Below are 56,594 nucleotides of genomic sequence, written 5' to 3' on the forward strand. Positions count from 1 at the left end.
CGGCCGCGACGAGATCTCCGACGTCGAGCGGGCCACCCCTTCGCGCTCGCGCTCGCAGCGCCTCTGGGGCCACCCGGGCCTGCGCCCGGTGTCCGTCCCCGGTCCGATGCCCGCGAGCCCGCTGCTCGCCTACCGCTGGGCAGACACCGACCTCGCGCTCCAGGACCAGCTCGACCTCGAGGACGAGGGGTATGCCGCGACGGTCGAGCCGGGGCACGCCGCGGTCCGCTTCACCAACCCCACGAACGGCGGTGACGTCCTGCCGACGATCCGCACGGAGTTCCACCGCGTGCGCAGCGGCGCCGAGACGGCGCCGCGCCAGGAGGTCGGCTCGTCCGTCTTCCAGGTCTTTGACGGCGCCGGCACCGTGACCGTCGGGGACACGAGCTGGAGCGTCACCCGCGGTGACCTCTTCGTCGTGCCGTCGTGGCAGCCGCTGTCGATCCGCTCCGAGGCGTCCGCCTCCGACTCCGACTCCGGCGCGCTCGACCTCTTCCGCTTCAGCGACAGCCCGATCTTCGAGTCGCTGGGCCTCGCCCGCACGTCCGTCTCCGCCTCCGTCACCGAAGGACTCCCCCGATGAAGCTCGCCACCCTCCGCAACGCCGACGGCACGACCGAGGCGGTCCGCGTCGACGGCACCACCGCCACGCTCCTGGGCGCACCTGGCGTGGGTTCGTTTCTGGCACAGTCGGACTGGCGCGACAGGGCCGAAGCGGCAGCCGGCCCGACCGTCGACCTCGGCTCGGCGGCATACGCCCCGGTCGTGACCCGGCCGGCGAAGGTCGTCTGCGTCGGGCTCAACTACCGGGGCCACATCATCGAGATGGGGCGCGACCTGCCGCAGTTCCCGACCCTCTTCAGCAAGTACGCCGAGACGCTCATCGGCGCGCACGACGACATCCAGCGACCCGTCGAGACCGACGCGTTCGACTGGGAGTGCGAGCTCGCCATCATCATCGGGGCTCCCGTCCGTCGGGCGACGACCGCTGAGGCGGAGGCAGCGATCGCCGGCTTCGCGACGCTCAACGACATCACCGCCCGCGACTGGCAGTTCCGCACCAAGGAGTGGCTCCAGGGCAAGAACTGGGAGGCGACGACCCCGGTCGGCCCGTGGCTCGTCACACCCGACGAACTGCCCGGCGGGGTGCGCCCGACCCTCGCGATCCGCACCGAGGTCGACGGGGAGGTCATGCAGGAGGACAACACCGGCGACCTGCTCTTCGACCCGGTGGCTCTCGTGGAATACGTCTCGACGATGATCACGCTGCGGCCCGGTGACCTCATCGCCACCGGGACGCCCGGCGGAGTCGGGCACGCCCGCAAGCCCGCGCGCTACCTCTCGGCGGGGCAGAAGGTCGTCACCGAGGTCGAGGGCCTCGGCCGCTGCGAGAACGTCGTCGTGGACGACGGGCGCCCCTGATGGCCCCGGCACCCGAGCCGGCCCTCGGTTGGATGAACGAGGGCACCGAGCTCTTCCTCAAGGCGCTCGAGAGTCTCGACGACGAGTCGCTCGCGGCCCGCGGCTCGCTGCCCGGCTGGACGGGGAGCCACGTCGTCGCGCACGTCGCCGCCAACGCAGAGGCCCTCGGCAACCTCGTCCGCTGGGCCCGCACGGGCGAGGCGACCCCGATGTACTCCTCCCCCGAGCAGCGGGGCGCCGACATCGAGGTCGGGGCGCAGCGGCCCGTGGCCGAGCTGCGGCTCTGGGTGGCCTCGTCGGCGGCCCGGTTGGCGGACTCGCTCGACGCCCTGACTCCCGACCAGTGGGCCCGGGAGGTGCTCACGGCCCAGGGCCGCGCCGTGCCGGCGACCGAGATCCCGTGGATGCGCTCGCGCGAGGTGATGGTGCACGCCGTCGACCTCGGGGGCGCGGTCACGTTCGCCGACCTGCCCGCCTCCTTCGACGCGGCGCTGCTCGACGACATCACGGCGAAGCGGTCGGCCGGTGCCGACGGACCGCACCTGCGCCTGGCACCCACCGATGACGACCGTTCGTGGGTCGTCACGGGAGCCGGCGACACCGTCACGGTGCGTGGCTCGCTCGCGCAGCTCACGGCATACCTCTCCGGCCGACCGGCCACCGGACTGCACGCCGACGGCGCTGCGCTCCCCTCCCTCCCCCGCTGGCTCTGACCGCGGATGCTCCCGAAAGGACTCGTCATGACCACTCACACCACGGACAGCGCCGACGTCGTCGTCGTCGGCGGTGGGATCGGCGGCCTCGCCAACGCCCTCGCCCTCACCCAGAAGGGCCTGCGCGTGCGGGTCCTCGAGCGGGCAGCCGAGTTCGGCGAGGTCGGCGCCGGCCTGCAGATCGCCCCGAACTGCACCCGCATTCTCGAGCACTGGGGCCTGCTCGACGAGGTGAGGAGCCTCGGCGTCACCCCGGAGAACATCGTCATGAAGGATGCCGTCGACGGCTCCGAGCTGACGCGGCTGGACCTCAAGGACGTCGAGGCGAGGTATGGCGCGCCCTACGTCGTCATCCACCGCAGCGACCTGCACGGGGTGCTGTTGCGAGCGTGCCAGCGGGCCGGGGTCGACCTCGTCACCGACGTCGCGGTCACGGGCTACGACCAGCAGGACAGTCGGGCGACCGCGATCCACGCCGCTGGCCGAGAGACGGCTGCCGTCGTCATCGCTGCGGACGGGATCCGCTCCGTCGCAAGGCCGCTCCTCGTCGACGACGAGCCGGTCAGCTCGTCCTACGTCGCCTACCGTGGGGCCGTGCCGGCCGCCCAGGTCGAGGCCCTCGGCGTCTCGATGCGCGATGTCGTCGTCTATGTCGGGCCCAAGTGCCACTTCGTGCAGTATCCGCTCCGCGGCGGCGACATGTTCAACCAGGTCGCCGTCTTCGAGTCGCCCAAAGCGCTTGCCGGAGAGAGTGACTGGGGCACACCTGACGAGCTGGACCACGCCTTCGCGGACACGTGCGAGGAGGTGCGGGCCGGCTTGCCGCTCATGTGGCGTGACCGCTGGTGGCGGATGTTCGACCGTGAGCCGATCCCGACGTGGGTCACCGGACGCATCGCGCTGTCGGGAGACTCCGCCCACGCGCCGCTGCAGTACCTCGCCCAGGGCGCCGTCATGGCGATGGAGGACGCCTATGTCCTCTCCGAGCACGTCGGCTCGCAGCTCGAGTCGGGCGCGACCGCGGACTCTCTCGACTGGGACGTGGCCCTCGCGGCCTACGACGCGGTCCGCCCCGAGCACTGCCGGCGGGTCCTCACGACGGCCCGCGCGTGGGGCGAGCTCTGGCACCACGTCGGTGACGAGCGGGTCTGGCGCAACGAGGTCATGCGCTCGCGCGACGTCCACGACTACTCGTTCGTCGACTGGCTCTACGGCCCCACCGCCCTGACCCCCGAGCAGGAGCCGCCGATGTTTGCCGCCGTCTGACGGCCGCGGGGCCGGCCTTGGACCAGGAGGATCAGGATCAGGCGAGGGCCGACCAGGCGGCGAGCCCGAGGTAGACACCTCCGGTGGCCACCCCGGCCGACCGCGACGAGCCACCCAGCAGCTGTGGTCGAGACGGCGAGCAGCGCCGACGCAGGAGCGCCGTGCACGCGATGACGTAGCCCGCATCGCAGACGAAGGCGAGCAGCACGACGCAGAGGCCGAGCAGGAGCAGCTGCCCCGTCGGCACCGCGGATCCGGGTGTGACGAACTGCGGCAGGAAGGCGAGGAAGAAGACCACGGTCTGGGGGTTGAGCAGGTCGACGGCAAAGGCATCCCGGGCCAGCACCCACCTGCCCCGGCGCGGTGTCACCGTCACGGTGACGGCCGAGACCGTCCTCGCCGGGAGCACGTGCCGCACGCCGATCACGACGAGGTAGGCCACCCCGGCCACGCGCAGGGCGGTGAGGGCCGCACCGGACGACGCGACGAGCGCACCCACTCCGACGGCCGCCGCGACGACGTGGACGAGCAGGCCGGCCTCGAGCCCGACCACGGTGATGAGACCGGCCGCCCGACCGTGCGCCACGGCTCGGGTCACGGCGAAGACGACGGACGGTCCCGGCACCACGAGCAGGGCCAGCGTGGCGACCACGAAGGGACCCATCGTCGCCGTCATCGCCATCACCCCCCAGTGCTCTCCCGGGGTAGAGGGCCGGGCGGGCGCACTGATACCTGCCCGCACCGCCACCGCGGGAGCGCCGCACATTGGGAGCAGACGGCGACCGGACGGCATACTCACGTGGTGACGAAGAACCTCTCCGAGCGCATCCCGCGGGACCCCGATCCCGACAGCCTCTACGAGGTCTTCACCGAGTGGACCGCGGAGCGGGGGTTGACCCTCTACCCGCACCAGGAGGAGGCCTTCCTCGAGATCCTCAGCGGGAGCAACCTCATCCTCTCCACGCCCACCGGCTCGGGGAAGTCGCTCGTCGCCACCGCGGCCCACCTCGCCGCCCTGGCCGAGGACCGGGTCAGTTTCTACACCGCCCCGATCAAGGCGCTCGTGTCGGAGAAGTTCTTTGCCCTCTGCGAGCAGTTCGGTGCCGACAACGTCGGCATGATCACCGGTGACGCGTCGGTCAACTCGGACGCGCCGATCATCTGCTGCACGGCCGAGATCCTCGCCAACCTCGCTCTGCGAGAGGGCAGCTCGGCCGACGTGGGGCTCGTCATCATGGACGAGTTCCACTTCTACTCCGAGCCGGACCGCGGGTGGGCGTGGCAGGTGCCGATCCTCGAGCTGCCGCAGGCGCAGTTCGTGCTCATGTCGGCGACCCTCGGCGACGTCACGATGTTTCGCGACGACCTCACGCGCCGCACCGGCCGCGCCACCGCCGTCATCTCCGGCACGGAGCGCCCCGTGCCGCTCGAGTTCTCGTATGCCATCACCCCCCTCCACGAGACCATCGAGGAGCTGCTCGCGAAGGACCGCGCGCCCGTCTACGTCGTGCACTTCACGCAGGCGGCGGCCCTCGAGCGGGCGCAGAGCCTCATGGCCGTCAAGATCACGACGCGGGAGGAGCGCGACGCGATCTCTGCCCGCATCGGCAACTTCCGCTTCGGCGCGGGCTTCGGCCGCACGCTCTCGCGCCTCGTGCGTCACGGCATCGGCGTGCACCACGCGGGCATGCTGCCGAAGTACCGCCGGCTCGTCGAGCAGCTCGCGCAGGACGGCCTGCTCAAGGTCATCTGCGGCACCGACACCCTCGGGGTGGGCATCAACGTGCCCATCCGCACGGTCGTGCTCACCGGACTGACGAAGTTCGACGGCACGAAGCAGCGGATGCTCAAGGCGCGCGAGTTCCACCAGATCGTCGGACGGGCCGGCCGCGCCGGGTTCGACGTGCGTGGCTGGGTCGTGGCCCAGGCCCCCGACCACGTCATCGAGAACCACCGGGCCGTCGATAAGGCGGGCGACGACCCCAAGAAGCAGCGCAAGATCCAGCGCAAGAAGGCGCCCGAGGGCTTCATCAGCTGGTCGGAGGAGACCTTCGAGCGCCTCATCGCCGCCGAGCCCGAGGCCCTGGCGCCGAGGATGCGCGTCTCGCACTCGATGCTCGTCAACATCCTGGCCCGCGAGGGCAACCCGGTCGCGCACGCGCAGCGGCTGCTCTCCGACAACCACCACGAGGCCAAGGACCAGCGCCGCCTGCAGCGCCACGCCCTCGTCCTGGCCAAGGAGCTGATCAGCTCCGGTGTCGTCGAGCGGCTCCCCACCGCCGAGGCCTCCGGACGCCGCTACGCGCTGACCATCGACCTGCAGCGCGACTTCGCCCTCAACCAGCCGCTGGCGCCCTTTGCGCTCGCGGTCATGGAGACCCTTGACCCCGAGTCCGACTCCTACGCAAAGGATCTCGTGTCCGTCATTGAGGCGATCCTCGAGGACCCCCGTCAGGTGCTCTGGGCCCAGGAGTCGAAGGCCCGCGGCGAGGCCGTCGCTGCCATGAAGCTCGACGGCATCGAGTACGAGGAGCGCATGGAGCGCCTCGAGGAGGTCACCTGGCCCAAGCCGCTCGCCGACCTGCTGGAGGTCACGCTCTCCGCCTACCGCCACACGCACCCGTGGATCTCACCCGACGCGCTCTCGCCCAAGTCGATCGTGCGCGAGATGTACGAGCAGGGCATGACGTTCAACGAGTTCATCTCCGCCTATGGGCTCTCGCGCTCCGAGGGTCTGCTCCTGCGCTACCTCACGGACGCCTACCGCACCCTGCGGCACACGGTGCCCGAGTCGCACCGCACCGAGGAGCTCGAGGACGTCATCGAGTGGCTCGGCGAGCTCGTGCGCCAGACCGACTCGAGCCTGCTCGACGAGTGGGAGGACCTCGTCAACCCCAGCGCCGCCGTGCTGCAGCAGGGAGACCTCGCTCCGCCCGCCCGCCCGCTCACGGCCAACGTGCGCGCCTTCACCGTGATGGTGCGCAACGCGATGTTCCACCGCGTCGAGCTCGCGTCGCGCGATGCGTGGGAGCTGCTCGGCGACCTCGAGGCCCGGGTGGCGGAACTGACCGACCCGCCCCAGAAGGTCGTCATGACCCCGCAGGAGTGGAACGACGCGCTCGGCGCCTACTACGACGAACACGACTCCATCGCGACGGACCAGGAGGCGCGCTCGCCGGGCCTGCTGCAGATCGAGAAGACGGCGCATGAGTGGCGGCTTCGTCAGGTCGTCGTCGACCCCGATGGCGACCGCGACTGGGGCATCACCGCGATCGTCGACCTCACCGCGAGCGATGAGGTGGGAGCCGCGGTCCTCACCGTCACCGCCTTCGAGCGGCTCGGCGGCTGACCGAGGCCCCCGGTGGCCGACTGCGACCACCGGGGACCTCGGACCACGCGTCATCCGGACCGGGTCAGCCCTTGTGGATGACGATCTGACCGCCCGAGAGCGCCGTGGTGGGGTTCGCGGTGTCCCCGCTGCCGATCTGGTTGTCGTAGACGATGGTGCTGTCCGACGTCTTCCAGATCTTCATTCGCAGCTTGTCGGGGCTGCCGTCGGTCGCGGTCAGCATGAAGCTGTAGCCGCTGGCGCCGTTCACGGTGCCGGTGCCCTTGTACTGCGCCTTGGTGCCGGCGACGACGAGCCACTGGTAGGTGCTCGAGTGGAAGTTCAGGTTGCCCGCCTGGAACTGGAACTCGGTGCTGCCGGTGGGCACGGTGGCGCCCTTCTTGTACTTCGACACGAAGCCGATGTTCGCCCGACCGGACGCGTCCGGGTCGGCCGGGTAGGCGCCGGCGGGCGAGGTGATCCAGCCGCCGCCGGTGACGAAGCCGCCGTCGGGGTCGAAGACGACGACGAAGCCGCACGTCTCGGTGTCGGACCCGCCGTCGTCATCGGTCACGGTGACCGCGATGTCGAAGATCCCTGCCGAGGTGTACTGGTGCGTTCCCCCGACCGGCGAGGTCGCCGCCGTTGCGGGGCTCACCGCCCCGTCGCCCCAGTCGACCGTCATCGTGTGGGTGTCGTTGACTCCCGGGTCGGTGAAGGTGCCGGCAAAGGAGACGTCGGTGCCGACCTGGTTCGGCGCCACGGGGCAGCTCGTCAGCGTCAGGCTCGGCGCGACGTTCGTGACGGTCACGTCGGTGCTGTCGCTGTCGGTCAGGCCACCGGCGTCGGTCACCTCGAGGGTGACCGCGTCGACTCCGTCGTCCAGACCGTTGTAGGTCGCGATGGCGCTGTTGGCGTTGGTGATCGAGCCGATGGCGGGCGCGGCGCCGCTCCATGCGTATGCGGCGAGCGGGCCTTCGGTGTCAGACGAACCGCTGCCGTCCAGCGCGACGGTGGAACCCTCGGCCACCGAGACGTCCGGGCCGGCGTCGGCCACGGGAGCGCAGTTGACGTAGACGTTGACGGCCGGGAAGTTGACCGTCGCACCCTCGTCGTCGGTGTACGTGACGGACTGGTTGACGGGCAGTGAGCCGCACGGCGTCCCCTCGTGCACGACGTCGTAGGTGATGGTCAGCAACTCGTCGCCCAGGTTCGCCCGTTTGACGGTGAAGCCGGCCAGAGTCTCCCCGGAGACGGCGGCTCCGAGAGTCGCCGCTGCGGTGCCGGCCACATAGTCCCAGCCGTTCGCGACGGTGACGACGATCTGCGGGTTGGTGGCACCGGGCACGTTGACTGCCGCGACGAGCTGTTGCAGGATCGCCGCAAGTGAGGCGAAGTCCGCCACCGGGAAGGTGTGCGTGGCATCCGGCTCTGAGGCGATCGTGTTGAGCGTTGCCTGGTTGATCCCGCTGCCGACGCCGACGGCGAAGACCTCAGCTTCGGACTGCAGGGCCGTCGCTGCTGCGAGCGTCGGGTCGCCGCCGTTGGCGTTGCCGTCGGTGATGACGATGACGACCTGGTTACGACCTGCGGTATCCGGAAGGATCGAGGCCGCCTGGTTGAGGCCGCAGGAGATGCAGGTGGTCCCGGTCGACTGGGGGTTGTTCGTGATGGCGGTGTTGACGTCCCCTTGGTTGCTGCTGAGGCCGATGATCGTTTCTTGGCCGGACGCGAAGCCGACCACGCCGACCCGGCCGCCCTGGGTGAACAGTCCGTCGGCCGCGACCGCGTTGACGACGCTGTTGGCGAATGTCTTCAGGGTGGTGAAGTCGGCCGGACTGATGCTGCCCGACTCATCGAGGACCAGGACCAGGTCAGTCGGCGTCGACTGGACGCTGGTCTCGCCCTGGAGGGTGAGGGTCACCGTCGACGTGCCGCCGGGGTTGATGGACGTCGGACTGGCCGAGGCGCCGGGCGACGGGTCGGCAGAGGCCGGTGGCGCGCCGGCCAAGCCGGTTGCCGCGAGTGCGAGTGTCGCCGCGAGGGCGGTGAAAGACCGTGTCAAGGCAGGCCGGCGCCTGCGAGCTCGTGCATGCATGCGGAATCCCTTTTGGATCGGGTGCGCCGGGACCTCCTGTGGCCCGGTGTCGCCCGTTGTGCCCCCCGATGTCCGGTAGAGCCGCGATGTCGACCGGTTGATACCTCGCACCGGCGTGTCGGGCCCCGCGCCGGTTAGCATCGCCCGGTGGAGCTGCGCACCGAGGTCCTCGACGAGGTTGACGGCGTGTGTGTGCGCCCGGTGGGTTCCCGCACGCACACGGGCACCGGCGTGCTGGTGCTGTCCGGGTCGAGCGGCAGGGTCGAGCTCGAGCGTGCCGGCGTCCTCGCCGGGGTCGGCACGACCGCGCTCACCTACCGCTGGTTCGGCTCCCCCGGCCAGCCGGCCGGCATCTGGGAGCTGCCGCTCGAGAGCTTCGAGTGGGCCGTCGATCACCTCTCCTCCCAGTGCGACCGGGTGGTGCTCCTCGGGTCGTCCAAGAGCGCGGAGGCCTTCCTGCTGTATGCCGCCGACGACCCCCGCGTCGACGCCGTCGTCGCCCTGTCGCCGAGTCACGTGGTGTGGGCCAACGTCGCTCCGGGTCCCGACGGATCCCTTCGGCCGCAGCATTCCTCCTGGTCGAGGGCGGGCCGGCCCGTGCCCTTCGTGCCCTACGACGACGACGTGACCGTGGGAGGCGACCCGCCCGCCTTCGAGCCGCTCTACCGGGCGAGCCTGGCGACGCACGAGGACCTCGTGGCCGCCGCGACCATTCCGGTCGAGCGCTTCTTCGGCGAGGTGCTGCTCGTCGCGGGTGGCGACGACCAGGTCTGGCCCTCGCTGGACTCGGCCCGACGGATCGAGGCCCGGCGCGCGGCCTTCGACCTGCCGACGACCGTCGTGACTCACCCGAGCGCGGGTCACCGTGTGGTGATGCCGGGTGAGAGCGTCGCCACCGGCGGCGCCCGGATGGCACGCGGCGGTTCGGAAGCGGCCGACCGGGCACTGGGGCTGCTCGCGTGGCCCGAGATCAGGCGGGTCCTCGGCGCTCCGGCCGGATGAAAACGGCCCCGTCTCAACGCGCAAGCGAGGCCCTCGAGGTGGGTATGTTCACGGGTGCCCACCGGGGATCCCTCAACCGACAGGAACCGCTCACATGGATTCGACCGACGTCAAGCAGGCCTCACGGCGGGCGGGTGACCACCCAGCCCTCGAGATGGCCGCCCGCATCGGGTATGCCACCAACGGCGTGCTGCACATCATCATCGGCGTCATCGCCCTCGCCCTCGCCTTCGGCTCGAAGAGCGCGAGCGCCGACCAGTCCGGTGCGCTCGGGTCGATGGCGCAGAACCCGCTCGGCATGATCACGCTGTGGATCGCCGTGGTCGCGTGGCTCGGGCTCGGCATCTGGCAGGTCACCGAGGCCATCACCGGCAGCCGTGACACGAGCGACCGGCTCAAGGCCGCCGCCAAGGCCATCGTCTACGTCGTGCTCGCATGGTCGGCCTTCAGCTTCGCCACCGGGGGTGGTTCCTCCAGCAAGGAGCAGTCCACCGACTTCACGACCACCCTCATGGAGAAGCCTGCGGGCCAGTGGCTCGTCGCCGCCGTCGGGCTGGGTGTCATCGGCGTCGGTGTCTACCACATCATCAAGGGGTGGAAGAAGAAGTTCCTCGGCGACCTCGAGTCGCACCCCGGCGAGTGGATCGTCAAGGCCGGCCGGGTCGGCTACATCGCCAAGGGCATCGCGCTCTCCATCGTCGGCGGGCTCTTCGTGCTCGCCGCCGTGCGCCACAAGCCCAGCGAGGCGCAGGGCCTCGATGGCGCCCTGCGCAACCTGCTCGGCGCCCCCGGCGGTCCGGTGCTGCTCGCACTCGTCGCCCTCGGCTTCATCGCCTTCGGCATCTACTGCTTCGGGCGCGCTCGTCACGCCGACGTCTGAGTCGGGCACAGGACCCCCGCCCTTCTCCGGGGCACAGATAAGCCGATCGCCGGGAACCCCAAGGGTTCCCGGCGATCGGCGTGTCAGAGACGTTCGCCTCGATTGCCGACGTCAGCGCCGCACGGCCTCGCGTGCCTGCGCGCCGACCTTCGCGCCAGACGTCTTGCGGCGCAGGTAGTTCCACGCGAGCAGCATGCAGATCACGCCGTTGACCGCGCCGATGACGATGTCGGAGAGGTGGTGCATGCCCCTGTAGAGGCGGGCGTAGCCCACGAGCAGCGGCACGAGGACGCAGAGGGCCGTGACGAGCCGACGCAGCCAGGGCAGCTCGATGCGCTGCGCCATCATCGCGAAGGTCAGGTAGAGCGCCGTTGCGGCACCCATGTGGCCGCTGGGGTAGCTCGAGGTCGGAGGAGCCGGATCGAGGCGCGTGACCTCGGGACGGTCGCGCCCGGTGATCGTCGTGGCCGCGACGAAGACGCTGGCCTGCGCGGAGATCGCGAGCGCCGGCACGACGGCATACCACCACTCCTTGGTGCGCCACCACACGAGGGCGACCATGATGATGCAGACCCCGATGATGATCTCGGTGTTGCCGATGCGCGACCACACGTTGGTGATGGCGTTCCACAGCTCGGTGCGCCCGCCAGCGAGCGACGTGCTGATGGACTCCTCGGACTTCAGGTCGGCCAGCGGGCCGACGATGAGGAAGCCGATGCCGACGATCACGCCGAAGAGCACGACGGCCGGCGCGAGCACCCGCAGGGCCATGTCGCGAAGGGCCGACCCCACCGGAGGCCGTGACCTGTCGATCTCATAGCGGTGGATGAAGGTGTGGTTCACGAATCGCCTTTCGTCTCAGGCCCGCTGCGTCCCTCCGGCGGAGGGGTGTCATCGGGTCCAGTGGGGTTCCACCCGAGATAGCCAAGGTAGGAGGCCGTGGCGAGGCCCACTCCGAAGAGCACGCCGGCCAGCACGTCCGATGGGTAGTGCACGCCGAGGAAGACGCGGTCGAGGCACGTCACGACGACGACGGCCGACAGGCCGCCGACGAGCCAGCGACGCCCAGCCGGCGACAGCACCGGCCAGAGGAGCAGCACGAGCACCGTCGCGATGGCCGCCGAGTTGGCGACGTGACCGGACGGGAAGCTGTAGCCCGGGGCGTGCGACACCGGGTCGCTGACGACGGGACGGGCGCGATGCACGACTTCCTTGAGCGCCAGCTGCAGGGCCCAGGCGACCATCATCGTCACGAAGGCCCACAGGGCGCGGCTGCGCAGGCCGTACTTGCGCCACACGACGATGCACACGATCGTGGCGAGCACGTAGAGCACCCGCGGCTGGGTCGCCTCCTGCCACCAGATCAGCGCGGTGCGCAGCCACGGGTTGTCACGGGTGATGTCCGTCGCCGCGACGATGACGCGCTCGTCGAACTCGATGACGGGGAGGAACTTCTCGCGGACGACGAAGGCGAGCGCCGTGACCGGCACGGCGAAGACGAGGCCGAAGCCGACTGCCTTGAGCAGCCGACGGCCCCGACCGCCGCGCGGCTCGGGCCCGCGCCTCTCGAGGTCAGCCAACCCGCACCACCAACGAGTCGGGAAGCACGCGCGCCGCCAGGGCGCGACGCGTGCCGATGGGGTCGCCGTCGATCTCGGTCTCCACCGCGTCCTTCGTCTGCACGGTGAACTCGCGTCCGCGCAGCCGGTCGAGGCGCTTGTGGCCCGTGCGGTGGTGCGTGATGACGTCGCCGAAGACGGACAGCCAGCCGAAGAAGCCCTTCGGTGCGACGACGACCGAGTCGAGCACCCCGTCGTCGAGCTTCGCCTCGGGCATCAGCTCGATGCCACCCTGGAGGGTGCCGCAGTTGCCGATGACGACGCTGCGGGCGTGGCGCCCGATGCGGTCTCCGGGGCGATCGACCTCGCCCGGTCCCCCGGTGGCCGACACCGCGACTGAGAAGCCGCGACCGAAGATCTTGCGCATCGCGGCGAAGATGTAGGCCACCCAGCCGACGACCTTCTTGACCTTCTCGTTCGTGTCGGCCATGACCTCGCCGTCGAGCCCGATGCCGGTCATCACGAGGAAGACCTCCTCACCGTCGCGACGCCCCTCCGTGGGGTCGTCGGCGCGGCCGCCCGGGCCGGCGGTGGAGTCGGCGCCGATCTCGGAGAGGCTGTCGCCGGTGCGCACGAGCCCGACGTCGATGCGTCGGTCGGAGCCCGAGAGCATCACCTCGACGGCGTCCTCGAGCGAGTCGATGGGCAGGCCGAGGTTTCGGGCCAGCAGGTTGCCGGTGCCCCCGGGGAGCAGGCCGAGCGCGGAGTCGGTGCCGACGAGCGAGGACGCGACGGCGCGCACGGTGCCGTCGCCCCCGAGCGAGGCGACGACGTCGGCACCGGACTCGACGGCCTCGCGGCCCTGCTTCTCGCCGGTCTCCTCGGCCGTCGTCGGGATCCACTTCGGCTCGTCCCAGCCGTGCGTCGCGGCGGCGGAGCCGATGAGCTGCTTCGTGGCGTCGAGGTCATCGACCTTGACGGGGTTGTAGACGACGGTGAGGCTGCGGCGGGCGCGGGGCGCCTCGGGCACGGTGTCTGACATGGGGGGATCCTAGGGCTCGAGGCGTGAGGGGGACGCGGCCGTCGACTCGACCAGCCGGTGACATACCCACGCTGCCGCGGGGCCCACCACGGACCCCCGACGCGTAGCCTGCGCCCGTGCCCACCATCCGCCACCGCCTCCTCCTCGCGACCGTGCTGGGCGTGCTCGCGGGGCTGCTCGTCCCCCTCGGGACCAGCAGCCACCTGCTGACCCACGCGCTCGTCGGCTTCGTCGTCGGGGGGCTCGCCTTCGCCGTGCCGCTGCTCGTGCACCTGCTGGGGCACGACGCCCCGGACACCCGCGCGAAGGTGGCGGGGCGTGACGGCGACGCGGCGTGGTACGACCTCGTCGTCATCATCGTCGGGCTCGCCAGCCTCTGCGGCGTGGCGGTGCTGCTCATCGGTGGGCAGTCACGGGGCGCCGCCCAGGTCGTCGAGGCGCTCATCGGTGCCGGGGCGGTCGCCGTGGGTTGGCTCTGCGTGCACACGGTCTACGTGCTGCGCTACGCACGCGTCTACTACGCGAGCCCCACGCCGCCGATCGACTTCAACCAGGACGAGGACCCGACCTTCTCGGACTTCGCCTACTTCTCCTTCAACCTCGGCATGGCCTACCAGGTGTCCGACACCAACCTGCGCACCGCGCTCGTGCGCAGGGTCGTGCTCGGGCACGCCCTGCTCGCCTACCTCTACGGCACGATCGTCATCGCGGCGACGATCAACCTGCTCGCCGGTCTCGGTGGTCTGGGCGGCTGAACCCAGCCTTCAGACGCCGAGGCGTGACTTCTCGTCCGACACCCAGAGCCCGATGAGCCCGGAGAAGTGCGCCATGAAGGTGTCCTGCTCGTGGGCGGGGTAGGTGGCCTGCACCGTCGAGCGCAGGATCCGGGTGAAGGCATCGGACTGCACCCACTCGAGCACAGCCGCGTCGAGGTGCGGCAGGTGGCGCTGGCACCACGCCCAGTAGGCCTCGGTCTCGAAGTACTCGTCGGCGATGGCGAGGTAGGCGTCGAGCTTCTGCTCGTCGTCGAGGTCGGTGCGGTCGGCCACGTCGAAGTAGCGCCGCATCTCGAGGTCCATCGGGCCGCGGCGCCCGGTGGCGAGGCAGTAGGCCGACCACCTCACGAGCGCCTTGATGGCCCAGGGGAAGTAGTAGTGCAGCGAGGTCACCGCGACGTCGGGGCAGGCGTTCGCGTAGTCGATCGGATAGACGTCGTCGCCGGCGACGAGCATCTCGCAGGAGTTGAACTCCCAGCCGAACATCGCGTTGACGATCCGGCTGATGGCCGCGGTCTGCTTGCCCGCCGACGGTGACAGGAAGTCGTAGGACACGGCATACCGGTTGTGCATCGGCTGGTCGGGACGGAAGTCCATGACCATGGTCTCGGGGCCGATCGACAGCGCCCGCGCGAAGTGCTCGTAGTCGACCGTCGACTGCAGGTGCATGAGCATCTCGCCCGACTCGTCGTAGGCCTTGATGAGGTCGGCCTCGTCGTTGATGCGCGAGACGCCGCGCCAGCCGCCACCGTCGAAGGGCTTCATGTACATCGGGTAGCCCAGGTCGTTGGCGATCGCCTTGAGGTCGAAGGGCTGGTTGTACTTCGCCGAGGTGTAGGCCCAGCGCACGTTGTCGACGGGGTGCTTGTAGGGGACGAGCCACGTCTCGGGGACCTTGAGCCCCAATCGCATCAGCGCGACGTAGGCGCTGTGCTTCTCCATTGACTGGAAGGTGAAGGGGCTGTTGAGCAGGTAGGTGTCGTTCATCAGCGCGGCCTTCTTGAGCCACTCGCGCGGGTGGTAGTACCAGTAGGCGAGGCGGTCGATGACGAGCTCGGTCCGCACCGGCTGACGCAGGTCGAACGGCTCGATGGTGAGCCGCTCGCTCGTGAGCTCGTGGGTGACGCCGTCGTCGGTGGTGATCGGACCGACGAGCCGCAACAGCTCCTCGAACGCAGTGGGCCAGTCCTCCTCGGCACCGAGCAGGAGACCGACGAGGTGCGTCCGGGTCGTCGATGACGGCGTCACGTCGACGTCTTCGGCCGACTGCTGCGGGGCGTTCTCGGTCATCGTGCAGCTCCTAGGGTCCGGTGGCTCGGTCAACGAGAGCGATCCTTGCAGGTAGCGCGCCATCTGTCGCGATTCCGCTCGTCGTCTGGGTGGCCCGAATCGTCGGCACGGCTCGGGCGCCCAGCGTCGTCAGGGCCAGCAGGTCGAGCAGGTGCGGGTCGAACGCCCGGTGCCACGAGGGCCAGTCGTGCCGGCCGGGCACCACGTCCAGGTCGACGTCGTGTCCCTGCCGCTCGAGCGTGCGTGCCATCAGCTCGTTGTTGCGCAGGTTGCCCTCGGCCGAGCCGCACGTGAGGACGATGCGGGCGTGGCTGCGCCGGCGACGGGCGCGGCTCACCTGAGAGACGAACGTCGTCACGCGGTCCCAGTGCTCGAAGCTCTCCTCGCCGTCGATCCGCTTGCGGAAGAACGACCCAGACTGCAGGAAGAGGCCCGCGAACGTGCCCGGGCGCAGCCATTCGGCCTGCAGCGCCGCGAGCGCCCCCAGGCTCGCCCCCATGATGGTGGGCCTCCCGACGGTCCGGTATGCCGTGAGCACCGTTGGCAGCACGTGCTCGGTCAGCGCTTCGGCGTAGTGGGCGTTGGCGGCATACCGTGCGTTGCGGGGGCCGGGTCGCAGCAGCGCCACCCGCATGGCAGGCACGCGACCGGCGAGGTGGGCGTCGTGCAGCACCTGGAGCAGGTGCGCCCGCCGGGCGTACTCCGGCCCGTCGTGGGCGAGGAGCAGCGGCAGGGCCTCGGTGCGGCGTGTGCCGTGCGGGGTGACGAGCGCGAGGTCGACCTCGCCCACGGGCGTGCCGGTGACGGTGATCCTGGTGCGCCCCACGGGGACCAACCTAGTTCCCGTTGTCCACAGGCCCACGGTCCGACCCGGTGGCCAATGGGTCTCGGGTGACAGCATGGGCGCTCGACGACACGGAGGTGGGGCACGGTGGGCACGGTGGGCACGGACAGCGATGAGGTCGTTGCGCTCGTCAGCGCGGCGCTGCACGCCCTCGACCACGGCCTCGGCGACCGCCTCGATGACGCCGCCGTCACGCTCGCGGGCAGGTGCGCGTCGGCGGCGACCCAACGCACGGTGGTCGTGACCCTGCTCGACAGCCTCACCGCCGCGACCTCGATGGCGTGGCACCGCGGGTGGCAGCCGAGCGACGTGCACCGCCTCGCCGGACGCCGGCTGGGCGCCGCCGAGCAGGGTCTCGCGGTCGACGTCATGAGCCACGAGCTCGGCCGCTACGCCCCGACGAGCGTCGACCGCCGCTGGTGGACCCAGCTGCGCGAGCAGGGCGGTGAGGCGTGGTGGCCGGCGTCCAGCACCCTGCTCGACGCACACCGCGAGCGTGGCGTCGACTGGTTCACCCTCGTGTCACGGGCGCTGACGGTGCTGCACCTGCTCGCCCGGCTGCCCGTGCTCGAGCAGCTCACCCCGCTGCCCGGCACCGTCGTGCCGCCCGCCGCTGCGTCCGAGGGAGAGGCGGGCGAGCGCCCGGCCGTCGACGAGCGCATCCTCAGCAAGGTGCGCCTGCTCCTCGCCAAGGCCGAGTCGACGACCTTCGCAGCCGAGGCCGAGACCTTCACCGCCGGCGCCCAGTCGCTGATGGCGCGGCACAGCATCGACGCGGCGGTGCTCGCCGCCGCCGACCCGACGCGCCTGCGCGACCACACGGCGCCCGAGGGGCGCCGCATCGGCATCGACAACCCCTACGACGGGCCCAAGGCCATGCTGCTCGACGCGGTCGCCTCGGCCAACCGGTGCCGGATGGTGTGGAGCCGCGAGCTCGGCTTCGGCACGGTGATCGGTTTCGAGTCCGACCTCGAGGGCGTCGAGGTGCTCTTCACCTCGCTCCTCGTGCAGGCGACGCGCACCCTCACGTCGGCAGGGTCTCGCACCGACCGGCACGGGGGCAGCCGCACCCGGTCGTTCCGGCAGTCGTTCCTCACCGCCTACGCGTCGCGCATCGGCGAGCGGTTGCGCGAGGTGACGGCCGCCGAGGAGGTCGCCGCCTCGGCCACCGTGCGCTCGGCCGGACGTGAGCTCGTGCCCCTCCTCGCTGCGCGCGCCGAGGAGGTCGACGACGCCGTCAGCACGTGGTTCCCCGAGCTGCGAGCCCACTCGGTCGGCTCGGTGCGCGACGCCGAGGGCTGGCACTCCGGGCGGGCCGCCGCCGACCGCGCCGAGCTGGGCTCCGGCCCCGCCATCACCCCCTGACCCCACCTCCTCTCCCCCGCTCCCTCGAGTGGCCTCGCCGTCACACCCACCACGAAGTCGAGTGCCCACTTCGCGACGCCGCCCCAGACTCGAGTGCCTCTTCCTCACACCCCGACGCCAACCCAAAGTCGAGTGCCCACTTCCCGACGCCTCCCCAGACTCGAGTGACCTCTTCGTCACACCCCCGACCCCGGCAGTCCCGTCAGGAAGTGAGCACTCGACGGACGTTCTCCGTCGAGCGGCGGCTTCGTCACACCCCCGAACCCCCGGCATACCCAGGGCACCCGTCGGGAAGTGGGCACTCGACTTGAGCCCACCGTCGAGTGGCCTCTTGGTCAGATCCCGCCACCCGGCATACCCCGTCAGGAAGTGAGCACTCGACCTCAGGTTGCGTGCGACTGGCGCACGTGGTCGCGAGCGCGCCGGAGCCACGTGGTGCGCTCGTCGGCCGATAGGCCTGCCGGCAGCGACCGGTACGCGCGCATCGTGCGGGTGCCCATCGTCAGCGGCTCACTGCCCTCGAGCCCGCTCAGCTCCTCGAGCGAGGCCGCATCGAGCTTGACTCCGATGACGTCAGCCATCGCGATGGCGAAGACGTGGCCGTCGACGAGGGCTGCGAGCGTGCCGAACATCGGCCGCAGCTCGACACCCCCACCGCCGTCCGGCTCGAGACCGGGCTCCGTTGCGAGAAGTCGGCGCAGCTCGGCTCGGGTGGCGTCCTCGGACTCGCGCGCGGTCATGGGCCCATGCAACCACCCGGACGAGCTCAGGACGGACAGGAAGGACCGACAGGACCGACAGGACCGCCGGCCCCGCCCTAGAGGTCGAGATCGGCCCAGATGGCAGCGTGGTCGGAGGCGGCGTCCTGCTCTCGGGTCAGCGTGGGATACATCTCCCACTTGCCTGACGCGGTCCACACCCCCGCCCGGTGCATGCCTGCGGCGGTGATCGTCTCGAAGAGGGCGGGCGAGCAGAGGATGTAGTCGATCTTGTTGCCCTTGGCGGCGGTGCCGTAGGTGCCCGGCCGGCCGAGGTCGTCGAAGCCCGCGAAGGCCGACACGTCGCGCAGGTCGCTGCGCGTGGCGGCCACGCCGGTGCCGCCGGAGCGCAGCAACGGTGACAGCGCCGCACTGCTCGGGGTGTCGTTGAGGTCACCGACGATCGCGACGAGGTCGAAACCGTCGGCGCGCCGCTGCTCGTAGATCTCGCGCACCCGCTGGGCCTGCCGCTTGCGCTTCACGGTGGCCGACCGCCCGCCATACCCCTTCGACTTGAAGTGGTTGACCATGACGACGAGGGTGCGTCCGTCGGGCAGCGCGATCTCGAACTCGGGGCAGTCCCGGCTGAAGATCGGCCCCGCGAGGTCGGCGTCGTCGACGTGGCTCGTGATGCTGCCGATCGGCAGGTTGCCCCGTGTCATCAGCCCGACGTCGATGCCCCGCTCGTCGTTGCCGTCGATGAGCATGACGTGCCCGTAGATGCGCCCGCCCAGCGGGGCGAGCTGGTCGGCGTTGAAGTGCCGCAGCGCCCAGCGGTCCTCGGCCTCGACGACGCCGAGCACGTCGGCGCCGACGTCGTGCACCACCTGGGCCGTATGCCGCACGGCCAGGTCGGTGACGGTCGCTCGCTTCATCTCGAGCCACCCGATCCAGTCACCGCGACCGTTCGCCACCACGGTGACCTTGCCGGGCCCGGATCGCCGCACCAGGCGACCGCGGTTCTGCCGCAGCAGGAAGAGGGGGGTCTCGTCCGAGGCCTTGAGGCCGAGGGTCTCGAGCAGGCGCAGGATCGTCGCCTTGTCGGCCGCCGAGTAGTCCTGCTGCTGGAGGACCTTGGTGAGCTCGGTGTAGGCGTCGAGCAGCGCGCGGGCGTCGCTCCACTCCCCCGAGGAGAGCACCTTGGCGCGGTCGAAGAGGTTCTCGACGTTGTAGGAGGCGAGGCGCATGGCCCTACGCTCCCACGGGCGGCATCGGCATCTGAGGCACTTGGGTCATCCGGCCGCCACGGGGCCGGACGACGGCGAGGAAGAGCGCCGCGACGAGCGCGGTGATGCCGCAGATGGCCCACACGGTGAGGTAGCCCGACAGGGACGCGTGCGCCGTGGCCTCGGCGTCGACGCTGCCCGCGGAGGCGAGCGCGATGGCGAAGACACTCGAGGCGAAGGCGCCGCCGATCGTCTTCGTCGTGTTGGTCATGCCGGTGGTGAGGCCCGTGTGGGTCGGTGGCGCCGCCGCTGCGGCGGCAGTCGGCAGACCGGCCACGAGGGCTCCGGAGCCCAGGCCCGCGATCACCATGTTGGTCATCGTCTGGGTGAGGGTGTCGTGGAAGGGCAGGAAGAGCAGGTAGCCGACCCCCACGAGCACGGCGGCCCCGATCATCGCGGCCCGGGTGCCGGTGCGCCGTCCGACGACGGGCAGCAGCAGCGCCCCGACGGCGAGGGAGAGCACGTAGCCACCGATGATGATCGAGACGCTGCTGGCGGTGGCGCCGAGCCCGTAGCCGGTCACCGCGGGGTCGGTGCGGGCAAAGGTCGACAACGGGATCTGGGCGCCGAGCACGGAGACGCCGAAGAGGAACGCCGTCGCCTGGATCGGCCACTGCCCCGGCGCCCCGAGCACCCGCAGGTCGACGAGCGGCTCGGGGTGCGCCAGCTCGACCCGGGCGAAGGGCACGAGCGCGACGACGCCCGCGACGACGAGCAGCCACGGCCAGGGGCTCGCGGGGCCGACGACGCGCAGCAGGACGAGGCCGGCCATGACGAGGCCGAGCACCAGGGTGATGAGCGCGAAGCCGTGCCAGTCGACCCGTCCGTGCGCGAGCACCGGCGACTCCTCGACCCCGAACCAGATCGCGCCGAGCGCCAGCGTCACGACGACGGCCGGCACCGCGAGCAGCGCCGTCATGCCGAGGGACTCGGCGAGCGCGCCGCTCGTCAGGGCACCGACGATGACCCCGAGCTCGAGCCCGGCGACGAGCAGGCCGGCCGCCCCCCGCACCCGCGACTCGGAGCCACGGGTGCGGCGGTGGATGATCGCCACCTCCATGGGCAGCCACACGACGTAGAAGCCCTGCAGCGCCCACGCGACGAGGAAGAGCCCGAAGCTCGGTGCGAAGGCGACCCCCCACGACGCGATCGCCGTGACCACGGTCGAGAGCAGGAGCACCTTGCGGTGGCCGATGAGGTCGCCGAGCCGGGCGAGCAGCGGCACGACGAGGGCCGAGACGATGAGCTGCGCCGCCTCGAACCAGTTGACGTCGGCGTCCTTGATCGACAGGTGTCGCGCGATGTCGGTGAAGATCGGCGTGTAGTAGCCCTGCAGCACGCCGCTCGCGAGCTCGACGCAGATGAGGAAGCCGACGACCTTCGTGATCGGGCTGCGCGCCAGGGCGCGGGCGGCGTCGGTGACGGCCGTGTCGTCGGTCATGCGAATCCTTCTGTGGCTCAGAGCTGCTCGAGGAGACGGCGATACCACTGCACACCGTCGAGCAGGGCGTCGACGCCGATGCGCTCGTCGACGCCGTGGATCGAGGCCCGCTGCTCGGTCGTCATGCGGAACGGGGTGAAGCGGTAGACGCGCGGCCAGACCCGGTGGAAGTGCCGCGAGTCGGTGGCGGCGAGCATGACGTAGGGCACCGGCACCGTGCCCGGGAAGACGTCGGCGAGCGTGGTCTCCAGCAGCCGGTAGGCCGCGTCGTCCGTGGGTGACACGGGGCTCGGCTCGTCGCCGCTGACGAGGGTCACCTCGACGTGGGGGTCCTTGACCGTGCTGCGGATCCGCTCGATCGCGCCGTCCACCGTCTCGCCGACCATGACCCGCATGTTGACGTGCGCTCGCGCCGTCGCGGCGATGACGTTGGCGCCGGGCGACCCGGAGAGCTGCGTCACCGCGACGGTCGTGCGGGTCATCGCCGCCGTCTCGTGGCCGAGCCGCGAGAGCACCTGCGCGAGGACGGGCCGCAGCAGCCGGGCGCGGGAGAAGACCACGCCGAACGGCATACGCGCGTGGGGTCCGACGGTCTCCATCATCTCGACCGTGGCGTCGGGCAGGTGGGCCGGGAAGGGGCGCTTCTCGAGACGGGTGATGGCCCGCGCGAGCCGGGCCGTCGCCCCTCCCCGCCGCGGGGCGGACGCGTGCCCGCCGTCACCGCGAGCGGTGAGGTCGACGTCGACCGTGCCCTTCTCGGAGACCCCGATGACGGCGATCTCGGCCGCGACCCCGGGCAGCACGCCCTCGACGATGGCGCCGCCCTCGTCGATGACGAACCACGGCTCGACCCCCCGCTCGCGCAGGATCGCCACCGCGTCCTTGGCGGCCCGCCCCGAGACCTCCTCGTTGCAGCCGAAGGAGAGCCACACGTCGCGTCCCGGCGTGACGCCCTCGGCGATGAGGTCCTCTACCGCCTGACAGGTGGCCACGAGTGAGCCCTTGCAGTCGAGCGCCCCACGGCCCCAGACGAACCCGTCGGCCAGGTCGGCGGCAAAGGGCGGGTGAGCCCACACGGAGGGGTCGTCGACCGGCACGACGTCGAGGTGGGCCATGAGCACGACAGGCGCCTCCCGCCCACGCCCGGCCCACCGCACGAGCAGGGCGTCGCCGCTGATCCGCTCGACCTCGCACGCCTCGTGCAGCCGGGGGAAGCGCACCCGGAGCTCGTCCAGCAACGCGGCGAAGGCCGCCCGGTCCTCCTTGGCGCGGTCCCAGTCCGAGACCGTCGGGATGCGGATCAGCGCCCGCAGTGCCTCGACCGCCGGCTCCCCGTTGCTGCGTCGCATCCCCGGAGCGTATGCCGTCCGGTTCGCCGGGTGCAGGGAATGCCGCCCCTGCCCCCGACCGTTCCCCGGACATGGCTGACTACGGACACGACCTGCAGTTCGGGGTGTTCGCGAGCCCTGACGCGGCCCGTGTGCACGAGACCCTCGAGCTGGCGCAGCTTGCCGATGTCCTGGGGCTCGACCTCTTCACCGTGCAGGACCACCCCTACAACGCGGCGCACCTCGACACCTCGACCCTGCTGACGGCCGTGGCGGCGCGCACGTCGACGATCCGGGTGGCGCACAACGTGGCGAACCTGCCGTTGCGACCGCCGGTCGGCCTGGCCAAGCAGATCGCGACCCTCGACATCGTCAGCGGCGGCCGCGCCGAGCTCGGCCTCGGCACCGGGGCCTTCTGGGACGCGATCGTCGCCTCCGGCGGCCAGCGGCGCACCCCGAAGGAGGCCGTCGACGCCCTCGTGGAGGCGATCCGGATCATCCGCCGCACGTGGGGTCAGGACCCGGCCCGGCCCGGCGAGCGGTCGGTGAGCCTCGAGGGCGAGCACTACACGGTCAAGGGGATGCGCGCCGGCCCGACACCGCTCCACGACGTCGAGATCTGGCTCGGCGCCTACAAGCCCCGCATGCTCCGGGTCACCGGGCAGCTCGCCGACGGGTGGCTGCCGAGCCAGGGCTACGCGGAGCCCTCCACGCTCGCGGACCTCAACGCCACCATCGACGAGGCGGCGGAGGCGGCCGGCCGCGGACCCCAGGCGATCCGGCGCCTCTACAACGTCTCGGGCCGCTTCGGCACCCGTGTCGGCTTCCTGCAGGGCACGGCCGACGACTGGGCCGAGCAGCTGGCCGACCTGACTCTCGAGGTGGGCATGAGCACCTACGTGCTCGGCAGCGACGACCCCGACACGGTGCGCCGCTTCGCCGACGAGGTCGCGCCCGCCGTGCGCGAGCTCGTGCAGGCCGAGCGGGCCCGTCGCGCCTCGGCTCCGGCGGAGGACGCGCCTGACCACGCACTCGCAGCGCCTGACGACACGGCGACCGCACCCGGCACCCGACCCGCCCCGGCCCACACCACGCGCCAGGGCCCACCGGCGCCTCGGGCGACCCCGCTCGCCGTGCAGCCGACGCCCGACAGCGGGAGGCGCCTCAGCCCGTCGCTCCCCTGGCGCGAGGACGACCGGCCGGTGACCGCCAAGCCCGACGACGCGGCATACACCCCGGCCCAGCAGGCGACCTCGCAACACCTCGTCGACGTGCACGACCACCTGCGCACGGAGCTGACCCAGCTGCGCGACGTCGTGGACCAGGTGCGACGCGGCCTGCTGTCCGTCGGGCAGGCGCGCTCGGTCATCAACACGATGACGATGCGCCAGAACAACTGGACCCTCGGCGCCTACTGCGAGTCCTACTGCCGCGTCGTCACCGGCCACCACACGCTCGAGGACCGCAGCATCTTCCCGCACCTGCGACGCCGCCAGCCGAGCCTCACGCACGTCATCGACCGCCTCGAGCAGGAGCACCACGTCATCGCCGACGTGCTCGAGCAGGTCGACGAGGCACTCGTCGGCATCGTCGGGGCCGACGGCTACGGCACCGCCGGGCGCGAGGCGCTCGACGAGCTGCAGCGCACGGTCGACCTGCTCACCGACACGTTGCTCTCCCACCTGTCATACGAGGAGCGCGAGCTCGTGCACCCGCTCGCGCAGCACGGCTTCGGCTGACGGGGCCCCTCCGCACGACGGAGCCCGCCCCTTCCGTATGCGGTGGGGCGGGCTCCGTCGTCTCAGGCGGCTCAGGCGCTGGCTGCGGCTGCCCCGTGGTCGAGCGACTCGACGACGGCACCGCAGAACTTCGGCAGGTCGTCGGGGTTGCGGCTCGTGATGAGGTTGCCGTCGGTGACGAGGGCCTCGTCGACCCACTCGCCGCCGGCGTTGCGGATGTCGGTCTGCAGGCTCGGCCACGACGTGACCCGGCGACCCTTGAGCACATCGGCCTCGATGAGCGTCCACGGTGCGTGGCAGATCGCGGCGACGGGGCGACCCGAGGCGACGAAGTCGCGGATGAAGGCGACGGCCGTGCCATCGGTGCGCAGGGCATCGGGGTTGGCGACGCCGCCGGGGAGCACGAGGGCGTCGAAGTCGCCCACCGTCGCGTCGCCCACGATGACGTCGACGCTCTGGGTGTCGCCCTTGTCGAGGTGGTGGAACATCTGGACCGAGCCGGACTCGGTGCTGACGAGCACGGCCTCGTGGCCGGCGTCGGTCACGGCCTTCCACGGCTCGGTGAGCTCGACCTGCTCGATGCCCTCGGGGGCGACGAGGAATGCGACCTTCTTGGACACGGTGCCTCCTGGTGTGGCGGTGGTGCGCAGCGCACGGCGCTGCCGGATGGATCATCGGTGGCGCTGTCGCGCCCCCCTCCGGGCCTTACCCACCTCGTCGCACCCCGCACCAGCGCCCCTCCGGAGGGCCCGCAGCAGAGCGCAGGCGTTTGACGGGGGCGCTCAGGTCGGGTTGCGTATCGGCATGACTGTCATCGGTTTTCACTGTTCCCACGAGCAGATCGACCCTGCCACCCTGCTGCGCGACGTGCAACACGCGGAGCAGGCGGGCTTCACCGCGGGCATGTCGTCCGACCACCTGGCTCCGTGGAGTGCCCGGCAGGGCGAGTCCGGCTACGCGTGGTCGTTCCTCGGGGCCGCCCTCGCCACGACGTCGCTGCCCTTCGGCGTCGTCACGGCACCCGGCCAGCGCTACCACCCCGCCATCACGGCGCAGGCGATCGCGACGCTCTCCCAGATGTTCCCCGGCCGCTTCTGGGCCGCGCTCGGCTCCGGCGAGGCTGCCAACGAGCGGGTCACGGGCGCTGCCTGGCCCCGCAAGGAGGTGCGCGACGAGCGCTTGCGCGAGTGCGTCGACGTCATCCGCCGGCTGCTCGCCGGCGAGGAGGTCAACCACGACGGTCTCGTGACCGTCAACCGGGGCCGGCTCTGGACCCTGCCCGAGACGGTGCCGCCGCTCGTCGGACCCGCCGTCACCCCCGCGACCGCCGCGCGCCACGCCGAGTGGGCCGATGCCCTCATCACCGTCAACCAACCCCTCGACGTCCTCGAGAAGGTGCTCGCGGCATACCGCGACGCCGGGGGCCGAGGCCCGGCGCGACTGCAGATCCACCTCAGCTGGGCACCCACCCAGGACGAGGCGCTCGCCATCGCCCACGACCAGTGGCGCAGCAACGTGCACGGGCCGCCGGTCGCCTGGGACACCGAGACGGTCGAGGCCTTCGACCTCATGGCCGAGCACGTGACGCCCGAGCACGTCGCCGAGGTCGTGCGGGTGTCCGACGACCTCAGTCAGCACGCCTCATGGCTGCAGGAGTACGTCGACCAGGGGTGGGACGAGCTCTACCTGCACTTCGTCGGCAAGGAGCAGTCGCGCTTCATCGACGCCTTCGGAGAGAGCGTCCTGCCGCAGCTCGACCCCATGGCGCCGCCGCCCGCGACGACGGCGACCCCGGCCGTCGAACGCGAGGAGGCGCGCTCGTGAAGCACTCCCAGACCGCAGACCTGTGGTGGAAGAACGCCGTGCTCTACTGCGCCGACGTGCAGACCTTCGCCGACTCCGACGGCGACGGCCAGGGTGACCTGCGCGGCATGACCGAGCGCATCGAGTACCTCGCCGACCTCGGCGTCACCTGCCTCTGGCTGATGCCGCTCTATCCGACCGCCAACAAGGACGACGGCTACGACATCACCGACTTCTTCGGTGTCGACCCCCGCCTCGGGAGCCACGGCGACTTCGTCGAGCTCGTGCGCACCGCCCGGTCGGCCGGCCTGCGCGTCATCGTCGACTTCGTCATGAACCACACGAGCGACCAGCACCCGTGGTTCAAGTCGGCCCGTCGCAGCACGGACGACCGCTACCGCGACTACTACGTGTGGGCGCCGACCGAGCCGAAGTCGAGCGCCAAGGACGTCGTCTTCCCCGACCTGGAGGACAGCATCTGGGAGCTGGACGAGCGCACCGGAGAGTGGTTCCTGCACCACTTCTACAAGACCCAGCCCGACCTCAACATCGCGAATCCCGCTGTGCAGGAAGAGATTGCCAAGACCCTCGGCTTCTGGCTGCAGCTCGGTGTCTCGGGCTTCCGCGTCGATGCCGTGCCCTTCCTCTTCGCGCGCGACTCCGTGCCCGGGGTCGAGGACGCCGAGGCGTTCAAACCCGACCGCTACCTCGGCGACGTGCGCTCCTTCGTCACCCGCCGCCTCGGCGACGCCATGCTGCTCGGCGAGGTCAACCTGCCCTACGAGGAGCAGAAGCGCTTCTTCGGCGGAGAGGACGGCGACGGCCTCAACATGCAGTTCGACTTCAACGGCATGCAGCAGCTCTACCTCTCGCTCGCCCGCGGCGACGCCTCACCGCTCGCCGAGGCCCTGCGCCAGCGACCCGCGATCGACGTGACGAGCCAGTGGGCCAACTTCGTGCGCAACCACGACGAGCTGACGCTCGACAAGCTGACCACGGCCGAGCGGCACGAGGTCTTCGACGCGTTCGGCCCCGAGCCCGAGATGCAGCTGTTCGACCGTGGCCTGCGACGCCGGCTGCCGACGATGCTCGGCGGCGACCAGCGCCGGATCCGGCTCGTCTACTCGCTGATGTTCTCCCTCCCCGGCACACCGGTCCTCTTCTACGGCGAGGAGATCGGCATGGGCGAGAACCTCGATGTCGAGGGCCGGCTGTCGGTGCGCACCCCGATGCAGTGGTCGGACGGCCCCAACGGCGGCTTCTCGACGGCCCCCGCCCGCCGGCTCGCCCGACCCCTCCCGACGGGGCTCTTCTCCCCCGAGCACGTCAACGCGCTCGAGCAGCGCCGCGACCCCGACTCGCTGTGGAACTTCATGCGCCGGCTCATCCGCACCTACCGGCAGATGCCGGAGATCGGCTGGTCGACGGTCGAGATCCTCGACCACGACCAGCCCGCGGTGCTCGCCCATCTGTGCCGCTGTGACGACTGGCGCCTGCTGGCCGTGCACAACCTCGGGGCCGACACGTGCACCGTGACCGTGACGCTCGACGACGTGCCCGAGGGAGCCGTGCTGCGCGACGCCCTGGGCGTCACGGCGGCTGCGGACGACGACGTGCCGGTCTCGTCGGGCACGCCCGTGGAGCTGCGGGTGGAGGGCCACGCCGGCCGGTGGCTGCGCCTCCTCGCGCCCGGCGAGGAGTCCTTCCTCTGACTCGTCGGCGCCTTGTCGCGCCTTGATGCCAGGCGCTCGCCCCTGCCCCCGTGCCGGGTCGAGCGCCTAGCATCGGGGCATGGCCCCTGCCCCGGTCGTGCCCCTCGTCCCCGGCATCTGGCGCATCCCGCTGCTGCGCGACCAGATCAACGGCTTCATCCTGCGCGACGACGACGGGCAGGTCACGCTCGTCGACATGGGGCTGCGGTCATCCGGTCCCAAGGTCATCGCGGCGCTCGGCGCCATCGGGTCGACCCCCTCCGACGTGACCCGCCTCGTGCTGACGCACGCGCACCCCGACCACGCGGGCGGTGCCGCGCACGTGGCCAGCCGGACGGGTCGCAGCTTCGACGTCCACGAGGGCGACGCGCCCTACGCCCGCACGGGCAAGGCGCCGCCGCGCGACCGCAGCTTCCTGCTCGGGCGGCTCTTCGACTGGGTGGCCGGCGGCCAGGCCTTCACCCCGGTGCCCGTCGACCGCGAGCTCACCGACGGCGACGTGCTCCCCGTGGCTGGTGGCCTGCGGGTCGTGCACACCCCCGGCCACTCGCCGGGGCACATCTCGTTGCTCCACGAGGAGACGCGCCTGCTCATCACGGGTGACGCGATCTTCAACGTCCGCCGGCTGCGGTGGCCGATCCGCGCCTTCTGCACCGACTTCGCCATGACGACCCGCACCGCCGAGGTGCTCGGCGAGCTCGACTACGACGTGGCCGCCTTCACCCACGGCCCTGAGCTGCGCGACAACCCTCGCGAGGCGATCCGCGGCTTTCTCGCTCGCGAGCGAGCGGGCTGAGCGGCACCCCGAGCGGGTATGCCGTGCGGCTGGGTCCGCTGACGGGCTGGGTCAGCTGACGGTCTGGGGCGCGCGCCGCCGGGTGATGTCGGCGCAGTCGAGGCAGACCTCCTCGGGCACGAGCCCGAGGCGCATGAGCACGGCGAAGAGACGGCAGCCGACGCAAAGGCCGAACGCCGCCTCGAGCAACGGGAAAAGCACCATGACGGCGCCGATGACGACGACGGCCGTGATCGCGGCCGAGGACCCCGTGATGACGTTGAGAAGCCAGAGCGCCGTCGCGGAGACCGTCATGACGGCACCGATGGCGGCCGCGAAGCGCTTCGGGGCGCCGGCCGTCGGTCGCTTCGCCGCGGGCACGGCGGGCCGGATCCACCGGCCCACGAGCCGGGCGATCGGGCTGGCCTGCGGACCGAGGGCGGCCCGCAGGGTGAAGTCGGCGGCGAGCACCGCATAGAGCCACCACTGCTGGGTGCCGAGGGCGAGGACGCCGATGGCGAGCACGACGGCAGCGATGAGCCGGACGGTGACGTCGTCGACGACGGCCGGGAAGCGCGAGGAACTCATGACCCGCATTATTGGACGCATAACCCTTGATTATCCAATCCTGCTCGGCATCCGGATGCCCAAACCACCCCACATCCACCCGAGGGGGACGCGCCCGCCTCGGGGTGGGTGTGCCGGAAGGAGCGGCGGACCGGGGTGGAAGCGCATCGCGGCGAGCGTGGGGGAGCATCGGACGAGCCGGGCCCAGCGGCATACCCTCTCCTCATGGCCCTGCACATCGGAGCGCACGTCGACCAAGAGGACCCCATCGCGGAGGCGAGGGCGCGCGGCGCCACCCTGTCGCAGTTCTTCCTCGGTGACCCGCAGAGCTACAAGGGCCCGGTCATCCGGTATGCCGCCGGGGCGGCTGCGCTCCGAGCCGACGCAGAGGCGGCGGGCGTCGACCTCTACGTCCACGCGCCCTATCCGATCAACGTCGCCAGCCTCAACAACCGCATCCGCATCCCGGGCCGCAAGCTGCTGCAGCAGCACCTCACGGCAGCCGCCGAGATCGGGGCCAAGGGTGTCATCGTGCACGGCGGGCACCTCGGGGTCGACGAGGACTCCGCCAAGGGCTTCGACAACTGGCGCAAGTGCATCGACGGCCTCGACCTGGCGGTGCCCCTGCTCATCGAGAACACCGCCGGCGGCGACAACGCGATGGCCCGGCGGCTCGAGGCCATCGGCCGGCTCTGGGACGCCATCGGCTCGGCATCGGGGGTCGAGGACGTCGGCTTCTGCCTCGACACCTGCCACGCGTTCGCCGGCGGGCTCGACCTCGGCAGCGTCGTCGACGACATCCGGGCGATCACCGGGCGCATCGACCTCATCCACGCCAACGACTCGCGCGATGAGGCGGACTCCGGTGCCGACCGGCACACGAACTTCGGATCCGGCACGCTGGACGGCGAGGCGGTCGCCGCCCTGGTGCGCGCTGCGGGAGCGCCGGTCGTGTGCGAGACCCCGGGGGGCGTGGAGGGCCAGACCGCTGACATCACCTGGCTGCGGTCCCAGGTCGCCTGATCCGCCGTTTGCACTCTGGTGCCATGAAGTGCAAAACTGCACTCCGTGACCAGTAGTGCAACCGTGCGACGGCGTAGCACCCTGCGACGGATCACGATCGCATCTCAGGAGCTGACGATCGAGCGGGGCTACGACGGCTTCACCCTCGACGAGCTGGCCGAACGGGTCGGGGTCTCGCGCCGCACCCTCTTCAACCACGTGCGCGGCAAGGAAGAGGCTGTGCTCGGGGTCCGGCCGGACTTCGACCCCCGGCTCGTCGCCGACTTCCGCGCGGGCGGCCCGACCGGTGACCTCTTCGACGACCTGCTCGCCCTCATCGTCGAGCTGCTCGACCGTGAGGACGCCGACCGAGCCGACGCCGCCCGCTTCCACCAGCTCATGGAGACCAACCCGTCGCTCATCGGTCGGGTCATCCGCGAGCTCGACACCGTGTGCGCCGAGGCCGTCGCGATGGCGGCCGACCGACCGGGCGAGTCCGATCCGCACCGGGCCCAGGTCGTCGTCAGCCTCCTCGGCGCCCTCATCGCGCACGCGATGCACGAGTTCATCCGCGAGCCCGACCTCGACGCCGGCCTCGTCGACCACCTGCGCCGCGCCGTGGGCACCGCCCGCTCCGTCCTCGCCTGACGCACCCGCGTCGCGCCCACCCCGCCTCACCGCCTCACCGCCACGCCGCCGTGGCGCCATCTCGTCCTGCCCTCAACCGCATCACCGCCCGAAAGGCACCGCCATGGCCACCCGCCTCTATCGACTCGGCAAGCTCGCCTACCGGCGCTGGCCGGTCGTCCTCGTCAGCTGGCTCATCGTCCTCGTCGGCATCGCCGGCGTCTCGGCCGCGATCAGCAAGCCGATGCAGGACGAGTTCAGCATCCCCGGCATCCCCTCCGAGCAGGCGCAGACCCTGCAGCAGGAGCTCTTCCCCGGAGCGCGCAGCGCCTACGACGGCGCCGGCGCGACCATCGTCGTCGCCGCTCCCGAGGGCCAGACCCTCCGGGAGCCCACCTACACCCGAGCGGTCGACGACCTCGTCTCCGCGCTCCGGGGCACCCCGCAGATCGACGCCGACGCACCCGTCGTGGGTCCGGTCGCCGCGGCAGCAGGGCAGCGCGAGCAGCTCGTCGAGGCCTCGGTCAAGGCTGGTCAGCCGCGCGCGGTCGCCGAGGCCAATGCCGCCGCTCTGTCCCCCCTCAGCGAGGACGCGCGCGTCGGCACCATCTCGCTGACGTTCGACGTCGACAAGCCGACCGACATCGACAAGGCCACCCAGGAGCACGTCGCGGAGGCGCTCTCCGCGGCCCGCACCACCGGCCTCACGGTCGCGGCCAGCGGCAGTGCGCTGCAGTCCTTCGAGCTCCCCGGCGGCTCGAGCGAGGCCATCGGCATCGCCATCGCCGCGCTCGTCCTCGTGCTGACCTTCGGCTCGCTGGTCGCCGCCGGGCTGCCGATCCTCACCGCACTCGTCGGCGTCGGCATCGGGGCGCTCGGCGTCACGGCCGCGACCGCCTTCGTCAACGTCGGCAGCACGACCCCGATCCTGGCCACGATGCTCGGCCTCGCCGTCGGCATCGACTACGCGCTCTTCATCCTGTCTCGCTACCGGGCCGAGCTGCTGCACCACGACGATCGCGAGGAGGCCGCCGGGCTCGCCGTCGGCCGGGCCGGCTCCGCCGTCGTCTTCGCGGGTCTGACGGTGGTCATCGCCCTCGCCGCGCTCGGGGTCGTGGGCATCCCCCTGCTCACCTCCATGGGGATCGCGGCCGCGGCCACGGTGCTCGTCGCGGTGCTCATCGCCCTGACCCTGCTCCCCGCCCTGCTCGGCATGCTGGGCGGCAAGGCCTTCGCCGGTCGGGTCCGGCGCGACCGCATCGTCGCCGACGAGCTGGAGTCCGAGCCCCGCGACCTCACCGAGGTCACGAGCCGGCGCGAGGCCCTGCAGGGAGGCGACCCGGACCGGCGCACGCCCGGCTCCGACAACGGTGGCGTCCGGTGGGCGCGTCTCGTGGGCCGCCACCCCGTGATCATCGGCCTGCTCGGCATCGTGCTGCTGGGCAGCCTCACGGTGCCGGTCAAGGACCTGCACCTCGCGCTGCCGACCGACTCGACCTCCTCGACGGAGACCTCCGCCCGTCGCGCGGCCGACCTCATCGACGGTGCGTTCGGGCCCGGCCGCAACGCCCCGCTGCTCCTCGTGGTGGATGCCCGCGCCACCAGTGGCGGCCAGGCCGCGGGCGAGGCGATCGGCACGGTGACGTCCTGGGCTGCCGGCCTGCCCGACGTCGCCAACGCCCAGGTCATCGCGCAGAACGAGGCCGGCACCGGCGCGCAGGTGCTCATCACCCCGCGGAGCGGGGGCGACGACATCGCGACCGAACAGTTGCTCGCCGCGCTCCGCGACGGCCAGGCCGCCCAGGAGCAGGCCACCGGCACGACGCTCGGCGTCACCGGCGTAACCGCGATCCAGACCGATGTCAGTGAGCGGCTCGCCGGGGCGCTGGCGCCCTACCTCGCCATCGTCGTGGGGCTCGCGTTCGTGCTGCTCATGATGGTGTTCCGCTCCGTGCTCGTGCCGCTCACGGCGACGGTCGGCTTCCTGCTCTCGGTGCTCGCCACCCTGGGCCTGACCGTGCTCGTCTTCCAGGAGGGCCTCTTCGGCCTGTTCGAGCCGGCGCCGATCATGAGCTTCATGCCGATCCTCGTCATCGGCATCGTCTTCGGGCTGGCGATGGACTACCAGGTCTTCCTCGTCACCCGGATGCGCGAGGCCTATGTCCACGGCGACTCGGCGAGGCACTCCATCATCGAGGGCTTCCGCTTCAGCGCCCGAGTCGTCACCGCGGCGGCCATCATCATGATCTCGGTCTTCGCTGCCTTCATCGCGCAGGACCAGGCCCTCATCCAGTCGATCGGCTTCGCCCTCGCGGTGGCCGTGCTCTTCGACGCCTTCGTCGTGCGGATGACGCTGATCCCCGCGGTGATGAACTTGCTCGGCGACAAGGCCTGGTGGCTGCCCCGCTGGCTCGATCGCCTCCTGCCCGACGTCGACGTCGAGGGTGAGTCGCTGACCCGTGCTCGTGCGGCGCAGCGGGGCCCGGATGAGGCGCGCGAGCTCGAGGGCTCCGGCGTGCGCTGAGGCCCCACAGCGCGGGTGTTCGGGATCCAGTGCAGCGTCACCGCACAGGGCCAGACCGTGGCGCCGAGCCGGTCGGCTCGGCGCCACGTCACGTCAGTCGGTCGTGCGTCGGATGAAGGCGCGCACTGCAAGCGGCGCGATGACGGCGGTGATCGCGACCGACCAGATGACCGTCGTGAGCACCGGGTAGTGCAGCGGCAGCGCAGCCTCGGGCGGCGCAGCCGGTCCGTTGCCCCAGAGCTCCCGCATGGCCTGGACAAGCGAGCTGATGGGGTTCCACTCGGCAATCGTCCGCAACCAGCTGGCCATGCCCACGGTCGGGGCGAAGGTGTTGGCCAAGAACGTGATCGGGAAGATCGTCGTGAACATCAGGCCGTTGACCGCTTCGGGTGAACGCATCGACGATCCGACCAGGATGCCCACCCAGATCATCGCGAAGCCGAAGAGCAGCAGCAGCCCAAAGGCCAGCAGTGCCTTGCCGACGCCGTTGTGGATGCGCCAGCCGATCGCCAGGCCGGTCAGCGACATGACGAAGATGCCGATGCTCGAGTGGATGATGCTGTAGATGCTGCGACCGACCAGCACCGACCCTCGTGAGATCGGCAGCGACCGGAAGCGGTCGATGATCCCCTTGCCGAGGTCCATGTTGAGGCCGATCGCCACGATGAAGGCGGAGAAAGCCATCGTCTGGGCCATGATTCCCGGCATCAGCCACTCACGGTAGTTGTAACCCGGGATGACGATCGAGCCGCCGAAGACGAAGGCGAAGAGCAGCACGAACATCACCGGCTGGATGGTGACGTCGGTGAGCATCTCGGGCTGGCGCTTGATGTGCTTGAGGCTGCGCCAGACCATCGTCGTGACCTGACGGACGAAGCCGGGCGGCTCGAAGTCATGCGGCTCGACCCGGGCCGCCCGCGTGGCGTCGCGGACTGCGGACTCGGTCATGGCTGCTCCTCGATCGGTGCGGTGGGCTGGCTCTGCTGGGGGGGCTGCGTCGCTCGCGTGGGCTGACCGTCCTCGCCGGTGCTGTCGCCGGACGGTGACTCGGCGCGGTGGCCGGTGAGGCTGAGGAAGACGTCGTCGAGGCTCGGCCGCTGCAGGCCGAGGTCATCGAGCACGATCTCGCTGCGCTCGAACAGCATCGCCACCCGCGTCATGTCGGCCAGTCCCTCGGCAGGGGCGGTCAGCTGACGAGCAGCCATGTCGACGTGGACCTCGGGCACGTGCGAGGCGAGCAGTGCCCGGGCCGGCTCCAGCTGGTCGACGTGCGACACCGTGAGCACGATGGCGGCCTTGCCGGACTGGTCCTTGAGCTCGAGGGGTGTGCCTTGGGCGATGATGCGGCCGTGGTCGATGACGACGATGCGGTCGGCGAGCTGGTCGGCCTCCTCGAGGTACTGGGTCGTCAGCAGCAGGGTCGTGCCCTCGCGCACGAGGCCGCGCAACACCTCCCAGAGCTCGACCCGGCTGCGCGGGTCGAGGCCGGTGGTCGGCTCGTCGAGGAAGAGCACGGGAGGCGTGGCGATGAGGCTGACCGCGAGGTCGAGGCGCCGGCGCATGCCTCCGCTGTAGTCCTTGATGACCTTGTCGCCCGCGTCGGTCAGCGAGAAGCGCTCGAGCAGCTCGTCGGAGAGCCGACGGATCTCGACCTTGGGCAGGCCGTAGAGCGAACCCATGAGCCGGAGGTTCTCGCGGCCGGTGAGCAGCTCGTCGACGGTCGCGGCCTGCCCCGTGAGGCCCATGCTGCGGCGCACCGCCTCGGGCTCACGGATGACGTCGTGGCCGGCCACGCGGGCGGTGCCGCTGGTCGGCTCGCTGAGGGTCGTCATCATGCGGACGGTGGTGGTCTTGCCGGCGCCGTTGGGGCCGAGCAGACCGAGGACCGTGCCCTGCGGCACGGTGAAGCTGACGTCGTCGACGGCGGTCATGTCGCCGAAGCGCTTGACGAGGTGCTCGGCCTCGATGGCCGGGCCCACGGGTCTGGTGCGCCCGGCGGGCGCGGTGGAGGTGGTGGTCATGGTGTGGCTCTCCCGAGAGTGAGGGGTCCCGATCCCGACAACGATAAGGACGACCACTGACACTCTACGTTCGGTGTGCACGCCGTCAACATCTTTCGGGCGCCGATGACGCCGCCCCGGCCTCCCCCTTACGCCGACGGCGTAGCCCGACTCGGGCCCACGGCATACCGGGCGTGCGACGCTGGGAGCGCCCGACGATCGGAGAGCCCCATGAGCACCCTGCCCCGCCACCCGTCCCCCGCACCCCGCCGCCCCCTGCTGCGCGAGGTCTACGGCCGACTGCTGCGGGGGCTGCGCACCCGGCAGGGGCGCACGCTCGCCCAGGTGTCCACCGCGGCCGGGGTCTCGCTCGCCTACCTCTCCGAGGTCGAGCGTGGACTCAAGGAGCCGTCGTCCGAGGTGCTCGAGGCCATCTGCGTTGCCCTCGGCTCGAGCGTCACCCTGCTCGTCGGTGCCGCCCACCGTGAGCTGAGCGGCCTCACGCTGGAGCGTCTCGACGGACCGCTGGAGGAGCCCGCGGTGCTCGAGCTGACCAGCGTGCGGTCCGTCGACCCGTGGGCGGGCCGCGACCTGGCCCCGGCGACCGAGGTCGACCGGACCGCCCTGCGAGTCGCTGCCTAGCGCGCGAGGCCGGCGGCCGGCTCGGCCGCCCCGACCTCCCGGACCGCGGCCTCGGACGCCCGCTCGATGACGTGGTCGACGATCCCGAAGTCGACGGCCTGCGCCGCGGTCAGCACCTTGTCGCGGTCGGTGTCGGCACGCAGCTGCTCCACGGAGCGCCCGGTGTGCCGGCTCAGCACTCCCTCCACCTGGGAGCGCACCCGCAGCAGCTCGTCGGCTTGCAGGGCGAGGTCGCTGACCGTCCCCTGCCCACCCGACGACGGCTGGTGGAGCAGCACCCGTGAGTGCTTGAGCGCGAAGCGCCGCCCCGACTCGCCGGCCGCGAGCAGCACGGCAGCCGCCGACGCCGCCTGACCCAGGCAGTAGGTCGCGACCGGCGTCGGCACGAACTGCATCGTGTCGTAGATCGCCATGAGCGCCGTGAAGGAGCCGCCGGGGCTGTTGACGTAGAGCGCCACCTCGCGGTCGGGCGCCACATCCGCCAGGTGCAGCAGCTGGGCCATCACGACGTTGGCCACTCCGTCGTCGATCTCCGTGCCCACGAAGACGATCCGCTCCTGCAGGAGCCGGCTGTAGATGTCGAAGCTGCGCTCGCCGGACGGGGTCTTCTCGATGACGTAGGGGATCGGGTAGCTGCTCATCGCCGGTTGCGACCGTGCGCCGTTCATCGCAGACCCACCTTCCGCTCGACCCCTGCTGGTCGCACGTCGGCGAGCGAGGCGACGACGTGGTCGACGATGCCGTAGGCCTGCGCCTCCGCCGCACTGAACCAGCGGTCGCGCTCGCTGTCGCGGGTGATCTGCTCGACGGACTGCCCCGTGTGCTCGGCCTGGAGCTCGTTGACGCGTCGCTTGATCGCCTGGAGGTTGGCGGCCTGCACCTCGACATCGGCGGCGGTGCCCTGGATGCCCGCCGACGGCTGGTGCATCATGATGCGCGCGTTGGGCAGGGCGAAGCGCTTGCCTGGCGTCCCTGCGCCGAGGAGGAACTGTCCCATCGACGCCGCGAATCCCACTGCCAGCGTGGACACCTCGTTGGGTATGACGCGCATGGTGTCGTAGATCGCGAGCCCCGCGGTCACGGAGCCGCCGGGACTGTTGACGTAGAGGCTGATGTCGGCGCGCGGGTCGCGCGCCGAGAGCAGGAGCAGCTGGGCGGTGATCCGGTTGGCGATCGGATCGTCCACCTCCGCCCCGAGGACGATGATCCGCTGGTGGAGCAGCTGCATCGCCAGCTGGTCGTCGAGCGGTCCGGGCATGAGGGTCTCGGTCATGCCACCCAGCCTCGACGGCATACCCGCTCCTGTGAATGACCATCTGCTGCAGGCAGATTCGCCAACGGCGTATGCCGTCCGGCGGAATCTCGCTGGCCGGCGCCCTCACGAGCGACCACGATGGGCGCATGGCCGGAACCAGATACCCCGACATGTGGGTCGACCCCGAGGACGACCCGCGCACCCAGGGAGCACTGCTGGCAGACGAGCGCACGACGCTGCTCGACTACCTGGCGACCTACCGCCTCACCCTCGAGCTGAAGTGCTCCGGGCTGACGGCCGCGCAGCTGGCGACGCGGTCGGTGCCCCCGTCGACGATGTCGTTGCTCGGACTGGTGAGGCACCTGGCGCAGGTCGAGCAGAGCTGGTTCCGTCGACGGATGGCGGGTCAGGACGTGCCCTACCTCTATCGGACGGCCGACGACCGCGACGCCGACTTCGACGGAGCTGTCGCCGACGACGAGGTGGTGGCCGAGGCGTGGGCTCGGTGGCGCGAGGAGGTCTCCAACGCAGACGATTTCGTCGCGCAGGCAGAGTCTCTCGACCTCGTCAGCGCCTCCCCCGACGAGCCGATCAACCTGCGCGAGGTGCTCGTGCACCTCATCGAGGAGTATGCCCGGCACTGCGGCCATGCCGACCTGCTGCGCGAGTGCATCGACGGCGCCACCGGTCAGTGAGCCGGTGGCGCCGTCGGTGTGCTCAGGGGCTGCTGCTCACTTCGCGAGGAAGTCGACCAGCACGCGGTTGAACTCCTCGGCGTGGCTCACGTTGATGCCGTGCGGGCCACCCTCGATGACGTGGAGCTCGCTCTGGGCGAGGGCCTGGTGGGTGCGCTGGCCCGAGCCCTCGAAGGGCACCGTCGCGTCGCCGTCGCCGTGGATGACGAGTGCGGGCACGGTGACCTTCGTCAGGTCGTCGCGGAAGTCGGTCGTGCCGAAGGACTGCATGCACCCGATGAGGGCCCGGTCGTCCGCCTGCTGGCAGAGGGCGATCGCCTCCTGACGCTGCTGCTCGGTGACCCTGAGCTGCCCACCCGCAGAGAAGAACTGCGTCGTGAACTGGTCGAAGAAGGCATCACGGTCGCCCTTGGCGCCGTCCTCCATCTCCTTCGCGGCGTCCTCGGTCAGCGGGCCGTCCGGGTTGTCGTCGGTCTGGAGCAGGTACGGCGGCACGGCGGCGGCGAAGACGACGCTGTGCAGCCGGTCCTCACCGTGGCGCGCGACGTAGCGGGCGACCTCGCCGCCACCCATGGAGAAGCCGACCAGCGTGACATCACGCAGGTCGAGACCATCGAGCAGGCTCGCGAGGTCGTCGGCCAGCGTGTCGTAGTCGTAGCCGCCGCGCGGCTTGTCGCTCTGTCCGAAGCCGCGGCGGTCGTAGGAGATGGCCCGGTAGCCGGCCTGCACGAGAGCAGGCACCTGCTCCTGCCACGAGGCGCCCGAGAGCGGCCAGCCGTGGATGAGCACGACAGGGCGGCCCTCGCCGCCGGTGTCCTCGACGTGGATCTTGACGTCGTGGAGGAGTCCCTGGTCAGCGGTGACTTCGGTCATCGTTCTGCCTTCCGGTCGTTGGGCCCCGCAACTCACGGGGGCCCTGTCGCCGTACCCGACCCATCATCACCGCCAACCGTGACGACGTTCACGCGGCGCAGCCCCATCCGTCAGCGCGTGCGCCCCGAACTCATCACCCCTGCACGCCGGCGATCTCGTTGGGCACGTGGGGCAGACGCGCCCGCTCTGCGACACGACCCGTCGCGAGGTCAACGCGGACCAGGCCCGAGGAGGCGGGATCGGTGACGAAGACACGATCTCCCACGACGCGCACGGCGGGTCGCGGATCCTGCCACTCGAGCGGCTCCGACCACGGCTCGACGACCGGCATCGACCGCGTCGTCGCCCCGCTCGCGGGGTCGATGACCCGCAGTCGGCCGTCGGTCCCGAGCACGAGCGCCTCCCCCGCCGGCCCGCGCTCGAGGCTGCGGAAGGAGTAGCTCGCGCCGAGGTCGACGAGACGCAGCCGGCCGGTCGCCGTGTCGGTCAGCGAGATGCGGGTGGGACGCTCGAGCTCGGCGTCGCGGTCGACCTTGTAGTCGCCGAGCACGACGGGCGACTCCTCCGAGCCCGCCTGGTTGCCGATGCGCCCGTAGTCGTCAGGGCTCGCGACCTTCCTGAAGGCGCGGTCACGGTAGACGAGGATGCCGTCCTCGCAGCCGAGAGTGACGGCGTCGTGCGCCGCGACGGCCTCACCGTGCAGGCCGGGACAGGTGTCGGTGCGCGCGATCTCACGACCCGACGCGTCGAGCGCGACGGCACCCGTGCGGGCCGTGTCGTCACCGAGGCTGTGCACGAGCGTGGCGTCCGGCAGCACGAGGGCGACGCCGTGGTGCGCCTGCGGAGTGCGGTGGCGCACGACGGGTGGCGCGGCGGGCGACGCCGCGGTCGTCGTGGCCGCGAGCTTGCCGGGGTCGAGCACCTGGATCTCACCCGTCCCGTCGGCGAAGAGCACGGTGCGGTTGCCGTGCACCACGACGTGGCCGGGGTGCGAGCCGGCGAAGGACGTGCCGGTGAAGGCCGGGTCGGTCGTGTAGGAGTGCCCGTGGTCGCCGTGGGCCTCCGTCCAGGCTCCGAGGTCCAGGGCCCGCCACGCGTCGCCTTCCGTCACGAGCACGTGCCGACCGTCGCCCGCCGGGTTGAGCCGCACGAAGCCGGTCGTCGGCACGCTGCCGACGACCTCGAGCGTGCGACCGTCCACGACCATGACGCCACCGGCATGGCTGATCGCCAACCGCGGCGTCGGGCCGGCCGCCTCGCCGGTGGGTCGCGGCCTGGGCGCCGCGGCGGTGGTGGGCGCGGCCACGGTGGCGCCCGCGGCTCCGGTCGCGGCGGGCGACGAGGGCGCGGGCGCGGAGGGACTGCCGCAGGCGGCGACCGCTCCGGCAAGGGCGGGGAGGATGACAAGGGCCAGGACTCGACGACTCATGACGAGAATGATTCTCATTTGCACACGATGCTGTCAAGTCGTTGGAAACGGTTGACCCGCGGACCGTCGGCCGTGAGGCTGGTCGGGCACAGCGGCATACGGCAGCTCCTCCCGAGCCCGCCGAGAGCGCGCGAGAGTCACCCAGCGAAAGCCCGACCCCGGGGAAGGAACCCATGGAATCCGACGTCGTCGTCGTCGGGGCCGGCCTTGCCGGACTCGTCGCCACCGCCGAGCTCGTCGACCGCGGCAAGCGCGTCGTGCTCGTCGACCAGGAGGGCGAGCAGTCGATCGGCGGGCAGGCGTTCTGGAGCTTCGGCGGGCTCTTCCTCGTCGACAGCCCCGAGCAACGCCGGATGGGCATCAAGGACGGTCTCGAGCTCGCGACGCAGGACTGGATGGGCTCGGCGCAGTTCGACCGCGACGAGGACTTCTGGCCGCGCCGCTGGGCCGAGGCCTACCTCGAGTTCGCCGCCGGGGAGAAGCGCGCGTGGCTCCACGAGCAGGGACACCGACTCTTCCCGGTCGTCGGGTGGGCCGAGCGCGGCGACGGCCGGGCCGAGGGCCACGGCAACTCCGTGCCGCGCTTCCACATCACCTGGGGCACCGGGCCGGGGCTCGTCGAGCCGTTCGAGCGGCGCGTGCGCGCCGGCGTGGCGTCCGGCCTGGTGACCTTCGCCTTCCGCCACCGCGTCGACGCCCTCGTCGAGAGCGGCGGCATTGTCACAGGCGTGCGCGGGCGCGTGCTCGCCCCCGACTCCTCCGAGCGCGGACGGCCGAGCAGCCGCGACGAGGTCGGCGACTTCGAGATCACCGCACAGGCAGTCATCGTCACGAGCGGGGGCATCGGCGGCGACCACGACCTCGTGCGCCGCGCCTGGCCGGAGCGCCTAGGGACCCCACCGGCCCGGATGGTCGCCGGGGTGCCCGCCCACGTCGACGGCCGCATGCTCGGCATCACCGAGTCCGCGGGCGGCCGGGTCATCAACCCCGACCGGATGTGGCACTACACCGAGGGTCTGCGCAACTGGGACCCCGTGTGGGACAACCACGGCATCCGCGTCCTGCCCGGCCCGTCGTCGCTGTGGCTCGACGCGCGGGGCCGGCGCTTCCCACCGCCGTTCTTCCCGGGCTTCGACACCCTCGGCACGCTCGGGCACATCATGCGCAGCGGCCACGACTACTCGTGGTTCGTGCTGACCCAGCGCATCATCGAGAAGGAGTTCGCCCTCTCCGGCTCGGAGCAGAACCCCGACCTCACGGACCGGGACGTGAGGCAGGTGCTCGGCCGTGCCCGGAAGGGCGCTCCCGGCCCGGTCGAGGCCTTCAAGGAGCACGGGTCCGACTTCGTCGTCGCCGACACGCTCGAGCAGCTCGTGCGCGGCATGAACGACCTGACGGGTGACGGGCTCATCGACCTCGACTCGCTGCGACGCACGATCCTCGCCCGCGACAACGAGATCGACAACGACTTCACCAAGGACGCCCAGATCACCGCCATCCGGGGTGCTCGAAACTACCGCGGCGACAAGCTGATTCGCGTCGCGAGCCCGCACCGGCTGCTGGACCCCAAGGACGGGCCGCTCATCGCCGTGCGCCTCAACATCCTCACCCGCAAGACGCTCGGGGGCCTCGAGACCGACCTCGCGGGCCGGGTGCTGCGCGCTGGCGGGCAGCCGCTGCAGGGGGTGTATGCCGCGGGCGAGGTGAGCGGCTTCGGTGGTGGGGGGATGCACGGCTACAACTCGCTCGAGGGCACCTTCCTCGGCGGCTGCCTCTTCAGCGGTCGCACGGCGGGGCGCGCGGTGGCCGCCGCACTCTGAGCGATGCCGAGAAGGTCGGTGGCCACCGCGCCGACCACCTCCCCGACCACCTCGCTGACCCCGCGCTGACCAACGAGCGGACGGACATCGCTACCCAACGAGCGGCCGATCCGCTTATCTTTACCCCGTGAATCCATCCCAGGCGGCCCCCGGCTCGCAGGCCTCCCTGCGCGAAGCCAACCGCCTGCGTGTGCTCGACGCCCTGCGTGAGCAGGGTGCCATGACCCAGGTCGAGATCGCCGGGGCGACCGGTCTGTCGCCCGCCACCGTCTCCAACATGGTCAAGGAGCTCGACGGCGCCGGCGCGGTCGAGCTCGCACCGAGCATCCGCAACGGGCGACGCGCGGTGCTCGTCTCGCTCGCCACGGGCAACACGCTGCTGGCCGGCATCGCGTTCGGTGACCGCGACGTGCGCGTCGCCATCGCCACCGGACCACGCGACATCGTCGGCCGGCACCGGATGCCCCTGCCCGCCAGCCACAACGCCGACGAGGGCATGGAGCGCGCCGCGCGCCTGCTCTACGACCTCGTCGACAAGTCGGGCAAGACCATGTCGGACGTCAAGGCGGTCGGGGTCGGGGTGCCGGCTCCCGTCGACAGCGTGACAGGACAGGTCGGCTCCGAGAGCATCCTGCCCGGCTGGCGGGGCGTCGATGTCGGTGACGAGATGCGAGGACGCCTGGGGGCGCCTGTCGTCATCGACAACACCGCCAACCTCGGAGCGCTGGGCGAGCTGAGATGCGGTGCCCTGCAAGGAGTTTCGGACGGGGCCTACATCAAGCTCTCCTACGGTGTCGGCGCCGGTCTCGTGCTAGGTGGTGAGCTCTTCCGGGGCAGCGCCGGCACGGCCGGCGAGATCGGGCACCTGACGATCGACGAGAACGGTCAGATCTGCCGGTGCGGCAACCGCGGCTGCCTCGAGACCTTCATCGGCTCCCCCGCCCTCACCGACGCCCTCGCCGGCTCGCACGGGCGCCTCACCCTGCGCGACATCATCTTCCAGGCTCTCGAGGGCGACCTCGGCTGCCGCCGCGTGCTCGAGGACGCCGGTCGCCACCTCGGCGTCGCCGTCGCCGGCCTCGTCAACCTGCTCAACCCCGAGGTGATCGTCGTCGGGGGGCAGCTCGCCCAGGTCGGTGACATCATCCTCGACCCGATGCGCCGGGCCCTGGAGCGCAGCGCCATCCCGAGCGCCACCGCGTCGCTCGTCGTGCGCCAGTCGGAGCTGCTGACCGGGGCCGACGTCATCGGCGCCGTCGTCGCCGCCGAGACGCTGCACGCCGCCAGCGACGGTCTCTTGGTAACGATTGCGTCCACGTCTTGAATTCAAGGCTTGACGCCAAGCCGGGAACCTCGTTTACTCACACGTATGGCCGCACCACCTCAAGGTGTCGGCGATGAACAAGGGAGTTCCAAGACATGCGTGCACGCTCCACTCGCCTCGCCGGCATCGCCCTTGCGGCCGGTCTGGGCCTCGCCTCGCTCGCCGCCTGTGGCAGCAGCGACAACACGTCCACGACACCCGGGAGCACCGGCGACGCCGCTGCTGGCGGCAAGAAGATCGCCCTGCTCCTGCCGGAGTCCAAGACCACGCGCTACGAGACCTTCGACAAGCCGCTCTTCGAGGCGGCCGTCAAGGCGGCCTGCGCCGACTGCACCATCATCTACAGCAACGCCGACCAGAATGCCGCCAAGCAGCAGCAGCAGGCCGAGTCCGCGCTGACCCAGGGCGCCGACGTGCTCGTCCTCGACCCCGTCGACGGTGCCGCCGCCGCCTCGGTCGTCGCGAGCGCCAAGGGCAGCAGCATCCCCGTCGTGGCCTATGACCGCTTCATCGAGGGTGCCGACTACTACGTCTCCTTCGACAACGCGACGGTCGGCAAGATCCAGGCAACGACGCTCGTCGACCTGCTCAAGGCCGGCGGCAAGACCTCGGGCGACCTCGTGATGATCAACGGCTCGCCCACCGACCCCAACGCGGCCGACTTCAAGTCCGGCGCCCACAGCGTGCTCGACGGCAGCGGCTTCAAGATCGCTGCGGAGTACGACACGCCCGACTGGAGCCCCGACAAGGCGCAGCAGTGGATGGAGGGCCAGATCTCCGCGGTCAAGGGCAACCTCGTCGGCGTCTACGCCGCCAACGACGGCACCGCCGGTGGCGCCATCGCGGCCCTCAAGGGTGGCGGCGTGACCCCGCTCCCGCCCGTCACGGGTCAGGACTCCGAGCTCGCCGCGATCCAGCGCATCCTGCTGGGCGACCAGGCGATGACGATCTACAAGCCGATCGAGCCCGAGGCGGAGGCTGCCGCCAAGGCTGCGCTCGCCCTCGCCAACGGCCAGACCCCCGAGAAGACGACGGACTTCAAGGGCGTGCCCTCGACGATCCTCGACCCGATCGCGGTGGTCAAGGACAACATCAAGGACACCGTCGTCAAGGACGGCATCTACAAGGTCAGCGACATCTGCACGGGCGAGGTCGCCGCGGCCTGCACCGAAGCCGGCATCAGCTGATCTCCAGCCGGACCCGACTGACAACCGACAGACACTGTCGCTCGTGACCACGCGGGTGTAGACCGGGTGGGTGGGCCACGAGCCCACCCACCCGGCGTCGTGTCCGCCACCTCCACGGCGACGACACGGCCTCCCGGGGTGCCGAGCACGAGCCCTCCCCCGTCCCGCCCTCACCGGTGACCGACCGGACCGACCCAAGGACTCTCATGACTGCCACCACCTCACCACCGCCGGCCCCGACGAAGACGGCCGTGCTCTCGCTCCGGGGGATCTCCAAGCGCTTCGGCGCCGTGCAGGCCCTCAGCGGCATCGACTTCGACGTCAGCTCGCACGAGGTCGTCGCCCTGGTCGGCGACAACGGCGCCGGCAAGTCGACGCTCGTCAAGACCATCGCCGGCGTCTACGCGCCCGACGAGGGCACCATGGAGTTCGACGGCAAGCGCGCCACCGTCAACACCCCCGCCGAGGCCCAGCGCCTCGGCATCGCGACCGTCTTCCAGGACCTCGCCCTGTGCGACAACCTGGACGTCGTCGCCAACCTCTTCCTCGGCCGCGAGCTCTACAACGCCCGCTCCCTCGACGAGGTGACGATGGAGAAGGAGAGCTGGCGCCTGCTGCGACAGCTGTCCGCCCGCATCCCCTCGGTGCGCATCCCGGTCGCCAGCCTCTCCGGCGGCCAGCGCCAGACGGTGGCGATCGCGCGCTCGCTGCTCGGCGACCCGAAGGTCGTCATGCTCGACGAGCCGACGGCAGCCCTCGGGGTCGCGCAGACCGCCGAGGTGCTCAACCTCGTCGAGCGGCTGCGCGAGAACGGCCACGGCGTCATCCTCATCAGCCACAACATGAGCGACGTCATGGCGGTGGCCGACCGGGTCACGGTGCTGCGCCTCGGCCGCAACAACGGCACCTTCGACGTCAGCCAGACCAACGCCCAGGAGATCATCGCCGCGATCACCGGCGCCACGACCAACGCCGTGTCCGAGCGCGCCTCGCGACGCGAGCAGAGCGAGGAGCAGCAGTGAGCACCACGACTCCCGACCCGGCCCGCGACGCCTCGGCCACCGCCGACCCCACCGCGGCGAGCGCCCTCCCGGCCGACCTGCAGGACGAGCGACTCATCGCGCAGAGCGGCGTGTCCGGCGCCGTGCGGGTCTTCTTCTCCCGCCTGCGCAGCGGCGACCTCGGCGCACTGCCCGTTGTCATCGGCCTGCTCATCATCTGGATCGTCTTCCAGACCCTCAACCCGGCCTTCCTCTCGAGCCGCAACCTCGTCAACCTCACTCTCCAGAGCGCCGCGATCGGTACGATCGCCATCGGCATCGTGCTCGTGCTGCTGCTCGGCGAGATCGACCTGTCGGTCGGGTCGATCAGCGGTCTCGCGGCGTCCATCGTCGGCGTCACCTTCGTCAAGTCCGGCTGGCCGCTCATCGCCGCGATCCTCGCCGGGCTCGCCGTGGGCGCCATCATCGGCATCTCCTACGGCGCGATCTTCACCCGCTTCGGAGTGCCCAGCTTCGTCATCACCCTTGCCGGACTGCTCGGGTTCCTCGGGCTCCAGCTCAAGGTGCTCGGCGACACCGGGTCGATCAACGTCCCCTTCGAGTCCGCCCTGACCAAGTTCGCCCAGCAGGCCTTCCTGCCCGACGTCGTCGCCTACGCACTCGCGCTGCTCGTCGTCGCCGCGTATGCCGCGAGCCGCCTGCGCGCCAACGCTCGTCGCAACGAGGCCGGGCTCTCCACCACTCCCGTGACCGCCATCGCGATGCGGGCCGGCGGGCTGGCAGCGCTGCTCCTCGTGCCGGCCGTCGTGCTCAACCGCGACCGTGGCGTCTCGGTGATGTTCCTCGTGTTCCTCGCGCTCGTCGTCATCATGGACTTCGCGATCCGGCGCACCCGCTGGGGCCGCTCGGTCATGGCTGTCGGCGGCAACGTCGAGGCTGCCCGCCGGGCCGGCATCAACGTGCGCCGCATCTACATCTCGGTGTTCGCGCTGTGCTCCACCTTCGCGGCGCTCGGTGGCATCTTCGCCATGGCGCGCCTGTCGTCCGTGGGCCAGAGCAGCGGCGGCGGCGACACCAACCTCAACGCCATCGCTGCTGCCGTCATCGGCGGCACGAGCCTCTTCGGTGGCCGCGGCTCGGCCTACTCGGCGCTGCTCGGCATCCTCGTCATCCAGTCGATCTCCAACGGGCTCAACCTGATCAACCTCCAGTCGCCGGAGCTCTACATGATCACGGGCGCGGTGCTGCTCCTCGCCGTGACTGTCGACGCCATCTCCCGACGCAGCCGCGCTGCCCACGGGCGCGCGTAGTCAGCAACGACCTGCTCGATCAGGTCACCGGCCAGGGCCCGCGTGCCGCCCACTCCCGGCGGCGCGCGGGCCCTTCGCCGTGCTCGGGCTCCTCGCCGTGCGCAAGCCCTTCGTCGCGCGCGCCGGGACCTTCAGCCTTGCCCTGTGCCCGCACCGGCCCACAGGCTGGAGGCGAGGAGCCGGCGCCGCCGGCCAGGAGGAGGGGTCATGAAGGTCGATGAGCTCATCAGCAGGGCGAAGGACTCGATCGCGGTGAAGCGCGTCTACGGGGAGCCGTACGAACGGGACGGCCTCACGGTCATCCCGGCAGCGCTGGTGGCCGGGGGCGGAGGCGGGGGCTCCGGTCACGACGAGTCGGGAGGTGACGGTGAGGGCGGCGGTTTCGGCATGGCCGGACGACCCGCCGGCGTCTTCGCGATCAAGGGGGACGAGGTCACCTGGCATCCCGCGGTCGACCCCAACCGGCTCGCCACGATGGCCGGCTTGGTGGCGATCGTCTGGCTCGCCACCCGGCCGTTCGCGAGACGACGGTCCTGACGGCTCGCTCGGACCCTGAGCGAGCCTGCAGGAGAAGGCTGCCCACCGCGTCGGTATGCCGTCCGGCTGAGCACGCCGGACGGTATACCGACATCGTGGCGGTGGACGCAGACGGCGCCGGCCCGGGAAGGGTCAGAGTCGTCCGCGGATCGGGGTGCGCTCCACCGGGTCGCCCTCCTCGGGCATGACCATCTCGGCACGCACCCCGAGCAGACGCACCTCTCGGGCCGGGTCGAGGCGGTGGGCCAGGTCGACGGCGGCCGCGACCACCACGTCGCGGTCGGTGGTCGGGCCGGGGAGCTTCTTGGCCTTGGTCTGCGTGAAGAACGGGGCGTAGCGCACCTTGAGCGTCACCCGGAAGACCGGCCGACCCTCGCGCACCGTGTCGTCGAAGGCCTGCGACGCGAGCTCGCGCACGGCTGCCTCGACCTGCTCGGGAGTCGTGAGGTTGCTCTGGTAGGTCGTCTCGCGGCTGTGTCCCCGAGCCACCCAGGGTGCATCGTCGACCACGGAGGAGCCGAGCCCCCGGCCGAGCTGGGAGTACCAGACCCCCATCCGGGGCCCGAACTCCCCGACCAGCACCGACTCCGGAGCGTCCGCCAGCTGCTGCACGGTCGAGATGTCATGCGCAGCAAGGCGTTTGGAGACCTTGGAGCCCACACCCCACAGATCGATGGTCGGACGCGCTCCCATCACCTCGAACCAGTTGTCGCGAGTGAGGCGGAAGACGCCGCGCGGCTTGCCGAAGCCCGTCGCGATCTTGGCCCTCACCTTGTTGTCCCCGATGCCGACCGAGGAGTGCAGCCGGGTCGCCTCGAGGATCGCAGCCTGTGCGCTGCGGGCAAACGCCTCCGGGTCGTCGGACGCCACCCCGAGGAACGCCTCGTCCCAGCCGAGCACCTCGACGACGACACCCAGGCCGCGCAGGGCGTCCATCACCTGCTCCGAGGCCTCGGTGTAGGCGGGGGCGTCGACCGGGAGGATGACAGCATCGGGCACCTTGCGCGCGGCGAGACGCAGCGGCATGCCGGAGCCGACACCGAAGGCCCGGGCCTCGTAGCTCGCCGTCGACACGACCGCGCGCTCGGTCGGGTCGCCTCGTCCGCCGACGATCACGGGACGACCGGCCAGCTCGGGACGCCGCAGCACCTCGACCGCCGCGATGAACTGGTCGAGGTCGACGTGCAGCACCCAGGGCTGCGGGCTCATGAGTGCATTGTGCCCTCAGACGAGGTGATCCTCGCCCCGTGATGGGCGCGCTGCGGCGTCGCGCGCCCGGTGGTCGGCGTCGCGCGGTCGCCTGGTGTCTCAGATCCTCTTGCCCCGGCGGAAGGTCAGCGGCTCGTCATCGGCTGGCGGCCCCTGGGGCCGGGCGCCCGGTCGCTCCTGTCGGCGACGCTTCGCGACGAGGTCGGCCCGCCGGTCCTGCTCACGCGCCGCGACCATTATGCCGTGATAGAGCATCGCTGCCGCGAGCAGCGTGAGCGCGATCGATCCGACGACGATGGGGGTGCCGGAGCGCCCCCCGCCGAGGTCGGAGCGCAGCACCCAGAGGACGCCTGCGACGCTGCCCACCACGGCAGCTGCCACGATCCACACGATCGTCGCCCGCGTCACTCCGTTGCCCACGCGGACACTCTGGCACAGCCCCCACCCACGGCGTGGGAGCAGGCTCCCTCCGGCAGGCGCGTCAAGGGCGTCAGGGGCGTCAGGGGCGTCAGGGGCGTCAGGGGCGTCAGGGGCGCGGGCCGGGGCCGACCCGGCGCAGCCGGCCCTCGAGCCAGTCGGGCGTCTGGTCGGCGAAGTGCTCGTCATCGGGCACTCCGGACGCACCGAGCGGCACGACCCACCCGCTCGCGTCGCGGTCGGCGAGGTCCCAGACGTAGCGTGCGACGGGTCCGCCGTAGGCCCGGTCGGTGACGCCGGGGGCGCTCGCCGCCGCGAGCACGCAGCCCTTGTCGCCCGCCACCGGGTCGGGCGCGACCGACGGCACCCCCCGCAGCGGTATGCCGTCCGGGGAGCTCACGCTGTCGAGCTGGTGCAGCGGGTCGAGGCGGTGCCGGTCACCCCACACCTCGCGCGGGCCGACCTGTGTCGCGACCTGGTCGAGGGCGGCGCGCACTCCCGCTGCGACGTCGATGCCGATGTCGGGGCCGCCCCGCGCGAGGGAGTGCCAGCCGGCGCCGACCTGCCCGTCGACATCGAGCCAGGAGGCGAAGATCCGCGAGTGGCCCGTCGGGGTGTGCAGCGCCGCCAGCTGCGGCTGCGCGGTGAACCAACGCACGAGGGCGGTGCGCCACGCACTGAAGACGGCGGCTCCGTGGCTCGCGCGGTCGCTGCGGCCGTCCCACCCGAGCAGCACGGCACGCGTCGCTGCGCCGCCGGACGTCAGCTCGTGATCCGGCACGCACGCGACGAGCTCGCGCATGAGGGCCGCCTGCCCGTTGACCGTGTCGACGTGGATGGTGGCGCAGTCCTCGACGGTCAGGCCGCGTCGGCCGTCGCTGAGAACGCCGCTGAGCTCGTCGATGAGCTCACGGATCCGGTTGGCACGGAAGGGAGTCGCATACTCCACTCCGAGGCCACCGCCGCTGCTGCGGTCGTTCGCGCTCACCATGACGTCCTCGACGTCGCGGGCCGCGTTGGTCCGGCGGCCGCGCCACACGTGGCGCGGGTCCCAGGCCGCGACGGGCCGGTCGAGGTTGAGGGGGTCGCGGTCGGCGACACGCCCCACGACGAGGTGAAGCATCCGACCGGTCGTGTCCGCGACGAGGGCGCTGTTGACGGGCTCGACCCAGCGGGCCAGGGCCTGCTCGACGTCGTCGACGCAGCGCGAGCGCAGCAGCGGCAGCAGGGCGCCGAAGCCGAGGTCATGGTCGACCTGGCTCGGCGTGCGCAGGCTGTGGGCCACCGGGCGGGGCCTCGTCACCGCCGGGCCCTCGCCGGAGGTTTCGGCGGAGGTTTCGCCGGCGGTTTCAGCGGAGGCTTCGGCGGCTGCGACGGCCTCGGCGACCCCCGTGACGATCGGGCCGCGGGCCGTGACGACGACCGGCACCTCGACCGGGTCTCCCCCGCGCACGTCGACGGTCTCGAGCGAGCGCGTGACCGGCTCCCACCCGTCGACGCCGCGCGCCTCGAGCATGGACTCACCAGCGCCCCCGCGAGCCTGGCCGGGCGCCACCCGCAGCGACTCGATGGTCAGGTCCTGGTAGTCGGCCATGGCGTTCGTGATGCCCCAGGCCACCGAACCCGCGTGGGCGAAGTGCTGCACACCCGGCACGCCGGGGAAGGTGAAGCCCACGACGTCGAACTCCGGGCACGCCAGGCCGACCTGCTGGTAGCAGCCGGGCAGCTCGATCGTGCGGTGCGGGTCTCCGGCGAGCAGCGGTGCACCCGTCGCCGTGCGCCGCCCCCCGACCACCCAGGCGTTGCTGCCCGACTGCTCGACCCCTTCGCGACCATCGAGCCCCTCGGCGTGGATGAGCGGCAGCAGGTGGGCCCCCACCGTGTCGACGACATGACCGTTGAAGAGCTTGTAGGGGAAGGTGCCGAAGAGCAGGTGGATCGACCAGAAGATGCCCAGAGGTGTCCACGGCGCCCACGGGCGTGGCTCGGCCGCAACGGATTGCAGACCGAGCGCCTCGATCTCGGCCGCACGCGACAGTCCCTCGGACAGCCCCTCGTCGACGCCCGACACGTAGGCCCCCAGCCACGCCTGCGTCTCCTCGTCGAGGGCCTCGTAGGAGCGACGGACCGTCTGCTCGAGCCCCACCTGCCGGGCGAACGTGTCCCAGGCGAGGCCGGCGGGTCCGACGTGCTCGGCCGTGCGCCCTTCCATGCGCCACCGCTGGTGCTCGACCTGCCAGCCGCGGTCGAGGGCGATCACGCGTCCCTGGGCGCGCGCGAGCTCGAGCACGTCGTCGGCCCAGAAGTGGGGGATGCCGGTCGCGTCGCGGTCGACGCGCCAGCTCACCGGGCGTCTCGCAGTCGGCCCCAGCCGTGCCACCGGTCGACGTCGATGCGCGCCGTGACGCGGGGACGGTCGCGCACGGCATACGGCTTGCCGGTGTAGTGCCGGGCGATGCGGTCGATGTCGACGAGGTCGGGGTCCTCGACCATCGCGGCGACGCGGCCCTGGAGGCTCACGTGCGTGATCCAGTTGTCGGGGTCCATGGCGCTGAGGCTGATCCGCGGGTCGGCCCGCAGGTAGTCGAGCCGCTTGCGGCCGCCATCCATGTTGACGACGACCTGGCCGTCCTCGAAGAGATACCACGTCGGCACGGAGACCGGCTGACCGTCGGGCCGCACGACGCTGATCGTCGCGTAGTTCGGGCGGCTGAGGAAGGCGACCACCTCGTCGGGCAACGGAGGCTTGGGCATGTGGGATCTCCTTTGGTGTCAGATGATCTCGCCGCGGTCTAGGTGGCGCTGAACCGGCGCTCGAGCTCGCGGAAGAACGCGTCGGAGAGGCGGGTGTACTGCTGCAGCGTGAGGCGCACCGGCTCACCCACGCGCAGTCCGAGGACGCTCCGCTCCGGGTCGAGGGCGATCTGGGTGTCCTCCATGACGGTGCCGCCGTTCTCCATCAGCGACCGGGCCAGCACGCGCACCTCGTTGAGGGCGTTGCCGTCCTTGCCCTCGACCCCCCGCAGCCGGTGCACGAAATAGCCCTCGAGCACGAGGAGCATGTTGTTGAAGTACTCGGACTCCAGCGACTCGAGGGCGCCCTCGAGCCCGGAGACGTCGGCGTCCCCGTGGTCGCGGGCGGCCTGGGCGACCTCGCGGAACATCGCCGTCTGGGTCTCCACGCGCGAGCGGCACGCATCGATGTAGTCGCCGTCGTACTCCTTCATGCCGAGCATGCCCTCAGCCTAGTCAGCCACGTCGCGTCGGCACCCCGAGCCGCTGTGCCGACCGGACGGCATACGGCTACCGTTGCGCTCATGGTGCGCGGCGAACGCAACGTGCTCGGGGGCGAGCTCGAGGTGTGCGGCACCGATCCCGTCACGGGCTTCTATCGCGACAGCTTCTGCACGACCGGCCCGGAGGACCGCGGCAGCCACACCGTCTGCGTCGTCGTCACGTCGGAGTTCCTCGACCACCAGCGCAGTGTCGGCAACGACCTGACGACTCCGCGGCCGGAGTGGCGCTTCCCGGGCCTCGTCCCCGGCGACCGGTGGTGCGTCGTCGCGAGCCGGTGGCTCGAGGCGCACCAGGCCGGCGCCGCAGCGCCCGTCTTCCTCGCGGCGACGCACGAGCGCACCCTCGACGTCGTGCCGTTGCAGCTGCTGCAGGCGTATGCCGCCGACGTCCCCGACGACCCGGGCTCGCTGCTCTAGGGCGGGCTACTCCTGCAACCGGGCGATCACGGCCCGGGCGATCACGGCATACCCCTCCGGGTTGGGATGGAAGTCGAGGTTGCTGCACATCGTCGTCCACTGGCAGATGCGGATGACGTTGAGCGGCACGTCGCCGTGCTCCGGGAAGGGCAGCGTGGGGGTGAAAGCCGTTGTCGAGAAAGCGCCCTCGATGTTGGCGACCTCGGCGTCAGCCCCTGCAGCCGCGGCGGCGATCGTGTCATTGACGCCGCCGGGGCCGGTCAGCAGGGTGACGGACGACAGCGCCGCGAGCCGGAAGAGCGGCGCGTCCGGGCCCAGGCGCAACCAGTAGACGAGGAAGGGGTCGTAGTAGTCGAGCACGATGATCTGCACGTGCGGACCCGCCGCCTCGCGCAGCGCGTCGAGGATCACCGGCAGGTTGGTGCGCAGCGTGTCGAGAGCCGGGTCGGTGCAGCTCGTGGGCAGCAGGACGAAGCCACAGGTCGCGACGTCGTTGCCGCCGATGTCGATGGTGACGAGACGCGTCGTGCGGCTGTGCGCGCGCAGGAACTCGACGGCCGCCGCGAGCTGGCTGCCCTCCTCGTAGTCGCACCTGCCGCCCGTGATCATCGAGGTCGTCGTCTCGCCCGAGCACGCGAGGTTGACGAGCTTCGTCTTGGGCGTGCGGTCCTGCACCGCGGCGAGCGTGGGCCCGACGTAGCCGTCGGTGCGATGGTCGCCCGTGCCATGGAGGTAGCCGGCGGCGAGCGAGTCGCCCAGTGCGAGATACCAGCCCATCGCGCGGGAGCCGGCCGTGGGCGACCCCGACGACACACCCGACGACACACCCGCCGGCGCACCCGACGCCACCGCGGCAGGCTGCGCGTGCGCCGTGCCGGCGGCGGAGACACAGAGAAGGAGCAGGGCGACGACGACGCCCCTGACGGTCGTGCGCATGCGGCCCTCCTGGCAGGCGGCTCACCGGGCCGGCCCTGCTTGCCGACTGCGCCGCCTCCCCGAGCATGGCACGCGCCCGGTGCGCGGTCACCCCCCGACAACGAATTCGGACGAAGCAGTTCCACCCGGAGCCCGGAGAGCACACAATCGTCGGACGACCCACCCTAGACACGACGGGAGCATCCCGTGCACGCGAAGCCAGCCGCCGCTGCGGCCGTCGCGGCGATCGCCGCTGCGCTCGGTGTCACCGCGCTGGCCGGGTGCACGGCCGACCGTCCGGAGGTCGAGCTGAGCCAGGCCGTGGCCGGCACGCCCGCACCGACGCAGACCGTCACGGTCACCGAGCTCATCACGCCGACGGTGACGACGACGGTGACGCAGACCCTGACGACGACCGCCACCATGACGGTGACCGCCCTCCCGCGCCCGAGCCTGACGGCCACGACGACCTTCAACCAGTCGCTCGCGACGCTCGACTACACCAACCTCATCGACGACGTGCGCGTGCTCGACGGCATGCCTGCCACGGGTGCGCCGACGGCCCTGCAGCTCGAGGTCCTGGCGCGCCACCTCGCCTCCCTGCGGGCCAACGGCGCCCCACCCGGCATCGACCCGCCGAGCTACTACTCGCGCATCGGCTCGCTCCAGCTCTTCGCCGAGGCCGCGTCCGACGAGGCGGCTGCCGGCTCGCCCCAGGCTGCGGGGCGCTACGCCGTCATCCGTCAGGAGACCTCGGTGCTGCTCTCGCTCGTCAACGGGGCGCTGCGCTCGACCTACGCGCTGCCGGCCCCGGCGACGCGGGCCCCCGCCACACCGGTGCCGTCGACGACCGGGACCAGCCCCGCCGCTCGGTGAGTGGCGTCCGGTTGCAGACCGGACAAATGGGACGTTGACTGGGTGCATCGCCGGCTGTCGCCGCCGGTGAGTCCCCGCAACTCACGACCCGACAGGAACGCACTCACATGTCCAGACGCTTCACCCGCACGTCCGTCTCGTTCGCCGCCGCAGCCCTGCTGGGCGGCATCGCCGCCTTCAGCGCCCCATCCGCGATCGCGGTCGGGGAGGGCCCGTCGTGCTGCACCAACGGCACGGTCAACACCTCGATCCTGCACACCTACGACTCGATGGTCGCCGAGCTCAAGACCCAGGCGGCCAAGCAGCCCCGCATGGAGCTCGAGGTCATCGGCCAGACCATCAAGGGCCGCGACATCCACCTCGTGAAGTACCTCGGTGACCCGTCCAACCCGACGATCCTCTACCTGACCCAGCAGCACGGCAACGAGCAGCTGACGACGGAGGGCACCCTCGAGTTCATCAAGAGCCTCGGCACGGGCAAGAACGGTGACGTGCTCGACGGGGTCAACATCCTCATCGTCCCGATGCTCAACGCGGACGGTGCGATGGGCGACGTCGACTTCTCGCTCGAGGACTACGTCGCCGCGGGTGACCGGCACCTGACCCGCTACAACGCGGCCCGGGTGGACCTCAACCGCGACCACGTCGCCAAGGCGCAGCCCGAGACGCAGGCGCTGCACGACAACGTGCTGCGGGCCTACGACATCGACTACGCGATCGACCTGCACCACCAGGGCACGACGAGCCGGGCCGGTGGTGAGCTCGTCTCCGGCTCGATCCTCTACCCGACCAACGGCGACGTCGGCGCCGAGACCCTCGCCGGCAGCAAGCGTCTCGGGGCCGTGGTCTACAACGCGATCCAGCCGACGGGTTGGGGCCACCTCGGTCGCTACGTCGGCGGCAGCGAGCGCACCATCGCCCGCAACGGTCTCGCCGCCGAGTACGGCATCTCGACGCTGCTCTTCGAGATGCGCGGCATGAGCGACCACGAGAACGAGAGCGCCGTGCTCGGCCAGAAGAGCAACGGCTACCTCATCAAGCAGACCGTCGTGACGCTGACGTCGACGGCACGCGCGATCGCCGACGGCTCGATCAACACCGTCGACGCGTCGTTCTGGGACACCCTCCCGGCCCAGCGCAGCTGAGCCAGAGCACCATCGACGTATGCCGTCCGGCCCGGGAGCGGAGGCGGGGCCCTCTCCCGGCCGGGCGGCATACCCGCGTCGGCCTGTCTGCGTCGGCCGGAGCGTGCGGTCTCACGGCGAGCGGCGACGTGGCGGATCAGCATGGATGTGGCGGCTCAGCCTCGCGTGCGATCGGCGCGGCGCCGGCACTCGCGACCAGATGACGCGCTGCAGCGCGAGCGTGACCCAGCCCGCGAGGGCCATGCCGACGATGTTGACGACGAGCTGCAGGCCGCTGCCCCAGACCTCGTCCCACGCCCCGAAGGCGAGTCCGAGCGCCACGTTGCCGGCCGCCGGGATCGTCGTCACGGAGATGAAGACCCCGCTCAGGCCACCGAGCCTGGCCGACGTCAGGGAGAGCACCCCGGCCGCCGCGGCGAGGATCGCGACGATGAACGACCACTTGTCGGGAGAGTAGATGAAGCCCGTCGCCGGTCGCGGGCCGGTGATGTCGTCGAGGGCGACCCAGCCGAGGGCCCGACCCACGAGCGCGGCCACGCACGTCACGAGGATCGCCACGGCGAAGCCGATCGCGAGGGCCCGGGCTGCGACGGCGAACAGCAGCGGTCGGCGGCGCACGAGCGCGACGCCGAGCGCCGCGATGGCGCCGAACTCCGGGCCCAGCACCATCGCCCCGATGACGAGGATCTGCGAGTCGAGGACGATCGCGATGCCGGCGATGAGGGTCGCGAGGGACATGAAGGACAGGTAGGTCCAGTTGAGCTCGCTGTCGTCGTAGGAGCGCTGGGCCACCTGTGCCCACACGACGGCATCGGCGCTGCTGCCGGGAGTCTCCTCGTCCGCCTCGAAGCCGGCGCGCGAGATCCACGTCGTCACCGGCTCGATCTGGAGGGTGCCGTTCTCGTGCACGCCGAGGTCGCGGAGCCGGTCGATGACGGCCGTGGCCCCCTCCCGTGCGACATCGGCGTGGACGACGTCCCCGACCGGGCGCACCGCGACGCCGCGCAGCACGGACAGCGAGCTCACGGCGGTCGAGTCGGTGAGGACCTGAGTGACGCGCTCGGTCAGCTCGTCCGGGATCGTGACGGTCAGTCGCAGCATGCCGCCCAGTCTTCACCCGCCCTGTGCCCCGCGCTCGGGGTCAGCAGTCGCAGTGGTC

Annotated in this window: 54 protein-coding genes (2 of these 54 only partly in view); 27 read left to right on the plus strand and 27 right to left on the minus strand. The window is 71.3% G+C overall.

Annotated elements, in window-relative coordinates; genetic code table 11:
* The 4 genes in view from LG278_RS19835 to LG278_RS19850 are tightly spaced (at most 27 nt apart) and all read left to right on the plus strand, a layout consistent with a single transcriptional unit that may run on beyond the window.
* A protein-coding gene (locus LG278_RS19835; RefSeq protein ID WP_404389334.1) for a cupin domain-containing protein crosses the window boundary here: on the plus strand, positions 1–583 show its 3' portion. The gene continues 581 nt to the left of window position 1, outside the view; only the last 583 of its 1,164 coding nucleotides appear in the window; its start codon lies beyond the left edge, outside the window; the stop codon is at positions 581–583.
* On the plus strand, positions 580–1,422 hold the full coding sequence (locus LG278_RS19840) for a fumarylacetoacetate hydrolase family protein (RefSeq protein WP_404389335.1): 843 nt from the start codon (positions 580–582) through the stop codon (positions 1,420–1,422). The genes LG278_RS19835 and LG278_RS19840 overlap by 4 nt, the downstream gene beginning before the upstream one ends.
* Positions 1,422–2,135 (plus strand): maleylpyruvate isomerase family mycothiol-dependent enzyme, encoded by a 714-nt coding sequence (locus LG278_RS19845; protein WP_404389336.1) that lies wholly within the window; start codon positions 1,422–1,424, stop codon positions 2,133–2,135. Before LG278_RS19840 ends, LG278_RS19845 begins: the two co-directional genes overlap by 1 nt.
* Positions 2,136–2,162: 27 nt before the next feature.
* A complete protein-coding gene (locus LG278_RS19850) occupies positions 2,163–3,401 on the plus strand; it encodes an FAD-dependent monooxygenase (RefSeq protein WP_404389337.1) in 1,239 nt (412 codons plus the stop codon).
* 37 nt (positions 3,402–3,438) lie between these two features.
* On the opposite strand, the gene LG278_RS19855 is transcribed toward LG278_RS19850, so the two are convergent.
* A complete protein-coding gene (locus LG278_RS19855; RefSeq protein WP_404389338.1) occupies positions 3,439–4,065 on the minus strand; it encodes a LysE family translocator in 627 nt (208 codons plus the stop codon).
* A 135-nt stretch (positions 4,066–4,200) separates the two neighbouring features.
* Here LG278_RS19855 and LG278_RS19860 point away from each other — a divergent pair, with 135 nt between their 5' ends.
* Positions 4,201–6,750, plus strand: a complete 2,550-nt coding sequence (locus LG278_RS19860; protein WP_404389339.1) for a DEAD/DEAH box helicase — start codon at positions 4,201–4,203, stop codon at positions 6,748–6,750.
* Positions 6,751–6,814: 64 nt separating this feature from the next.
* Here the strand turns inward: LG278_RS19860 and LG278_RS19865 are convergent, their stop codons facing one another.
* Positions 6,815–8,794: a VWA domain-containing protein gene (locus tag LG278_RS19865; RefSeq protein ID WP_404389340.1), complete on the minus strand. Its 1,980-nt coding sequence runs from the start codon at positions 8,792–8,794 to the stop codon at positions 6,815–6,817.
* Positions 8,795–8,974: 180 nt separating this feature from the next.
* Here LG278_RS19865 and LG278_RS19870 point away from each other — a divergent pair, with 180 nt between their 5' ends.
* Positions 8,975–9,829 carry an acyl-CoA thioester hydrolase/BAAT C-terminal domain-containing protein gene (locus LG278_RS19870; RefSeq protein ID WP_404389341.1) on the plus strand — a complete coding sequence of 285 codons (855 nt, stop codon included), beginning with the start codon at positions 8,975–8,977 and terminating at the stop codon, positions 9,827–9,829.
* Positions 9,830–9,923: 94 nt separating this feature from the next.
* Positions 9,924–10,709 (plus strand): DUF1206 domain-containing protein, encoded by a 786-nt coding sequence (locus tag LG278_RS19875; RefSeq protein WP_404389342.1) that lies wholly within the window; start codon positions 9,924–9,926, stop codon positions 10,707–10,709.
* A 111-nt stretch (positions 10,710–10,820) separates the two neighbouring features.
* On the opposite strand, the gene LG278_RS19880 is transcribed toward LG278_RS19875, so the two are convergent.
* Genes LG278_RS19880 through LG278_RS19890 form a run of 3 tightly spaced genes read right to left on the minus strand, consistent with a single transcriptional unit; the run spans position 10,821 to position 13,310 of the window.
* On the minus strand, positions 10,821–11,552 hold the full coding sequence (locus LG278_RS19880) for a phosphatase PAP2 family protein (protein WP_404389343.1): 732 nt from the start codon (positions 11,550–11,552) through the stop codon (positions 10,821–10,823).
* On the minus strand, positions 11,549–12,289 hold the full coding sequence (locus LG278_RS19885; RefSeq protein ID WP_404389344.1) for a phosphatase PAP2 family protein: 741 nt from the start codon (positions 12,287–12,289) through the stop codon (positions 11,549–11,551). The genes LG278_RS19880 and LG278_RS19885 overlap by 4 nt, the downstream gene beginning before the upstream one ends.
* Positions 12,282–13,310, minus strand: a complete 1,029-nt coding sequence (locus LG278_RS19890) for a diacylglycerol/lipid kinase family protein (RefSeq protein WP_404389345.1) — start codon at positions 13,308–13,310, stop codon at positions 12,282–12,284. The genes LG278_RS19885 and LG278_RS19890 overlap by 8 nt, the downstream gene beginning before the upstream one ends.
* A 116-nt stretch (positions 13,311–13,426) precedes the next feature.
* On the opposite strand from LG278_RS19890, the gene LG278_RS19895 reads away from it, so the two are divergent.
* Positions 13,427–14,065 (plus strand): DUF1345 domain-containing protein, encoded by a 639-nt coding sequence (locus LG278_RS19895; protein ID WP_404389346.1) that lies wholly within the window; start codon positions 13,427–13,429, stop codon positions 14,063–14,065.
* Positions 14,066–14,074: 9 nt separating this feature from the next.
* On the opposite strand, the gene LG278_RS19900 is transcribed toward LG278_RS19895, so the two are convergent.
* The gene (locus tag LG278_RS19900; RefSeq protein ID WP_404389347.1) at positions 14,075–15,376 is read right to left on the minus strand and encodes a RimK family alpha-L-glutamate ligase; all 1,302 of its coding nucleotides are present in this window, start codon (positions 15,374–15,376) and stop codon (positions 14,075–14,077) included.
* 10 nt (positions 15,377–15,386) lie between these two features.
* Positions 15,387–16,202 carry an alpha/beta hydrolase gene (locus LG278_RS19905; protein ID WP_404389348.1) on the minus strand — a complete coding sequence of 272 codons (816 nt, stop codon included), beginning with the start codon at positions 16,200–16,202 and terminating at the stop codon, positions 15,387–15,389.
* Between the two features lie 114 nt (positions 16,203–16,316).
* Here LG278_RS19905 and LG278_RS19910 point away from each other — a divergent pair, with 114 nt between their 5' ends.
* A complete protein-coding gene (locus LG278_RS19910) occupies positions 16,317–17,585 on the plus strand; it encodes a DUF2786 domain-containing protein (RefSeq protein ID WP_404389349.1) in 1,269 nt (422 codons plus the stop codon).
* A 383-nt stretch (positions 17,586–17,968) separates the two neighbouring features.
* Here the strand turns inward: LG278_RS19910 and LG278_RS19915 are convergent, their stop codons facing one another.
* The 4 genes from LG278_RS19915 to LG278_RS19930 all read right to left on the minus strand — a co-directional run bounded on the left by LG278_RS19915 (position 17,969) and on the right by LG278_RS19930 (position 22,359).
* Positions 17,969–18,325 carry a TfoX/Sxy family protein gene (locus tag LG278_RS19915; protein WP_404389350.1) on the minus strand — a complete coding sequence of 119 codons (357 nt, stop codon included), beginning with the start codon at positions 18,323–18,325 and terminating at the stop codon, positions 17,969–17,971.
* A gap of 77 nt (positions 18,326–18,402) precedes the next feature.
* On the minus strand, positions 18,403–19,530 hold the full coding sequence (locus LG278_RS19920; RefSeq protein WP_404389351.1) for an endonuclease/exonuclease/phosphatase family protein: 1,128 nt from the start codon (positions 19,528–19,530) through the stop codon (positions 18,403–18,405).
* A gap of 4 nt (positions 19,531–19,534) precedes the next feature.
* Entirely contained in the window at positions 19,535–21,010 is a 1,476-nt protein-coding gene (locus tag LG278_RS19925) for an MFS transporter (RefSeq protein ID WP_404389352.1), read from the minus strand.
* Positions 21,011–21,027: 17 nt separating this feature from the next.
* On the minus strand, positions 21,028–22,359 hold the full coding sequence (locus LG278_RS19930; RefSeq protein WP_404389353.1) for a M20/M25/M40 family metallo-hydrolase: 1,332 nt from the start codon (positions 22,357–22,359) through the stop codon (positions 21,028–21,030).
* Between the two features lie 71 nt (positions 22,360–22,430).
* Between LG278_RS19930 and LG278_RS19935 the strand changes: the two genes are divergently transcribed.
* Positions 22,431–24,077 carry an LLM class flavin-dependent oxidoreductase gene (locus LG278_RS19935; protein WP_404389354.1) on the plus strand — a complete coding sequence of 549 codons (1,647 nt, stop codon included), beginning with the start codon at positions 22,431–22,433 and terminating at the stop codon, positions 24,075–24,077.
* A gap of 71 nt (positions 24,078–24,148) precedes the next feature.
* On the opposite strand, the gene LG278_RS19940 is transcribed toward LG278_RS19935, so the two are convergent.
* Positions 24,149–24,697, minus strand: a complete 549-nt coding sequence (locus LG278_RS19940; RefSeq protein WP_404389355.1) for a type 1 glutamine amidotransferase domain-containing protein — start codon at positions 24,695–24,697, stop codon at positions 24,149–24,151.
* A gap of 184 nt (positions 24,698–24,881) precedes the next feature.
* Between LG278_RS19940 and LG278_RS19945 the strand changes: the two genes are divergently transcribed.
* The 3 genes from LG278_RS19945 to LG278_RS19955 all read left to right on the plus strand — a co-directional run bounded on the left by LG278_RS19945 (position 24,882) and on the right by LG278_RS19955 (position 28,388).
* Complete coding sequence (locus LG278_RS19945) at positions 24,882–25,901, plus strand: TIGR03885 family FMN-dependent LLM class oxidoreductase (protein WP_404389356.1); 1,020 nt, start codon at positions 24,882–24,884, stop codon at positions 25,899–25,901.
* A complete protein-coding gene (locus LG278_RS19950) occupies positions 25,898–27,592 on the plus strand; it encodes an alpha-amylase family protein (RefSeq protein WP_404389357.1) in 1,695 nt (564 codons plus the stop codon). The genes LG278_RS19945 and LG278_RS19950 overlap by 4 nt, the downstream gene beginning before the upstream one ends.
* 79 nt (positions 27,593–27,671) lie before the next feature.
* Positions 27,672–28,388: an MBL fold metallo-hydrolase gene (locus tag LG278_RS19955; protein WP_404389358.1), complete on the plus strand. Its 717-nt coding sequence runs from the start codon at positions 27,672–27,674 to the stop codon at positions 28,386–28,388.
* A 51-nt stretch (positions 28,389–28,439) separates the two neighbouring features.
* Here the strand turns inward: LG278_RS19955 and LG278_RS19960 are convergent, their stop codons facing one another.
* On the minus strand, positions 28,440–28,955 hold the full coding sequence (locus tag LG278_RS19960) for a DUF4395 domain-containing protein (protein WP_404389359.1): 516 nt from the start codon (positions 28,953–28,955) through the stop codon (positions 28,440–28,442).
* Between the two features lie 204 nt (positions 28,956–29,159).
* On the opposite strand from LG278_RS19960, the gene LG278_RS19965 reads away from it, so the two are divergent.
* The 3 genes from LG278_RS19965 to LG278_RS19975 all read left to right on the plus strand — a co-directional run bounded on the left by LG278_RS19965 (position 29,160) and on the right by LG278_RS19975 (position 33,087).
* A complete protein-coding gene (locus tag LG278_RS19965) occupies positions 29,160–29,957 on the plus strand; it encodes a deoxyribonuclease IV (protein WP_404389360.1) in 798 nt (265 codons plus the stop codon).
* Positions 29,958–30,002: 45 nt separating this feature from the next.
* Positions 30,003–30,584, plus strand: coding sequence for a TetR/AcrR family transcriptional regulator (locus LG278_RS19970; protein ID WP_404389361.1), 582 nt, complete (start codon positions 30,003–30,005; stop codon positions 30,582–30,584).
* 103 nt (positions 30,585–30,687) lie between these two features.
* Complete coding sequence (locus LG278_RS19975) at positions 30,688–33,087, plus strand: MMPL family transporter (RefSeq protein ID WP_404389362.1); 2,400 nt, start codon at positions 30,688–30,690, stop codon at positions 33,085–33,087.
* Between the two features lie 93 nt (positions 33,088–33,180).
* Here the strand turns inward: LG278_RS19975 and LG278_RS19980 are convergent, their stop codons facing one another.
* Both LG278_RS19980 and LG278_RS19985 read right to left on the minus strand, forming a co-directional pair.
* Positions 33,181–34,035, minus strand: coding sequence for an ABC transporter permease (locus LG278_RS19980; RefSeq protein ID WP_404389363.1), 855 nt, complete (start codon positions 34,033–34,035; stop codon positions 33,181–33,183).
* Positions 34,032–35,108: an ATP-binding cassette domain-containing protein gene (locus LG278_RS19985; protein ID WP_404389364.1), complete on the minus strand. Its 1,077-nt coding sequence runs from the start codon at positions 35,106–35,108 to the stop codon at positions 34,032–34,034. The genes LG278_RS19980 and LG278_RS19985 overlap by 4 nt, the downstream gene beginning before the upstream one ends.
* Before the next feature lie 210 nt (positions 35,109–35,318).
* Here LG278_RS19985 and LG278_RS19990 point away from each other — a divergent pair, with 210 nt between their 5' ends.
* Positions 35,319–35,729, plus strand: a complete 411-nt coding sequence (locus tag LG278_RS19990; RefSeq protein ID WP_404389365.1) for a helix-turn-helix domain-containing protein — start codon at positions 35,319–35,321, stop codon at positions 35,727–35,729.
* Here LG278_RS19990 and LG278_RS19995 read toward each other — a convergent pair.
* Positions 35,726–36,370: a ClpP family protease gene (locus LG278_RS19995; protein WP_404389366.1), complete on the minus strand. Its 645-nt coding sequence runs from the start codon at positions 36,368–36,370 to the stop codon at positions 35,726–35,728. The two genes, LG278_RS19990 and LG278_RS19995, sit on opposite strands and share 4 nt — an antisense overlap.
* Before the next feature lie 23 nt (positions 36,371–36,393).
* The gene (locus LG278_RS20000; RefSeq protein ID WP_404389367.1) at positions 36,394–37,002 is read right to left on the minus strand and encodes an ATP-dependent Clp protease proteolytic subunit; all 609 of its coding nucleotides are present in this window, start codon (positions 37,000–37,002) and stop codon (positions 36,394–36,396) included.
* A 128-nt stretch (positions 37,003–37,130) separates the two neighbouring features.
* Here LG278_RS20000 and LG278_RS20005 point away from each other — a divergent pair, with 128 nt between their 5' ends.
* Entirely contained in the window at positions 37,131–37,679 is a 549-nt protein-coding gene (locus LG278_RS20005) for a DinB family protein (protein WP_404389368.1), read from the plus strand.
* Positions 37,680–37,715: 36 nt separating this feature from the next.
* Here the strand turns inward: LG278_RS20005 and LG278_RS20010 are convergent, their stop codons facing one another.
* Both LG278_RS20010 and aztD read right to left on the minus strand, forming a co-directional pair.
* Positions 37,716–38,552, minus strand: coding sequence for an alpha/beta fold hydrolase (locus LG278_RS20010; protein WP_404389369.1), 837 nt, complete (start codon positions 38,550–38,552; stop codon positions 37,716–37,718).
* 133 nt (positions 38,553–38,685) lie between these two features.
* A complete protein-coding gene (aztD, locus tag LG278_RS20015) occupies positions 38,686–39,981 on the minus strand; it encodes a zinc metallochaperone AztD (RefSeq protein ID WP_404389370.1) in 1,296 nt (431 codons plus the stop codon).
* A 173-nt stretch (positions 39,982–40,154) separates the two neighbouring features.
* Between aztD and LG278_RS20020 the strand changes: the two genes are divergently transcribed.
* From LG278_RS20020 to LG278_RS20045, 6 genes are all read left to right on the plus strand, one after another.
* A complete protein-coding gene (locus LG278_RS20020; RefSeq protein WP_404389371.1) occupies positions 40,155–41,801 on the plus strand; it encodes an FAD-binding dehydrogenase in 1,647 nt (548 codons plus the stop codon).
* 127 nt (positions 41,802–41,928) lie between these two features.
* Complete coding sequence (locus LG278_RS20025; RefSeq protein WP_404389372.1) at positions 41,929–43,125, plus strand: ROK family protein; 1,197 nt, start codon at positions 41,929–41,931, stop codon at positions 43,123–43,125.
* 95 nt (positions 43,126–43,220) lie between these two features.
* Positions 43,221–44,312, plus strand: a complete 1,092-nt coding sequence (locus LG278_RS20030; RefSeq protein WP_404389373.1) for a substrate-binding domain-containing protein — start codon at positions 43,221–43,223, stop codon at positions 44,310–44,312.
* 206 nt (positions 44,313–44,518) lie between these two features.
* Positions 44,519–45,334, plus strand: a complete 816-nt coding sequence (locus LG278_RS20035; RefSeq protein WP_404389374.1) for an ATP-binding cassette domain-containing protein — start codon at positions 44,519–44,521, stop codon at positions 45,332–45,334.
* Complete coding sequence (locus tag LG278_RS20040; protein ID WP_404389375.1) at positions 45,331–46,623, plus strand: sugar ABC transporter permease; 1,293 nt, start codon at positions 45,331–45,333, stop codon at positions 46,621–46,623. Before LG278_RS20035 ends, LG278_RS20040 begins: the two co-directional genes overlap by 4 nt.
* 207 nt (positions 46,624–46,830) lie before the next feature.
* Positions 46,831–47,160 carry a hypothetical protein gene (locus LG278_RS20045; protein WP_404389376.1) on the plus strand — a complete coding sequence of 110 codons (330 nt, stop codon included), beginning with the start codon at positions 46,831–46,833 and terminating at the stop codon, positions 47,158–47,160.
* Between the two features lie 132 nt (positions 47,161–47,292).
* On the opposite strand, the gene LG278_RS20050 is transcribed toward LG278_RS20045, so the two are convergent.
* The 5 genes from LG278_RS20050 to LG278_RS20070 all read right to left on the minus strand — a co-directional run bounded on the left by LG278_RS20050 (position 47,293) and on the right by LG278_RS20070 (position 52,022).
* The gene (locus tag LG278_RS20050; protein ID WP_404389378.1) at positions 47,293–48,369 is read right to left on the minus strand and encodes a DNA polymerase IV; all 1,077 of its coding nucleotides are present in this window, start codon (positions 48,367–48,369) and stop codon (positions 47,293–47,295) included.
* 99 nt (positions 48,370–48,468) lie between these two features.
* A complete protein-coding gene (locus LG278_RS20055) occupies positions 48,469–48,789 on the minus strand; it encodes a hypothetical protein (protein WP_404389380.1) in 321 nt (106 codons plus the stop codon).
* 106 nt (positions 48,790–48,895) lie between these two features.
* A complete protein-coding gene (locus LG278_RS20060) occupies positions 48,896–51,133 on the minus strand; it encodes a penicillin acylase family protein (RefSeq protein WP_404389382.1) in 2,238 nt (745 codons plus the stop codon).
* Positions 51,130–51,540, minus strand: coding sequence for a PPOX class F420-dependent oxidoreductase (locus tag LG278_RS20065; protein WP_404389384.1), 411 nt, complete (start codon positions 51,538–51,540; stop codon positions 51,130–51,132). The genes LG278_RS20060 and LG278_RS20065 overlap by 4 nt, the downstream gene beginning before the upstream one ends.
* Positions 51,541–51,578: 38 nt before the next feature.
* On the minus strand, positions 51,579–52,022 hold the full coding sequence (locus LG278_RS20070) for a hypothetical protein (protein ID WP_404389386.1): 444 nt from the start codon (positions 52,020–52,022) through the stop codon (positions 51,579–51,581).
* Between the two features lie 81 nt (positions 52,023–52,103).
* Here LG278_RS20070 and LG278_RS20075 point away from each other — a divergent pair, with 81 nt between their 5' ends.
* Entirely contained in the window at positions 52,104–52,499 is a 396-nt protein-coding gene (locus LG278_RS20075) for a DUF2237 family protein (protein WP_404389388.1), read from the plus strand.
* Positions 52,500–52,505: 6 nt separating this feature from the next.
* Here LG278_RS20075 and LG278_RS20080 read toward each other — a convergent pair whose 3' ends face one another.
* The gene (locus tag LG278_RS20080) at positions 52,506–53,435 is read right to left on the minus strand and encodes a GDSL-type esterase/lipase family protein (RefSeq protein WP_404389390.1); all 930 of its coding nucleotides are present in this window, start codon (positions 53,433–53,435) and stop codon (positions 52,506–52,508) included.
* A gap of 186 nt (positions 53,436–53,621) precedes the next feature.
* Between LG278_RS20080 and LG278_RS20085 the strand changes: the two genes are divergently transcribed.
* Together LG278_RS20085 and LG278_RS20090 are read left to right on the plus strand one after the other, a co-directional pair.
* Entirely contained in the window at positions 53,622–54,290 is a 669-nt protein-coding gene (locus LG278_RS20085; protein ID WP_404389392.1) for a hypothetical protein, read from the plus strand.
* 107 nt (positions 54,291–54,397) lie between these two features.
* Complete coding sequence (locus LG278_RS20090; RefSeq protein ID WP_404389394.1) at positions 54,398–55,435, plus strand: M14 family zinc carboxypeptidase; 1,038 nt, start codon at positions 54,398–54,400, stop codon at positions 55,433–55,435.
* A gap of 111 nt (positions 55,436–55,546) precedes the next feature.
* On the opposite strand, the gene LG278_RS20095 is transcribed toward LG278_RS20090, so the two are convergent.
* Both LG278_RS20095 and LG278_RS20100 read right to left on the minus strand, forming a co-directional pair.
* Positions 55,547–56,536 (minus strand): DUF389 domain-containing protein, encoded by a 990-nt coding sequence (locus LG278_RS20095; protein ID WP_404389396.1) that lies wholly within the window; start codon positions 56,534–56,536, stop codon positions 55,547–55,549.
* Between the two features lie 40 nt (positions 56,537–56,576).
* Positions 56,577–56,594, minus strand: partial view of a cation transporter gene (locus tag LG278_RS20100; protein ID WP_404389398.1) — the 3' end only. 747 nt of this gene lie beyond the right edge of the window; 18 of the gene's 765 nt are visible here — the last part of the coding sequence; its start codon lies off the right edge, out of view; the stop codon is at positions 56,577–56,579.

It is taken from the genome of Humibacillus xanthopallidus, assembly GCF_044793955.1.
GTDB lineage: Bacteria > Actinomycetota > Actinomycetes > Actinomycetales > Dermatophilaceae > Humibacillus > Humibacillus xanthopallidus_C.

Coding starts and splice junctions, on each gene's coding strand:
- LG278_RS19915 (WP_404389350.1), bottom strand. CDS start 18,325: ATGACCGCGCGCGAGTCCGAGGACGCCACCCGAGCCGAGCTGCGCCGA.
- LG278_RS20090 (WP_404389394.1), top strand. CDS start 54,398: ATGTCCAGACGCTTCACCCGCACGTCCGTCTCGTTCGCCGCCGCAGCC.
- LG278_RS19845 (WP_404389336.1), top strand. CDS start 1,422: ATGGCCCCGGCACCCGAGCCGGCCCTCGGTTGGATGAACGAGGGCACC.
- LG278_RS19955 (WP_404389358.1), top strand. CDS start 27,672: ATGGCCCCTGCCCCGGTCGTGCCCCTCGTCCCCGGCATCTGGCGCATC.
- LG278_RS20020 (WP_404389371.1), top strand. CDS start 40,155: ATGGAATCCGACGTCGTCGTCGTCGGGGCCGGCCTTGCCGGACTCGTC.
- LG278_RS20070 (WP_404389386.1), bottom strand. CDS start 52,022: ATGCTCGGCATGAAGGAGTACGACGGCGACTACATCGATGCGTGCCGC.
- LG278_RS20050 (WP_404389378.1), bottom strand. CDS start 48,369: ATGAGCCCGCAGCCCTGGGTGCTGCACGTCGACCTCGACCAGTTCATC.
- LG278_RS20095 (WP_404389396.1), bottom strand. CDS start 56,536: ATGCTGCGACTGACCGTCACGATCCCGGACGAGCTGACCGAGCGCGTC.
- LG278_RS20080 (WP_404389390.1), bottom strand. CDS start 53,435: ATGCGCACGACCGTCAGGGGCGTCGTCGTCGCCCTGCTCCTTCTCTGT.
- LG278_RS19965 (WP_404389360.1), top strand. CDS start 29,160: ATGGCCCTGCACATCGGAGCGCACGTCGACCAAGAGGACCCCATCGCG.
- LG278_RS20035 (WP_404389374.1), top strand. CDS start 44,519: ATGACTGCCACCACCTCACCACCGCCGGCCCCGACGAAGACGGCCGTG.
- aztD (WP_404389370.1), bottom strand. CDS start 39,981: ATGAGTCGTCGAGTCCTGGCCCTTGTCATCCTCCCCGCCCTTGCCGGA.
- LG278_RS19980 (WP_404389363.1), bottom strand. CDS start 34,035: ATGACCGAGTCCGCAGTCCGCGACGCCACGCGGGCGGCCCGGGTCGAG.
- LG278_RS20075 (WP_404389388.1), top strand. CDS start 52,104: ATGGTGCGCGGCGAACGCAACGTGCTCGGGGGCGAGCTCGAGGTGTGC.
- LG278_RS19990 (WP_404389365.1), top strand. CDS start 35,319: ATGAGCACCCTGCCCCGCCACCCGTCCCCCGCACCCCGCCGCCCCCTG.
- LG278_RS19960 (WP_404389359.1), bottom strand. CDS start 28,955: ATGAGTTCCTCGCGCTTCCCGGCCGTCGTCGACGACGTCACCGTCCGG.
- LG278_RS20030 (WP_404389373.1), top strand. CDS start 43,221: ATGCGTGCACGCTCCACTCGCCTCGCCGGCATCGCCCTTGCGGCCGGT.
- LG278_RS19890 (WP_404389345.1), bottom strand. CDS start 13,310: ATGTCAGACACCGTGCCCGAGGCGCCCCGCGCCCGCCGCAGCCTCACC.
- LG278_RS19975 (WP_404389362.1), top strand. CDS start 30,688: ATGGCCACCCGCCTCTATCGACTCGGCAAGCTCGCCTACCGGCGCTGG.
- LG278_RS19925 (WP_404389352.1), bottom strand. CDS start 21,010: ATGACCGACGACACGGCCGTCACCGACGCCGCCCGCGCCCTGGCGCGC.
- LG278_RS19855 (WP_404389338.1), bottom strand. CDS start 4,065: ATGGGTCCCTTCGTGGTCGCCACGCTGGCCCTGCTCGTGGTGCCGGGA.
- LG278_RS20065 (WP_404389384.1), bottom strand. CDS start 51,540: ATGCCCAAGCCTCCGTTGCCCGACGAGGTGGTCGCCTTCCTCAGCCGC.
- LG278_RS19875 (WP_404389342.1), top strand. CDS start 9,924: ATGGATTCGACCGACGTCAAGCAGGCCTCACGGCGGGCGGGTGACCAC.
- LG278_RS19945 (WP_404389356.1), top strand. CDS start 24,882: ATGACTGTCATCGGTTTTCACTGTTCCCACGAGCAGATCGACCCTGCC.
- LG278_RS19985 (WP_404389364.1), bottom strand. CDS start 35,108: ATGACCACCACCTCCACCGCGCCCGCCGGGCGCACCAGACCCGTGGGC.
- LG278_RS20000 (WP_404389367.1), bottom strand. CDS start 37,002: ATGACCGAGACCCTCATGCCCGGACCGCTCGACGACCAGCTGGCGATG.
- LG278_RS19995 (WP_404389366.1), bottom strand. CDS start 36,370: ATGAGCAGCTACCCGATCCCCTACGTCATCGAGAAGACCCCGTCCGGC.
- LG278_RS20010 (WP_404389369.1), bottom strand. CDS start 38,552: ATGACCGAAGTCACCGCTGACCAGGGACTCCTCCACGACGTCAAGATC.
- LG278_RS19850 (WP_404389337.1), top strand. CDS start 2,163: ATGACCACTCACACCACGGACAGCGCCGACGTCGTCGTCGTCGGCGGT.
- LG278_RS19920 (WP_404389351.1), bottom strand. CDS start 19,530: ATGCGCCTCGCCTCCTACAACGTCGAGAACCTCTTCGACCGCGCCAAG.
- LG278_RS19900 (WP_404389347.1), bottom strand. CDS start 15,376: ATGACCGAGAACGCCCCGCAGCAGTCGGCCGAAGACGTCGACGTGACG.
- LG278_RS19930 (WP_404389353.1), bottom strand. CDS start 22,359: ATGCGACGCAGCAACGGGGAGCCGGCGGTCGAGGCACTGCGGGCGCTG.
- LG278_RS19840 (WP_404389335.1), top strand. CDS start 580: ATGAAGCTCGCCACCCTCCGCAACGCCGACGGCACGACCGAGGCGGTC.
- LG278_RS20045 (WP_404389376.1), top strand. CDS start 46,831: ATGAAGGTCGATGAGCTCATCAGCAGGGCGAAGGACTCGATCGCGGTG.
- LG278_RS20005 (WP_404389368.1), top strand. CDS start 37,131: ATGGCCGGAACCAGATACCCCGACATGTGGGTCGACCCCGAGGACGAC.
- LG278_RS19935 (WP_404389354.1), top strand. CDS start 22,431: ATGGCTGACTACGGACACGACCTGCAGTTCGGGGTGTTCGCGAGCCCT.